Raw genomic sequence first — 43,854 nt, 5'->3', positions numbered from 1 at the left:
TCGGCTTGTACGGCAGGTAGATGTCCTCCAGCCGCGACTTCGAGTCGGCGGCCATGATCTGCGCTTCCAGGGCCTCGTCCAGCTTGCCCTGGCCGTGTGGCCGTCCCGCCCCCCGTTGCGGTCCCGGGGCAGGCGACCTGTCGGGTGCGCGACACCACATCCAGTGGCCTGTGGATAACCCGGCAGATCCTGTGGACAAGGCTGGATACGGCCTCGAACGCCTGTGGACAACGATCGACCGAGCGCAGGGAAGCGGTCACGATTCGTCACCATGAGTCCCAGCGCGCTGCCCCGCCCCACGCTTCTTCCCGGCCTCAGCCGGCTCTGGCGGGATCGGCACACCCTCCAGATCGGTGTCGGTCCCGGGCCCGCAGTGCTGGTGGAGCTGGCCAATCCGCGTACCGCCGCCGTGCTCGATCTGCTGGACGGCACCCGCAGCGAGCGGGACGTGCTGACCCAGGCGAGCACGGCCCAGGTCGCCACCGACGACGCACGTACGCTGCTGGACGCCCTGCGGTCGGCGGGCCTGTTGGTGCCGGCGCACAGCCTGCTCCCCCGCGACCTGGCCGGGCCGGTCCGGGCCCGGCTCGCCGGCGAAGCCGGAGCGTTGGCCCTGGTCGCGGCCCGGCTGCCCGGCACTCCCGCACAGGTCCTGCGTCGCCGACGGGCGGCCCGGGTGCTGCTCACCGGCGCCGGTGCGCTCGGCGGCCCGCTGGCGATCGCGCTGGCCCAGGCCGGTGTCGGGCAGGTGATCCCACAGCTCACCGGCCCGGTGCGGCCAGTCGACCTGGTCGGGACGGGCATCCCCGCCACCGAGCTGGGCCGGCCGCTGGCCCCGGCGATCCGGACGGCGGTCGACCGCGCGGCACCGGGAACCGGCACCCACCCGGTCCGGGCCACCCGGGTTGACCTGGTGGTCCAGCTCGGCGCGGACCGTCCGCCCGCGTTGCTCGCCGCCGGTCTCGCCCAGCGCCGTCAACCGCACCTGCTGGTGACCCTCCGCGAGGGCGTACCGGTCATCGGGCCGATGGTCCGCCCACCTGCCGGCCCCTGTCTTCACTGCGTCGAGCTGCATCGCGCCGACCGCGACCCGGCCTGGCCGGGGCTCGCGGCCCAACTCGCCGCGGCCGAGCCGGTGGCCGCTGGCTCGACCGGCACCCTGCTCGCGGCCATCGGGTACGCGGTGGCGGAGGCTCTGGCGCACCTCGACGGCGGTCACCCCGAGACGCTGGGCGGCGCCATGGAGATCACCGGACCGGGCCGGTTCCGCCGCCGGGGTTGGCCGCCACACCCGGCGTGCGGGTGCTCGACGAGCCGGGTGTACGCACCAGCCCGGCCGCACAGCAGCAGCGGAGCCCTCCGGTCGGTAACAATGGCGAAGTGACCGACATCCCGCGCCGGGCCGTGTCCCGGACCGCCAAGCTCGCCGCTCTGCCGCTCGGCTTCGCCGGCCGGACCGTCCTCGGCATGGGTAAGCGCGTCACCGGGCTCGCCTCCGACGTGATCTCCGCGGAGATCCAGCAGCGCACCGCCGAGCAGCTGTTCAGCGTGTTGGGCCAGCTCAAGGGCGGGGCGATGAAGTTCGGCCAGGCGTTGTCGGTCTTCGAGGCCGCACTGCCGGAGGAGATCGCGGCGCCGTACCGGCAGGCGCTCACCAAACTTCAGGAGGCCGCGCCGCCGCTGCCGGCCGCGAGCGTGCACAAGGTGCTGGCCGAGCAGCTCGGCCCCGACTGGCGCGATCGGTTCGTCGAGTTCAACGACACCCCGGCGGCGGCGGCAAGCATCGGTCAGGTGCACCGGGCGCGGTGGCGTGAGCCGGGGTACGGCCCGTCCGGCGAGCCGAACAGCCGCGACGTGGCCGTCAAGATCCAATACCCGGGCGCCGGTGACGCGCTGCTCTCCGACCTCAAGCAGCTCTCCCGACTGGGCGGGATGTTCCGGGCGATCCAGCCCGGCCTCGACGTCAAGCCCCTCCTCGTCGAGTTGCGGGAGCGGATCACCGAGGAGCTGGACTACGAGCTCGAGGCCGAGTCTCAGCGCACCTTCGCCGCCGCGTACGCCGACGATCCGGAGATCTTCATCCCGGAGGTGGTCTCCGCGTCGCCCCGGGTGCTGGTCACCGAGTGGGTGACGGGCACACCGCTCGCCGACATCATCCGGGAGGGCACCGAGGAGCAGCGGGACGAGGCCGGCCGGCTCATGGCCACGCTGCATCTCTCCGCGCCTCAGCGGGCCGGTCTTCTGCACGCCGACCCGCACCCGGGAAACTTCCGGCTGCTGCACGACGGCCGGCTCGGGGTGATCGACTTCGGTGCGGTGGCCCGGATGCCCGAGGGCACGCCGGAGCCGATCGGCCGCATCGCCGGGCGGGCCCTGCGCGGCGACGCGGACGGGGTGGTGGCGGGCCTGCGGGACGAGGGGTTCATCGGTGCCACCGACGAGATCGACGCCGAGGGTGTCCTCGACTTCCTCCGCCCGATGCTGGAGCCCATCGCGGCCGACGGGTTCCGCTTCACCCGGGCCTGGCTGCGGGCCGAGGCGGGTCGGCTGGCCAGCCCTCGCTCCCCCACCTACCAGCTGAGCAGGCAGCTCAACCTGCCACCGTCGTACCTGCTCATCCACCGGGTGACGCTCGGGTCGATCGGTGTGCTCTGCCAGTTGGAGGCGAAGGCGCCGTACCGGAGCATCCTGGAGCGCTGGCTGCCGGGCTTCGCGCCGGTGGCCTGAGCGGGCCGGGGCGAGACGTCACGAAGGGCGGGTGCCGGTCGGCACCCGCCCTTCTGAGTTGGGGTGGTACTAGAGAACGCCCAGGTCGCGCGCCGACTGGTTGCGGCTGTTCATGGCGACGGTACGGGCGGATCGGGTTGCCTCAGTGCTCGTGGTGGTACGACCGGCCTGAGGCCGGCGCATTCGAGCCCTGGTCAACGCTTCGTGGAGTAGTTGCATCTCGAAGGCTCCACTCGGAACGTTCAACATCATTTTCTCACTCACTGCCGGTGTGCCACCGGCGTAGTTGGTACGGGTCGGGAACATGTCAGGCTGCCAGCCGGACCGCGCCACGCACCTCGGACAGCCCACTGGCCGCCAGGCGCGCCTCGGCCTCGACCCGAAGCTCGGCGTCACGAGCGACGTCCTCCTTGCGCGGACGGCCACGGGGCCGCTTGCGCGGGACGACCGCGCCACGCTCGAAGATCTCGCCGCCCCAGACGCCCCACGGCTCCGCTCGCTCCACCGCCCCGGCCAGGCACTCGACGCGCAGCGGGCAGTCCCCGCAGAGCGACTTGGCCAGCTCGAGCTCGGCAGGCGAGTCGGAGAACCACAGGTCGGGGTCGAACTTCCGGCAGGGCAGGTTCGCCTCCAGCTCGATGCTCACATCGAGGGGGGCCAACGCCAGACTCATCTCCCGGTCACCTCTCTCTCACTTCGATCTCGTGGATCGCATTCCGGCGTACTTCGGCGGGGCAAAAAAACTGAGGCCGCGGATCCCGGTAGCGGGTTCCGCGGCCTCGAGGTGAGCCGGTGTCTGAGAATCAGACCGGTCTACCTCGAGGTGGAACGCCGCGGACATCCGTGCGCTTCTTGGCGCCATTGATGTCCATGCCCGTGCTGCCACTGGTCCCCTCGACTCCGACATTCGGTGCGACGGCCAGGATCAGCTCGGCCTGAACCTGGTGCACCTGCGGAACCGACGGTCGTGCGGCCGCGAGGGCCACCCGGACAGCCGACAGCGGAGCGTGGACAGACGGCATCGCCGTCAGACGCTCATAGGTGAAGATCTCCACGGTGGCCACCTCCCTCACGTTCCTCGAATCGACTGGACCAACCCCCGTGAGCAGCCGGAATGGCGCCGCTCGCGTGGTGTGTTCTGAGGCTATTCCTCGCCCCGGGGCGAGGGCAAACGAATTTACGACGAGATTTCGAAAGTTTTCTCCGGGCAGACGTCGTCCACCCCCGCGCCCTGCACGAGCGCCAGCACCGACTCCCCGTAGAGGCCCAGTTTGCGAGGGCCGATACCGGCGATGGCGATCAACTCTTCCGGCCGGCCGGGACGCCGCTCCGCCAGCGCGGTCAATGTGGCGTCGGTGAACACCACGTACGCCGGGACCTTCTGCGCGCCGGCCACCCGCTGCCGCCACTCGCGCAGTCGTTCGTGCAGCTCGTCGTCGATGTCGGACGGGCAGGTGGGGCATCGGCCCAGCTTGCGGTCCGGGCCGGCGAGCAGGGTGGCGCCACAGATCCGGCAGGACACGATCTGCGTCCGGCGTCGTTCGGGACGGCGCGCGGGACCGGCGGAGGCGCCGGCCCGCTCGGTGCCGCCGGAGCGGTCCAGCTGGGGCAGGAACCGCGACGGCCGCCGGGCCCGCCCGCCCGGAGAGCGCGCGGCGGCGTACGACAGCCAGAGCCACTGCCGCGCGCGGGTGATTCCGACGTAGAGCAGCCGGCGCTCCTCCTCGACCTGCTCGACCGTCTTGGCGTACGTGGTGGGCAGGGTGCCCTCGGCGAGGCCGACCAGGAAGACGGCGTCCCACTCCAGCCCCTTGGCCGAGTGCAGCGACGCCAACGTGACCCCGTCCACCGTCGGCACGTGCTGCTGGGCGGCCCGCCGGGCCAACTCCTCGGTGAAATCGGTGAGGGTGACCGGGCGCTCCACCGACGCGGCCTCGCCGATCGGCACCACCTCGGGGGTGGCCGCGTACTCCTCGGAGAGCTGGACCAGCGCGGACAGCGCCTCCCAGCGCTCGCGGGCGGCGCCGCCGGCCGGGGGCGCGTCCGGGGCCCAGCCGACAGCGGTGAGCGCCTCGACCACGGCGGTCGGCAACGGCGTCTCCCCCGGGATCGAGCGGGTGGCCGACCGCAGGGCGACCATCGCCTGGCGCACCTCGGCACGCTCGAAGAACCGCTCCGCGCCCTGCACCACGTACGGGACGCCGGCCTCGGTGAGCGCCTTCTCGTACGCCTCGGACTGCGCGTTGACCCGGAACAGCACGGCGATCTCCTTCGCCGGCGTACCCGAGTCGATGAGTGACCGGCAGCGCGCGGCAACCGCGTTCGCCTCGGCCGGCTCGTCGGTGAAGATCCGCAGGTCGGGTTCCGGTCCCGGGGGGCGCTGCCCGCTCAGCTCCAGCCGCAGCCGGGCCTCGGTGCCCCGGGCCTGGGAGATCACCGCGTTGGCCAGCCCGACGACCTGCGGGGTGGAGCGGTAGTCGCGGACCAGCCGGACGACAGTGGCGTTGCGGTGCCGGCGGGGGAAGTCGACCAGGTACGCCGAGGTCGCCCCCGTGAAGGAGTAGATGGTCTGGCTGGCGTCGCCGACCACTGTCAGGTCGTCGCGGCCGGCCAGCCAGGCCTCCAGCAGCCGCTGCTGGAGGGGGTTGACGTCCTGGTACTCGTCGACCACGAAGTGCCGGTACTGGGTGCGGATCTGCTCGCCGACGTCCGGGTGCTCCTCGATGCCCCACACCGCGGCCCGCAGCATGTCCTCGAAGTCGATCACCCCGTTGGAGCGCTTGAGCTGCTCGTACGCGGTGAACACCTCGGCGACCTTCGCCGGCTCGTGCGGCGTGTCGCGCAGCGCCCGGGCCGCCGACACGACGTAGTCCCCCGGCTCGACGAGCGACGACTTGGCCCACTCGATCTCGCCGGCCAGGTCCCGCGCGGCCGCCCGGTCGGTCCGCAGGCCCACCCGGGCGGCGGCGAGGGTGACCAGCCGCACCTTGCTGTCCAGCAGCTCGGGCATGGCCCGGCCCGCCAGCAGGCGGGGGGCGAAGTACCGCACCTGCCGCAACGCGGCGGCGTGAAAGGTCCGCGCCTGCACCCCGCCCACCCCGAGCACGGTGAGCCGACTACGCATCTCGGCGGCGGCGCGGGCGGTGAAGGTGACCGCGAGCACGTGCCGGGGGGAAATCTCCCCGGAGAGCGCCCGGTGGGCGATCCGGGAGGTGATCGCGCGGGTCTTGCCGGTGCCGGCGCCGGCGAGAATGCAGACCGGACCGGCGGGTGCGGTCACCGCGGAGCGCTGCTCCGGGTCGAGCCCGGCGAGCACCTGTTCCGACGCTGAGTGAACCACCACAACCAGGAATCATCTCAGCTCCTCCGGACGTTGTAGCGAACAGCCTCGGCTTGATCCGCAAGCCGGCGGTCAGAGGAGTTGGAGGATCCGACCATGCTGACGATGTATTCCACCCCCTGGTGCGGCTACTGCCACCGGCTGAAGTCGCAGCTCGACCGGGAGGGCATCGGCTACGAGGTGGTCGACATCGAGCGGGACCCGGAGGCCGCGGAGTTCGTGATGAGCGTCAACGGCGGCAACCAGACGGTGCCCACGCTGCGCTTCGACGACGGCAGCGCCCTGACCAACCCCTCGATCACACAGGTCAAGCAGCACCTGGCGACCCTCACCGCCTGACCGGCCGGGTCACCTCTCGACGAACGGCCGCCCCATCCGGGCGGCCGTTCGTCGTGTCCGACATCCGTCACTGCCGGGGCTGCCGCCGCAGTCCCGTGGCCACCGGCGCGTCAATGTCGGCGTCGACCGGGCGGCGCGGCGCGGGGAGCGTCGGGCGGGGCGGCGGCGTCGGTCCACGGCCGCCGGCCGGCGCGCTCAGGTGCCGTCCCCGCCAGAGGTAGACCCCGGCGGCCAGCGTGGCCACCCCGACCAGCAGGAACAGGGCCCGGTAGTCCAGGACGCCGACCAGCAGGGCGCCGGCACCGATGGAGAGCGCCTGCGGGCCGCTGACCAGCGCCTGGGTTGCCGCCGCGACCCGTCCGACCAGCCCGGGAGGCGTACGGCGCTGGATCAGCGTGTGCAGGCCCACCATCGTCAGCGGCAGCGAGACGCCGGCCAGCAGCACCGCCACGAACCCGACGCGCAGATCGGGGTACGCGAGCGCGAGCGCGGCCGGCGAGAAGAAGGCCACCCCGGCGGCCAGCGTGCCGATCTCACCCAGTCGGCGGACCAGCGTCGGTGAGCAGAGCCCGCCGAGCAGTCCACCGACGCCCTGCACCATGACCAGCACGCCCACGAACGCGGCGTCCCGATCCAACCCCTGGTCGACGTAGGCGAAGATCAGCGATTCGCTGAAGCCCATCACCAGCGATCCGAGCCCGTAGCCGAGCAGGGCCCGGCGCAGCGCCGGCTCACCGGTCAGGTGCCGCAGGCCGGCGCCCAGCTCGGCGGGCCAACGCAGCCGTACGGTCGGCGTCGTCGGCGCCGGGCTCGGCACCGCGGTCACCACCGCGGCCGCGGTCACGAAGCCGACCATGCCGATCCCGGCCAGCACCCACCCGCCGAGCGCCGCGTAGAGCGCCGCGCCGGCCAGCGGGCCGACCAGCCGCAACCCCTGGCGTACGGTCTGCAACACGCCGTTCGCCTCGGCGAGCAGTTCCACAGGCACCAACTGTCGGATCAGCCCGCTGAGCGCCGCGCCGAGCGTGATGGACGACAGGCCGTACAGGGCGGCGACCAGGTAGACGAGCCAGACGTCGCCCGCGTCGCGGACCGTGAACAACGGGACGAGCAGCAGTGCGGTGACCACGTTCGCGGTCACGAAGAAGGGACGGCGCGGGTACCGGTCGACGAACCAGCCGACAAGCGGCGCCAACGTCATCGGGGCGACGACGGCGAAGATGATGCCTCCGGCGAGCCCGTTGGAGCCGGTCAGATCCTTGACCCAGATGGCGAGCGCGAGCAGCAGGATCGACTCGGCGGTCATGCTGGCCAGCAGGCCACCGAACAGCAGGCGGAAGTCGGGGCGGCGCAGGACGGTACGCATGGGGTCACTCCGGCGGGATGGCATGCCCGGCTGGGCGCGGTCGACGGGGCTGGGACCACGGGTCCGTCGTCGTCCGGGAATCCCATGGTTCATTTTTTGAGTAAGACACGCCCCCGCCGGACCTCCGACGCCGGTCGCGCCGTCCATACTGACCGTGGGGGGCGAATTTCATACAGTTACCGTCGCGTCTGCGGCGGTCGACGGGAAAGAGGACACTGTGCCTCCTGCCGCACCCAGCCCGATCATGCGTCGTCGACGGTTGGGCATCGAACTGCGCAGCCTGCGCGAAGCCGCAGGCCTCACCGGCGACCAGGTTATCGAACGGATCGGTTGGGCGTCCGCGTCCAAACTGTCCCGCCTGGAGAATGGCCGCAGCCGTCCGGATCCGCAGGATGTCGGCGTTCTGCTCGACCTCTACGGGGCCGACGCCGCGTTACGCGAGGAACTGCTCGGGATCACCGGTGGGGCCGGCGACATGCGTGGCTGGTTGAAGAACTTTCCGGTGATGACACAGCAGCAGCGCAGCTGGGCCGAGCTTGAGGCGGGCTGCGCGGAGATCTCCGAGTACAACCCTGTTCTGGTGCCGGGCCTGCTGCAGACCGCCGGGTACGCGCAGGTCCGGATCCTCTCGGCCCGCCAGGTGAGCGAGGGCGCCGGCGAACCGGACCTGGCCGAGGAGCCGGAGACCGAGGTGCAGGCCCGGTTGGCCCGCCAGTTGCTGCTGACCCGGGAGCCGCACGCGCCGAGCTACACCGCCGTGCTGGAGGAGGCGGCCCTCGGTCGGCGGGCCGGCCCGCCCGAGGTGCTGCACGAACAGTTGGTCCAGTTGTGCGAGCTGGCCCAGCTGCCCAACGTGACGCTTCATCTGCTTCCGCGGGACACGCAGATCGGCGATTGGTACCTTCCGCCGACCGCCTTCTCCCTCTATCGGTTCGCCGATCCGCTCGATCCGGAGACATTGGCCATCGAAGGGGGGTTCAAGGACGTCATGTCGACCGAGTCAATCACGCTAAATCGCTATAAAGTGGTGTTCGAGTGGCTATGCACGGCGGCACTTGACGCCTCGGACACCCTCTCCTGGCTGATCGAGGCGACGGGACGGCCGACCGGGGCGACGCCCCCATCCACAGTGGCGTTCGGGCCGGCAACGGCGCCGACCCAACGCCGCAGGGATTCGGGGCGACTGACGGATCGGTGATCCACGGGGGACCCTCCGTCGGGGCGTGCGGCACCACTCGTCCCATCGGATCGGTTCACACCAGGAGCAGAGCCATGAACGACATCCACAACACGCCGTCCGTCTCCGCCAGCTTGTTGGCGGACGCCCCGTGGCGCACCAGCACACGCAGCCAGACCTCCAACTGCGTGGAGGTGGCCCCCCTGGGCACCGGCCCGTCAGCCGTCGCGCTGCGCGACAGCAAGGACCGGGGCGGCCCGGTGCTGCTGTTCAACCGGGCCGGCTGGCTCGGCTTCATCACCGGAGCGAAGACGGGCCAGTTCGATCTGAACTGATCATCCCGACCGGACGGGGCCGTCGGCATGTGCCGGCGGCCCCGTCGTCGTGTCCGACGACGACCCCGCTGACCAGGCATCCGCCGATCGGACGAGGCTCGGAACCAATAGGCGCGTTTCACTTGCTGGGATGAACACGGGGCGTAGCATGGCCCACGAGAACGTGGAACTTCCACACTGGCTCATTCGTCGCGGTTCATCCGGAGACCCTTATGCGGTTCCTGATCGTTCGCACCGACATCCGCACCGTCGCCGACGGGGACATCGCCGCCGCGTGGGCCGACGGCCATCGCCTCCGCGACGAGACGATCACGCCCGAGCCGCGCCGGCAGACCGTGCACGCCGAGGACCGGGAGGCCGCGTTGCTGCTGGCCCGGGCACTGTCTTCGGTCGGCGCGGTGCGAGCCGGCAAGCAACGGGTCAAGGTCCTGCCGCTCGGCGAGCCGCGGCCCGCGTTCCGGCGCAGATCCGGCCGCACCGGCACCTGACCCACCAGACGTCCGTCGTGGTCGGCTCGGCTCCCCCGCCGCGTCATTCGCTCCCACCGACCACGGCGGCCCGTGTTCCCGGCCCGTGACCGCCGCGGCAACGGCAGCCACGGGCCGGGACCGTGCTCAGCGGTCGGCGTCCACCCATCCGTCCAGCCAACGGTGGACGAGGAACAACGCGATCGACGACGGCGGCGGCAGGATCAGCCGAGCCCCGTCCCCCACGTCCACGGCTCTCCCCGCACACGCGGCCCCGATCTCCGCACGGGTGAACCACCGGGCGTACGCGATCTCGGACGGGTCGACCCGCACCGGATCCGCCGGGTCCGCGGTGGCCAGGAAGCCCAACATCAGCGAGCCCGGGAACGGCCAGGCCTGGCTGCCGACGTACCCGATCCGCTCGACGGAGATGCCCACCTCCTCGCGGACCTCGCGCAGTACGGCGGCCTCCGCCGACTCCCCCGGCTCGACGTACCCGGCGAGGCACGAGTAGCGCCGACCGCCCGGGGTGCCCGGCCAACCGGCGTTGTTGCCGAGCAGGCAGCGGCCCTCGGGGCCGTCCACGCCGTCGTGCACCAGCACGATCATCGCCGGGTCGGTACGCGGCCAGATCCGCCCGCCGTCGCGATCCACCCGGGACCAGCCGGCCTCGTCCATCACTGTCGGCGCACCGGTCGCCGACGAGTAGCCGTGCCGGGTGTGCCAGTTGAGCAGCGCCAGCGCCGTGGTGAAGATGCCGGCCTCCCGGTCGCCGAGCAGGTGGCCCACCTCCCGCAGGTTGACCGGCCGGGTGCCCGGCACCGTCGGCAGCGGCGCGTCGAGCGCGAAGACCGGCACCCCGTCCGGCTCGACGCCGAGGAACATCGCCGTCGACTCGGCGCCGGCCGGCACGTCGGCCGCGCCGAACAGCACAAGCGTCGGAGGCGACGCGTCGGTACGGGCGAGCGTCCGCCCACCGTCGGTCGAGTCGAGCAGCAGTATCCGGCCGCGCAGCCACGCTTCGGTCAACCACTGCGCGTCGCCCCGGCGGTGCGCGGCGCGATCCAGCGTGGACCGTGCCAGCGGCGGGGCCGTCTCCCCGCTCACGTCCGGGCTCCGCGATCTAGCGGGTCGCGGCGGTGCCTCATGGCTGCACCGGCTCGGTGTGCACAGGCGTCAGCGCGGCCAGCCCGGGGGTGATCCGCTCGGCGTCGCCGAGCACGACCACCGCTGCCCGGGAGGGCGCGAGGTAGTGGGCGGCAGCCCGCGCCACGTCGTCCACAGTCGCCTTCGCCAGGCGGGCCGCATACTCCGCGAGGAACTCCAGGCGCAGGCCGTTGCCGGCGTACGCGCTGGTCAGCGCGGCCAGGCCGGCCTGGGTGGACATGCCGAGTTGGAGGGTGCCCAGGGCGTACTGGCGGGCCTGCTCCAGCTCCTCCGGCTTCGGCGGCAGCGACGCCAGCCGCCCCAGCTCGTACGTGGTCTCCAGCAGCGCCGGGCCGGTGACCTCGGTGGCCACCTCGGCGCCGGCGACCAGGACCGACCCGGCCACCGAGTGCTCGATCACCGAGTGCGGGCCGTACGTGTAGCCCTTGTCCTCGCGGATGTTCTCCACCCAGCGCGACGAGAAGTAGCCACCGAAGATCAGGTTGGCCAGTTGCAGCGGAGCGTGGTCGGGGTCGGTACGCGGCACGGCGGGCAGCGCGACCCGCAGCGAGGACTGCACCGAGCCGGGTCGGTCGACAAGCAGCAGCGGTCCCGGCTCCAGCGGCGGGGTGGCCGGCAGGGTGGCCGTACGACCGGCGCCGGCCCACCCACCGAGCGCCCGCTCGGCCGCGTCCAGGGCCTTCTCCGGTTGCACGTCGCCGACCACCACGAGCTGCGCCCCGGCCGGGTGCACCCGCTCGGCGTGCAGGCTGCGCAGGGCCGCCGGTCGGACGGCACGGATCTGGCCCGGCTCCGGGGTCTGCGTGGCGTACGGGTGCCGCCCGTAGATCCGCTTCAGCAGCGCCTCGCGGGCCAGGTGCGCCGGCTGGCTCTGGGCGACCTGGATCCGGTCGATGAGCCGGTCCCGCTCGGCGGCCACCTCGTCGCCGGGGTAGCTGGCGGCGGTCAGCACCTCGGCCAGCAGCTCCAACATCCGGTCCAGGCCGGTGACCAGGCCGGCGCCGGAGAGCATCAGCCGGTCCGGGTCGACGCCCGCGGACAGCCCGCCGCCCACCTTCTGCAGCTCGGCGGCCAACTGCACGCTTGTCATCGACTCGGTGCCGGAGAGCATGGTCTGCGAGAGCATCGCGCCGCGCGCGAGGTGGGCGCGGCCGAACGGAATCCACAGCCGCAGCTCGACCAGGGGCACCGCGGGCCGGCGTACGGCGATCACGGTGAGCCCGTTGCGCAGTGTCCGCTCGGCCTGTTTGGGCACCTTGAGCTTGCGGGTGGGGCCGAGCGCGGGCAGCGTCCGCACACTCATCGGGCACCTCCGGGGATGACCTCGACGGCGGCGCGGCGCTCGGGGCGCAGGGTGGCCGCGGCGGCCCGGACCTGCTCCTCGGTGACGTCGCCTACCAGTCGGGGCAGGTCGTTGAGCAGGCCCGGCTCACCACGTTGCTGTTCCAGGACCGCCATCCGCAGCGCCCGGCCGAGCACCGCGTCGGTGTCGCGCAGCAGGTGGGTGGCCATCCGGGCCTGGGTACGGGCCAGCTCGCCGTCGGTCAACCCGTCGGTGGCCAGCCGGTCCAACTCCTCGTCGACGGTGCGCAGCACCTTGTCCACGTCGCCGGCGGGCGGCAGGTGCGCCTGGAGCAGCAGCGCGGTGGGATCGCGGACGTCGAACGGGTCGCCCATGAAACCGAGGTAGCCGCCGAGGCTGGTCACCGTGCGGTCGCGCTGGACCAGTCGTTCGACCAGCCGGGATGCCTCGCCGTCGGTGAGCACCTCGGCCAGCACCACGTACGGCAGGTAGCCGGCGAAGTCGTCGATCGGGTCGGGCACCCGCCACGCGCCGGCCACCGCCGGCAACGGCGCCAGGGCGTCGGTGTACGAGCTGCGCCGCTCGGCGGTCAGGTCGGGCTCGGTGAAGTCCGGCCGCTGCGGCGCGGGGCGGGACGGAACGTCGCCGAAGTGCCTGTTGACCAGCTCGGTCGCCTCGGCCACGTCGATGTCGCCGCTGACGGCCAGCACCGCGTTGCCGCTGGCGTAGTAGCGGCGGAAGAAGTCGGCGGCGTCGGCGACGGTGGCCGACTCCAGGTCGTCGAACGAGCCGTAGCCGTCGTGCGCGTTCGGGAAGGTGTCGAACATGACCGGCGGCAGGGTCAGCCAGGGGAAGCCACCGTACGGCCGGCTGAGCACGTTGACCCGGATCTCCTCCTTGACCACGTCGACCTGGTTGCGCAGGTTCTCCTCGGTCAGTCGGGGCCCACGCATCCGGTCCGCCTCGAGGAACAGCGCGCGCTCCAGCGCGTTGCTCGGCAGCGTCTCGAAGTAGTCGGTGTAGTCCAGGTGGGTGGAGCCGTTGAACGTGCCGCCGGCGCCCTGCACGTGCCGGAAGTGGGCCAGCTTCTCCAGGTTCTCCGAGCCCTGGAACATCAGGTGCTCGAAGAGGTGGGCGAAGCCGGTACGCCCCTCCGGCTCGGAGCGGATGCCGACGTCGTAGACCACCGCCACCCCGATCACCGGGGCACTGCGATCGGGGGTCAGGACCACCCGCAGGCCGTTGTCGAGGGTGAACCGCTCGACCGGATACTTCGTCGCTGGAATTCTGGATCTCCGCGCCGCCACGGGATCGACCCTAGCGCGTCGACACCTCCGCCACCGGCGACCTCCGCGGAGCCACCGTCACCGGGTCGGCGAGCCGGGGCAGGACCTCGGCGCCGACCCGCTCGGCCTCCTCCCGATGGGGCCAACCGGAGAGGATGAACTCGTCGACGCCGAGTGCCGCGTACTCGTCGATCCGGCTCGCGACCTCGACGTAGCTGCCGACGAGCGCGGTGCCGGCGCCCTCGCGGACCAGGCCGACCCCGGCCCAGAGGTTCGGTGCGACGGTGAGCCCGTCGGTGCGGCCGGCGTTCAGCGCGGCCATCCGGGCCTGGCCGACGGAGTCCATCCGGCGGAACCGCGCCTGGGCGGCGGCGATCCGCTGCGGGCTCATGCCGGCCAGCAGCCGGTCCGCCTCGGCCCAGGCGTCGGCGCTTGTGGGCCGCGCGATGACGTGCAGCCGGAGGCCGGTGCGCAGGGTGCGGCCCTGCTCGGCGGCGAGCGCCCGGATGCGGGTGACGCGGGCGGCGATCGCCGCCGGCGGCTCGCCCCACATCAGGTACGTGTCGGCCTGCCGGGCGGCCACCGTCTCGGCGGCCGGGGACGCGCCGCCGAAGTAGATCGGCGGCGGCTCGGCCAGCGGGGCGGCCAGCCCGCCGCCGTCGACCCGGTAGTGCGTCCCGGCGTGGTCGAACGGCCGGCCGGCCCAGGCGCGCCGCAGGACCTCGATGAACTCCCCGGTACGCGCGTAGCGCTCGTCGTGGCCCAGGAAGTCGCCGTACGCGCGCTGCTCGGCCGGGTCTCCCCCGGTCACGATGTTGAGCGACAGGCGGCCGCCGGAGACGGCCTGGAACGCCTCGGCCTGCTGGGCGATCAGGGTGGGCAACGCGAAGCCGGCCCGGACGGCGACAAGCATGCCGAGCCGCTCGGTGTGCTGGGCGACCGCCGCGCAGACGATCCACGGGTCGGGGCAACCCGCGCCGACCGGGGTGAGCACTGCCGCGAAGCCGCCCGCCTCCGCGGCGCGGCCGACCTCGGCCAGGTACGCAACGGTGGCGGCCCGGTCGTGGCGGGCGGCGCCGGCGGTGACGGTGGCGGCGCCGACCTGGTCGCCGTCGCCGGAGGTGGGCAGGAACCAGTGGAAAATCATTCGATCACCCTACTGAGTTGGTAGGAATTACCGACATAACTGAGACGCCCCTTCCCGGCATGTGGATGAGTCTTGACGCTGGCCCTGCTCTGGCCCACTCTTCCTACCAACTAAGTAGGAATACTGCGGATTGGATGGACGATGAGACGGCATCCCCTGCGCCGATTGGTCACCCTGGCCACCCTCGCCGCCCTCGGCGCGGCGACCCTGGGCACCACCGCCGCGTGCGGCGACGACAGCGAGGGCGCGGAGGGCGGCTCCGGCCCGGTGACCCTGCGGCTCGGTTACTTCCCCAACATCACCCACGCGCCGGCCGTCGTCGGCGTGGAGAAGGGCATCTTCGCCGAGAAGCTCGGCGCCGACGTCAAGCTCGAACCGAAGACCTTCAACGCCGGCCCGGCAGCCATCGAGGCCGTCTTCTCCGGCGCGCTGGACGCGACCTACATCGGCCCGAACCCCACAGTCAACGCGTTCTCCAAGTCCAAGGGCGAGGCCGTCCGGGTCGTCTCCGGCGCCGCCTCCGGAGGCGTGGCGCTTGTGGTCAAGCCCGGCATCACCGGCCCGCAGGACCTCAGGGGCAAGAAGGTGGCCACCCCGCAGCTCGGCAACACCCAGGACGTGGCGGTCCGCTACTGGCTCAAGCAGCAGGGGCTGACCACCACCAAGGAGGGCGGCGGCGACGTCAAGATCGTGCCGCAGGAGAACGCCCAGACGGTGGAGACCTTCAACAGCGGCGCGATCGACGCCGCCTGGGTGCCCGAGCCGTTCGTCTCCCGGCTGGTCAACGCCGGAGGCAAGGTGCTCGTCGACGAGCGCGACCTCTGGCCGGACAAGAAGTTCGTCATCACCAACCTGCTGGTCAGCACGAAGTTCCTCAAGGCACACCCGGACGTGGTGCAGAAGCTTGTCGACGGCCAGGTCGCCGCGAACGAGTTCGTCAACACCAAGCCGGACGAGGCCCAGCAGGCCATCTCCGACGCCATCGGCAAGATCACCGGCAAGCCGCTGGACCTCAAGCTCATCAAGCAGGCGTGGCCGACGTTGGAGTTCACAAACGACCCGATCCCCACCTCGCTCAAGGCCGGGCTCGACCACGCCGTCGAGGTCAAGCTGACCGAGCCGGTGGACCTCAAGGGCCTGTACGACCTGACCTACCTCAACAAGGCGCTCAAGGCGCAGGGCAAGCCCGAGGTCGTCCAGCCATGACGTCGACCACGACGACGCCGCAGAGCGCGACCACCGCGGTCGCGCTCTCCGGCGTGACAAAGGTGTACGGACGCGGGGCGAACGCCGTACTGGCCCTGGACGGGGTCTCCCTGGACGTCGCGCCGGGCGAGTTCGTCTGCCTCGTCGGCGCGTCCGGCTGCGGCAAGAGCACCCTGCTCAACCTGGTCGCCGGCCTGGACCGGCCCACCGGCGGGCAGATCGGCATCGCCGGTGACGCGAATCCGGGGCTGATGTTCCAGGAGCCGGCGCTCTTTCCCTGGCTGACAGTCGAGGGCAACGTCGAGGTGCCGCTCAAGCTGCGCGGGCTGCCCCGGGCCGAGCGCCGCGAACGGGTGGCCGAACTGCTGCGCACGGTGCACCTGGCCGAGTTCGGTCGCAAGCGACCGCACGAGCTGTCCGGCGGCATGCGGCAGCGGGTCGCGCTGGCCCGCACCCTGGCCCTGGACACTCCGGTGCTGCTGATGGACGAGCCGTTCGGCGCGCTGGACGCGATGACGCGGGACATCCTGCACGACGAGCTGGAACGGATCTGGTCCGAGCGCCATCTCTCGGTGCTCTTCGTCACGCACAACGTCCGCGAGGCCGCCCGGCTGGCCGACCGGATCATCCTGCTGTCCAGCCGCCCCGGCCGGATCATCTACTCCACCGAGGTGGACATCCCGCGGCCCCGGCGGATCGACTCGCCCGAGGTCGCCGCGATCGCCGCCGACGTCACCGAGCGACTCCGTACGGAGGTGAGCCGCCATGGCCAGTGACACCCTCGCCAGCACCGCGCGCTCCGACGCGGAGATCTCCGGCCTGGACGCGCTGGAGATCGCCGGTCAGGAGAAGGAAGCCACCCGGGTTGCCCGGCTCTGGGCTGCCACCTGGCCCAAGCTGGCCGCACTCGCCATCGCCGTCGGCATCTGGCAGGTGGTGGTCTGGAGTGGATGGAAGGATCCGTGGGCCCTGCCAGGCCCGGGCCCGGTCTTCTCCGACCTCGCCGACTACGCGTTGAGTTCTGCGCTCTGGGACGGCCTGGCCACCACCGCCCGACGTGCCGTGGTGGGCTTCGCCGCAGCGGTCGCCGTCGGGCTGCTCCTCGGGCTGGGCGTCTCCCAGTCCCGGGTGCTCCGGGCCGCCATCGGCTCGATGATCACCGCGTTGCAGACCATGCCGTCGATCGCCTGGTTCCCGCTGGCCATCCTGCTGTTCCAGCTCAGCGAGCAGGCGATCTTCTTCGTGGTGGTGCTCGGCGCGGCGCCGTCGATCGCCAACGGCGTGATCCACGGCGTGGACTACGTGCCGCCGCTGCTGAAGCGGGCCGGCCGCAACCTGGGCGCGCGCGGGCTCAACCTCTACCGGTATGTCATCGCACCCGCGGCGCTGCCCGCGATCGTGGCCGGCTTGAAGCAGGGCTGGGCCTTCGCCTGGCGCAGCCTGATGGCTGGCGAACTGCTGGTGGTCATCGCATCCCGGACCTCGATCGGCGCTCAGCTCACCTACGCCCGGGACTTCTCGGACGCGGAACGGCTGATGGCCATCATGATCGTGATCCTGGTCGTCGGTCTCGCTGTCGATGCGGCGTTCGGCGCGGCCGACAAGGCGATCCGCCGTCGCTGGGGCGTACTGGACCAGGCTGGTCAGTGACGTGTACGTCTCCGCGCGCAGCGACTATGCGCTCCGGGCGATGCTCGCCGTCGCCGCCGCCGTCCGCGGCGGCGGCGACGCGGCCGGTGGTGGCACCAGCGAGTTGGTGAAGGCGGGCAGCCTGGCCGAGGTGCAGGAGATTCCGCTCAGCTTCCTGCAGGGCATCCTGCTCGACCTGCGCCGGGCCGGTCTGCTGCTCAGCCATCGGGGCGCGGAGGGCGGATACGCGCTGACCCGGCCACCCGAGGAGATCACCGTCGGGGACGTGCTGCGCGCGGTCGGCGGCTCGCTGACCACGGTTCGCGGACTGCCTGCCGAACGCGCCGGCTACCACGGGGTGGCTGCCGGGCTCACCGACGTCTGGCTGGCGGTGCACGGGGCGATCGCCACGGTGGTCGACAGCACCAGCCTCGCCGACCTGCTCAGCCGCACCACTACCGACCGGGCGTCCACGACGTCCTGACCACCGGGGCGGTGTGGTCGGGTCGGTGCCCCGCCGGCCCCGACCACACCCTCGTACCGATCCGGACCGGGCCTGCCCTTCCGCCGGCGCCGGTCGACCGGTCGCTCCTCAGCCCCGCTGCTCGACCGCCGGGCCGGAGCCCGGGTCGCCGGGACTGCGCAGCTCCACCAGACCGGCGGGAGCATTGCCCGCCGGGGTGGCGTGCCAGGGCGCGAAGGCCGCCACCATCGCGAGCAGCAACCCGGCGAGCCCGACCGCGACGACCAGGATCAGTTCACGCAGCGCCCCCGAGCCGGCTTCGCCCGCCATGGTCACCCCTCCCGCGCCGGGCCCCCCGCCCGGCTCCCCCCGGTGGTCAGCTTCGACCACACCGGGCCCGGGCACAGTCGGCCAGCCGACCAACCCACGGCTGATATTCGACTCGGATCAGCGGCCGGGCGGCGCGGGCGACCGGCCGCCACGACCGTCGGGGCGGCCGACCCGGGCGGAACCCGAACCATCCCGCAGACGAAACGACCCGCCCCGCCGAAGCGGGACGGGTCGGTGACGTGCGTGCGGGATCAGACGGTACGCGGGCGACGCGGACGACGGGAGCGGCCCGACGCGCGGTGCGCCGGGCGTGCGCCGCCGTCGGTGGCCGAGCCACCGGCCGCGCGGCCCCGGCTGACGGCCACCGGCGGAGCGGCGATCGTCACCGGCACACCGGACGGCTCGCGCGCCCCGGTGACCCGCGCCAGCGCCTCGTCACCCGAGCGCACCTGGACCGACTGCGGCCGGATGCCAGCGGTGGCCATCAGCCGAGACACGTCCCGGCGCTGCTCGGGCAGGACCAGGGTGACGACGGAGCCGGACTCGCCGGCGCGGGCCGTCCGCCCACCGCGGTGCAGGTAGTCCTTCGCCTCGGTCGGCGGGTCCACGTTGACCACCATGTCGAGGCCGTCGACGTGGATGCCCCGAGCCGCCACGTCCGTGGCGACCAGGGCGGTCACCTGGCCGTTGCGGAACTGCTCCAGGATGCGGGTGCGCTGCGGCTGGGACTTGCCACCGTGCAGCGCGGCGGCGCGTACGCCCTTGGAGAGCAACTGGCGCGCGAGCCGGTCGGCGCGGTGCTTGGTGCCCATGAACAGGATGGTGCGGCCCTCACGGGCGGCGATCCGGGTCAACGCGTCGGGCTTGTCGACCGCGTCGACGTGCAGCACGTGGTGGGTCATCGCGGTGACCGTGGCGGTGCCCGGGTCGACCGAGTGGGTCACCGGGCTGCTGAGGAAGCGGCGGACCAGCCGGTCCACGCCGCCGTCCAGGGTGGCGGAGAAGAGCATCCGCTGACCCTGCGGTGCGACCTGCTCCAGCAGCTTGGTCACCTGCGGCAGGAAGCCCATGTCGGCCATCTGGTCGGCCTCGTCCAGCACGGTGATCTCGACCTGGTCGAGCCGGGCGTCGCCACGGTTGATCAGGTCGTGCAGCCGGCCGGGGGTCGCCACGACCACCTCGGCGCCGGCACGCAGCGCGTCCGCCTGCCGCTGCAACGACAGCCCGCCGACGACCGTGGCGCAGCGCAGACCGACGGCCCGGGCGTACGGAGCGAGTGCGGTGGTCACCTGCTGCGCCAACTCCCGGGTCGGCACCAGCACCAGGGCCAGCGGGCGACCCGGCCGGGCCTTGCGGCCGGCGGTGCGGGACAGCAGGGGAAGCCCGAAGGCGAGCGTCTTACCCGAGCCGGTACGACCCCGGCCCAGCACGTCCCGACCCGCGAGCGAGTCCGGAAGGGTGGCCGACTGGATCGGGAACGGCTCGATGATGCCCTGCGCGGTCAGCGCGCTCAGCAGCGCCGGCGCCAGACCGGTATGGGCGAAAGACGGAATAACTGTGGTCACGCAGAAGCCTTCCTCGACGCGGCACGTGTCGAGGGAGGGCGCCGAAGTCGGCGCTGTCACCAGCGGCACAGGGCCGCCAGGACTCACAAGCACGAACCGATTAGGGTACGGGCCGGCCCGCCGCCGGGCCGCCGCCTGCTGGGCAGGTCGACGGCGGGGCGGGCCGGTCCCGTCACCGTCACACCCGGAGGGCGCGACGGGTACTACTGACCGATCCGAAGATCAGAGCGGGCGGATGTTCTCCGCCTGCGGGCCCTTCTGGCCCTGGGTCACCTCGAACTCGACCCGCTGGTTCTCGTCCAGGCTCCGGTAGCCGGAGGACTGGATCGCCGAGAAGTGGGCGAAGACGTCAGCGCCGCCGCCGTCCGGGGTGATGAAGCCGAAGCCCTTGTCAGCGTTGAACCACTTCACGGTGCCAATAGCCATGTGTTTCGTCTCCTTGACGGAACGTCGGACACGCACGTGTTGCGTGCCCGAAGAGGAGCGCTCCGCGCGGGAATGCGCGAATCGCCTGTCGCTTCTGGTCGCCCCGCCCGGAGAACTCCGGACACAACAAAGAGCGCCTGGGGCCACAATCCCGCCAGGCGCACACAGAGTCTCTGGTAACCAAAACTGCAACCCGGTCAACGTATCATGGTTTTCCCGCCAGCGGTCAATCTTGGGCGGAATCTTCGGGCAATCGGGCGATCATCGCCGTGAGCCCGGTCACGTCCAGCAGGTCGGCGGGCCGAACCGTCACGCCGTGCCGGACGTAGTGGAAGGCCGCCCCGACCCGGTCGACAGGCACGCCGGCCAGCTCGGCCCACGCCAGCCGGTACACGGCCAACTGCACGGCGGCCACGTCCGCCGCCGGCCCGGTCGGCTGCGCGCCGGTCTTCCAGTCGACCACGTCGAACCGGTCACCGGGGCGGGCGAAGACGGCGTCCATCCGCCCCCTGACCACGACGCCCGCGATCACCGTGGCGAACGGCACCTCCACCTCGACCGGCACGCGGTCGGCCCACTCGCTGGCCAGAAACCGCTCCTGCAACTCGACAAGCGCCTCGTCCGGTGCGGCGTCCGCATCCGCCGCGCCGGGCAGCTCGTCCAGGTCCAGCAGGCGGTCCGCGCCGAAACGCTGCTCCAGCCAGGCGTGGAAGGCGGTGCCCCGGCGTGCGTACGGGTTGGGCTCGGTGGGCACCGGACGGCGCAGCGTACGGGCCAGCGCCGCCGGGTCACGGCGCAACGCCACCAGCTGGGTGACGCTCAACTGCCCGGGCAGGGCCACCTCGACCGCGCCGGAGAGCCGGGTCAGCTCGGCCCGCTCGGCCAGCAGCAGATCCGCCTCGCGACGCCAGCGCGCCACCTCCGGGTCCGGCTCCGGCTCGACGGTCACCATCGGCCCCGCGACCACCGGGCCGACCGGGCCGACGCCCACCGAGCCGACCGGGCCGACGCTCACCGAGGCCGGGCCGTCGGTCATCAGGCGACGTACCAGCCCGGCCGCCTCGGCCAGCGCCGGCCGACGGCCACCCAGCGGGTCGGCCGGCCACTCCGCGCGCAGCACCACCTCGGCCGTCGGGTTCGCGGCGTCCGGGGCGGGCTCCGGTGCCCACGCGTCGACCAGGTGCCCCGGGCCGCCGTCCAGGCAGGCGTCGTACACCTCGCGCAGGAAGACCGACGGGCCCCGCGGCCGCTTCGTCCCCTCCCCCCACCAGTACCCGGAGCAGAGCAACAGCCGGCGCGGCCGGGTGACCGCCACGTACGTCAGCCGGCGCTCCTCCCGCTCGTCGTGGGCCCGCCAGGCGTCGGTGAAGTCGCTCACCGCCCGGGCCACGGCCCGCTGGTCGGCCGCCTCGTCGAGCGCCAGCTCGGGCAACCCGTCGGCGTCGCCGCGCAGCGGGAACGGCAGCACACCGAGCCCGCCGAGCCAGTGGTCGGAGTTGCGCGCCGGCCCGGGCCACGACCCACGGCACAGCCCGGCCACCGCCACCACGTCCCACTCCAGCCCCTTCGCGGCGTGCGCGGTGACCACCTGTACCGCGCCCTCCACCACCTCGACCTCGCCCGGGGCGAGACCGCGCTCCTCGTCCTCGGCGGCGGCCAGGTAGGACAGGAAACCGGAAAGCGTCGCGCCGGGCGTCTCCCCGCTGAAGCGCGCCGCCACGTCACCCAGGGCGTCCAGGTGCCCCCGGGCCAGGCCGGCGTCACCGGCGCCCTCGCGGCCGGCGCGCACCGCGACCTCCACGTCCAGGCCGATCGTGCGTTCGATGTCCGCGATCAGATCCGGCAGGGCCTGGTCCAGGCGGTACCGCAACAGGGCCAATTCCATGCCGTACGCGCGCAGCCGCGCGAACCCCTCCGCCGAGTACGCCTGCGCCGGGCCGAGGTCGGCCAGCGCCTCCACCAGGGTCGCCTCGTCCAGCAGATCGGGGCTGATCTCCGCGTTCTCGTCGGCGGCCACCTGGCGTCGAGCGTTGGCGATGGCCCGGGCCCGCCGGTGCAGTGCCACCAGGTCACGTGGCCCGATCCGCCAGCGGGCACCGGTGAGCAGCCGCAGCAACGCGGCCCCGTCGGTCGGATCGGCAAGCACCCGCAGCGTGCACACCACGTCGCGGACCTCGGGAGTGTCCAGCAGACCACCGAGGCCCACCACCTCCACCGGCAGGCCGCGCTCGCGCAGCGCCGACTCGATCGCCGGGATCTGACTGCGGACCCGGACCAGGACGGCGGTGGTCGGTCGCTGCGCCACCGGTATGTGCTCGGGCGCCGCGCCGGGCATCCGGGCCGCGCCGCGCCAGGCGGCGAGCACGCTGTCGGCGATCCACGCAGCCTCGTCGGCGTACGTGGGCAGCAGCGCGCAGTGCACTGTCCCGCCGGCCGCCCCGCCGGGGCTGCGGTGCGGGATCGGGTCGCGGACGGTAAGCGCGGAGCGCAGCTCCGGCACCCGGGCGCCGGCCGCGCGCAGCGTGGTGGAGAGTGCGTTCGCCACCCGGAGGATCTCCGGACGGTTACGCCAACTGGTGGTGAGCCCGAGCGCCGGGGCCGGCTCACCGTCGGCGCGGGCGAACTCGGTGGGGAACCGGTCCAGGGTGCCCGCGCTGGCCCCCCGCCAGCCGTAGATGGACTGGCACGGGTCGCCCACCGCCGTCACCGGATGCCCGCCGCCGAAGAGCGCGTTGAGCAGCACCACCTGGGCGTGGCTGGTGTCCTGGTACTCGTCGAGCAGCACCACCCGGAAACGGTCCCGCTCGATCTCGCCGACCCCCGGATGATCCCGGGCCACACGCGCCGCCCGGGCGAGCTGGTCGGCGAAGTCCATCGCCTCGAAGTCCTCCTTGCGCCGGGCGTACGCCCGCACCAGCGGCAGCAGGCGCAGCCGGGTCTGTTGCAGGGTGAGTGCCTTGCGCACGTCGGCGTACACCCGGCCGGGCCGCGACTGCACCTCGGCGAAGAACCGCCCGGTCCAGGCGGCCAACTGGTCCGGGGCGACCAGGTGCTCGTCCAGCTCCCCGGCGAGCGCCAGCACCGCGTCGGTGATGGTGCTCGGCATCCGGTCCACCTCGGACATGTCGCCGTCGTAGTTGCGCACCAGCAGGTCGACCAGCTGCCAGCGGGACGCCTCGGTGAGCAGTCGGGTGGACGGCTCGTAGCCGGCCCGCAGACCGTGCTCGGTAACGATCCGGCCGGCGTACGAGTGGTAGGTGGAGACGGTGGGCTCACCGGCGAGCGGGTCGTCCAGCGGGTCGCGACCCTGCCGGCCGAGGCGGCGGATGAGCTGGTCGAGCCGGGTACGGACGCGGTGGGCCAGTTCGCCGGCCGCCTTGCGGGTGAAGGTCAGCCCGAGGATCTGCTCCGGGCGCACGTACGAGTTGGCCACCAGCCAGACCACCCGCGCGGCCATCGTCTCGGTCTTGCCCGACCCGGCCCCGGCCACCACCAGCAGCGGCTCCACCGGGGCGGCGATGATCGCGGCCTGCTCCCGGGTGGGCGCCGGCAGCCGCAGCAGTTTCGCCAGCTCCACCGGGGTGTACCGGGGCCCGGAGTCCGCCAGCCGGGGCGTCGGCGCGGGGCCCGCGCCGAACAGGGTGGGCTGGGTCATGGATTCTCCGGAGGACGGACGGTCGGCGGCTCGACCACCTGGCGCCCCTGCCCGGAGACCGGGCAGCTGGTGCGCACCGGGCAGACCCGGCACTTCGAGTTGGCCACCGCGGCGAACGTGGCGGCTGCCATCGTATCGGCGGTCCGCCGGACCAGCGCCGTCGCCCAGCCGGCTGCCGGGCCCTCACCCGCCGCCGGCTGGTTCTGCTCCCGGGCATCCTTCGCGGAGGTGCCGAGCTGCACCAGCGCCGCGCCGCCGGACTCGTCGCCGAACTCGGCGAACGCGCCCGCCTCCACCGCCGCCTGGTACGCGCCGAGCTGCGGGTGCTCGGCCAGTTCGGAGCCGGTCACCGCTGTCGACTTGCCGGTCTTGAGGTCGATCACCACCAGCCGGCCGGCCTCGTCGACCTCCAGCCGATCGACCCGCCCGGCCAGGTCGACGGGGCGCTGCGGATCGTCCAGGCGGACCGCGAACTCGTGCTCGATGGCGAGCAGCCGGCGCGGGTTGGTGGCCAGCCAGCGGAGCAGCTTGTCGACCATCGCCTCGGCGCGCTCCCGCTCGGGGCCGGCCATCCACCTGGCGGCCAACTCGATCGCGTCGAACCGGGCGGCCACGTAGTCGAGCAGGGCGCCCCGGTCGGCGCTGGCGTCCTCGGCGAGCATCGCGGCGGCGTGCACCAGGTTGCCCACCCCCTGCGCGGTGCTGGTCGGACCGCTGCCGCCGTGCCGTTCCAGCAGCCAGCGCAGGCTGCACCGCAGCGCACTCTCCATCGCCGATGGAGTGACCCGCACCGGCGTCCCCTCGTCGACGAGCGGCCGGTCGTCGGAGAGCGCCCGCAGCCCCCACCAGTCGTCGGGGTGCGCGCCGGGCACACCGGCGGCGGCCAGCCGGGCCAACTCGACCGCCGCGGCGCGCCGCCGGGCCGCCGGCGCGGCGGGGTCGGTGATGGCGGTACGCAGTTCGGCGACCAACGCCGGCAGGGTGAGCGCCCGGGGCGGCCGGGTGACAGGCAACGCGCCGGGCTGATCCTCGTCGTCGTCCTCCCTGCTGGAGGCGGCGCCCCCGCCGCCGGTCGCACCATTGCCGGTCGCGCTGGTGGCGGCCGCGCTGGTGGCGGCCACGCTGGTGGCGGCCACGCCCTTGCCGGTCGCGCCGCCGTGGGCCTCGTCGCTGCGGGTCGCGCCGTTGCCGGTCGCGCCGTTGCCGGTCGCGCCGTCGCCGGTCGCGCCGTCGGCGGCGGTCGTGTCGCTCGGTGAGCCGGTGACGGACTCGCCCCCCGCAGGGCCGGAACGCGGACCGGGCGGCGTGCTCGGCGGGGTCGGCGGCGCGCTCGGGGGCGCGGTGGGCGGGGCGCTCGGGCCCAGCTCGTGCAGGAATCGGCTGGGCTGCTCCTCGTGGTCGTCACCGCCGACCGCCGCCGACGCCACCGCGCTGACCAGCAGGCGGTGCCGGGCCCGGCTGATGGCGACGTGGAAGAGCCGGCGCTCCTCGTCGAGCAGGGCAGAGGTCTGCCCCACCACGTTGGCCGCCCGGGCGCCGCCGACGGATCGGCCGGCCAGCACGTCGACGAGCCGCTCCGAGCCGAGCAGGCTGCCGCGCAGGCGCAGGTCCGGCCAGATGCCCTCCTGCACCCCGGCGACCGCGACCAGGTCCCACTCCAGGCCCTTCGCGGCGTGCGCGGTGAGCAGTCGGACCGCCGCGCCCCGGTCGGCGGTCGGTGCGATCGTGTCCGCCGGCAGGTCCTGGGCGAGCACGTGGTCGAGGAAGACCTCGGTGCGGGCGCCGGGCAGCCGGTCGGTGAAGCGGGCCGCCGCGTCGAAGAGCACCAGCACGGCGTCCAGGTCCCGGTCGGCCGCCTCGGCTCGCCGGCGGCGGGCCAGGTCGCCCTCGCCGGCCGCCGGCCGTCCCTGGGTGATCGCGCCGGCCCAGCGCTCGGCCAGCCCGCTGGCGTCCCAGACCTCCCAGAGCACGGTCTCGGCGGTCGCGCCGGGTTGCGCGGCGGCGTCCCGGGCGGTGGCGAGCAGACCGGCCACCGCCTGCGCCGGCTCGGCCCACCGCCTGTCGATGCCGGCCAGCTCCGTCGGGTCCTGCAGTGCCTCGACGATCAGCTCACCGGACGGGCGGCGGTCACCACCGGCCAGCGCCAGGGCACGCAGGCCCTGCCGGAGCCGCCGTTCGGCGAGCGGGTCGGCCCCGCCCAGCGGGGAGTGCAGCAGCGCGACCGCGGCCTCCTCGTCCAGACGGGCCGGCTCCAGCGCGCAGCGCAGCAGGAGCAGCAGTGGCGCGACCGCCGGTTGCAGGTGCAGGGGCAGGTCCTCGCCGTGCACCACGGTGGGGACACCGGCGGCGTGCAGCGCGCGTTGCAGGGTGGGCAACTGCAACGCGGTGGATCGCACCAGCACCGCCATCCGCGACCACGGCACGCCGTCGAGCAGGTGCGCGGCGCGCAGCGCGTGGGCGAGCCAGGCGGCCTCGCTGGTCGCCGACCGGAACGTGTGCACCTCGACCACACCGGCCGGCGCCTCCGGCAGCGGGTGCAGCCGGCGGTGCGCCATCGGACCGCGCAGCCGGCGGCCCAGCCGGGCCATCGCGGCGAGCAGGACCGGGCCGGCCCGATAGGAGGTGCTCAGCAGCACCTGGGCGGCCGGCGCGCCGGAAGCCGTCCGGAAGCGGTGCCCGAAGGTGGTCACTCCGGCCGGGTCCGCACCACGGAAGGCGTACGTGGAGGAGTCGGGATCGGCGAACGCGACGAGCGACTTGCCCCCGCCGGCGATGACCGAGAGCAGTTCGAGCTGGGCGGGATCGGTGTCGGCCAGCTCGTCGACGTACACGTGGGCGAGGCGGCGACGCTCGGCGGCCAGCAGCTCCTCGTCATCGCGCAGCAGACCGGTGGCGGCACGGACCAGCTCGGCCGGGTCGTACGCGATGGAGCCCCGGTTGCTGACGTCGCGCAGCGCGAGCACCGCTACGTACTCCCGCAGGAAGCGGGCGGCGGCCGGCCAGTCGGCGCGGCCGAGCTTCTCACCCAGCCGGGCCAGGTCGACCGGGCCCACCCCGCGCTCGGCGGCGCGCATGAGCAGGTCGCGCAACTGACCGGCGAAGGCCCGGGTGCGCAGCGCCGGGCGCAGATCGGTGGGCCAGCCGACCGGGTCGTCCTCGGGCTCCTCGCCGACCACGTCCAGCAGCTCGCGAATGATCAGATCCTGCTCGGGGCCTGTGAGCAGGCGGGGCGACGGCTCGCCGCGTTCGGCGGCGGCCCGGCGCAGCAGCCCGAAGGCGTACGCCGGGAAGGTGCGAACCAGCGGCTCGCGCAGCACCCGGTAGCCGTCCTGCGCGACCCGGGCCTCGATGCGTTGACGCAGTGCGGTGGCACCACGACGACCGAAGGTCAGCACCAGGACGCGTTCGGGGTCGACCCCCTCGGCGACCCGGGCGGCGACCGCCTCGACGAGGGTGCTGGTCTTGCCGGTGCCGGGACCGCCGAGCACCAGCATCGGCCCGTCGGTGTGCCCGACGACCTCGGCCTGCACCGGATCGGCCTGGAAGCCCGGGTCACCGCTCGCCGGCCCTGAGCCGCCGACGGAGTCCGGCTCAGCGGCGAGGGAGGCACCGCCGCCGACGGACGCACCGCCGCCGACGGGCAAGGTGCCGGCCCCGTCCCCCCGCGCCGGCCCGCCGGACCGTCGCACCAACCGGTACGCCTGCATCACCAAATCCCATCACGCCCATACGACACCCATCCGCCCCAACCTCACCCCATCCACCCCCGTCGATCATGTGGTTGGCGGCACGACACGCCGACGGCCCTGCCGCCAACCGCATGATCGGGGGTCCGGAGTCAGGGTAGGGCGGACTCCAGCGCTTTCAGGGCCTCGGGGACCGTGGCGACCACGGTCAGCAGGTTGCGGCCGGCGGGTTTGAGGAAGTGCTGGTCGGTGAGGCTGTTGAGCCAGTCCAGCAAGGGCCGGTAGAAGCCGTCGGCGTCGATCAGCACCATCGGCTTGGCGTGCAGGGCGAGGGTGGCGGTGGTCCAGACCTCGAACAGTTCGTCGAGTGTGCCGAGCCCGCCCGGCAGGGCGAGGAAGGCGTCCGACCTGTCGATCATCAGGGTCTTGCGGCTGGCCATCGAGTCGGTCACCAGCAGCTCGTCCGAGGCGAGGTCGGCGACCTCCAGATCGACGAGCGCCTGCGGGATGACGCCCACGGTGCGTCCGCCGGCGGCGCGGGCGCCGTCGACCACCGCGCCCATCATGCCGACGCAGCCGCCGCCGCTGACCAGCGTGTGCCCGCGCCGGGCCAGCTCAGCGCCGGTCTCGGCGGCGAGGTCGAGCCAGCGTTGGTCGAGGGTACGGGACGAGGCGCAGAAGACGCAGACCGCCGCCATCAGCCCTCCCGGGACCGGTCGGCGGCCTGCTCGGCGGCGGCCTGCTGGTCGGCGCCGGTGCGGGCGACTGCCTCGTCACGGACCGCGTCCTGTTCGACGGAGAGCGCCGCCTCGGCCTCGACGATGTGTCGGACGGCCGCGTTGACGTCGTCGGTGAGGCAGATCAGATCCAGGTCCACCGGGCCGATCTTGCCGCTGGCGGCCATGGTGTCGCGCAACCAGTCGAGCAGCCCCTGCCAGTAGGCGACCCCCATCAGCACGACCGGGAACCGGGTGACCTTGCCGGTCTGCACCAGGGTGAGCGCCTCGAACAGCTCGTCCATGGTGCCGAAACCGCCGGGGAGCACCACGAACGCCTGCGCGTACTTGACGAACATGGTCTTGCGGGCGAAGAAGTAGCGGAAGTCGATGGCCAGGTCGACCCAGTCGTTGATGCCCTGCTCGAACGGCAGCTCGATGCCGAGCCCGACGGAGAGCCCGCCGGCCTCGGTGGCGCCCCGGTTGGCGGCCTCCATCACGCCCGGGCCACCCCCGGTGATCACCGCGTAACCGGCCCGCGCGAGCGCGCCGCCGATCTCCTCGGCCAGCCGGCACTCGGCCGTGTCCGGGCCGCTGCGTGCCGAACCGAAGACGCTAACCGCCGGCGGCAGGTCGGCGAGGGTGTCGAAACCCTCGACGAACTCGGAGAGGATCCGCAGGGCCCGCCAGGCGTCCCTGGTCTTCCAGTCCTCGCGCCCGCGCGAGTCCAGCAGCCGCTGGTCGGCGGTGCTGCTCGGGATCGCCCCCCGGCGCAGCGTGACGGCGCCCCGGTGCCGCTCCCGCCCCGGGGTGCGGCCGGCCTCCCGCCCGTTGTTCTGGCTCATGCAGCAACCGTAGTGGAGCCGCACACGCCGGGGGCGCGGGCTACGGACGCCGGGAAATAGTTCGCGATCAAGGGCAACTATTTGGCTTCCCCGTACGTCTTACTATTCACATACCGGGTATGCCCCGGCGCGCGCCTTCGGGGGAGGAGACAGCGTGATCAGCAACAGCGAGATGATCCGGATCCGTCGACAGATGCAGCGGCGGATCCACGACGTGGTGGCCGAGCGCCGCCGCACCCGCGATCTCGACCCCGCCCTGTCGTCCGCCGCCGCCACCACGGGATCCGGAGCCGATCAAGAGGTTCGCGCCGCCGACAACGGGCCAGGCTGACGCGAACCTCTTGATCGCCGGAACGGGCCGACCGGAGCGGTTCCGACCGGGTCAGGCCGGGGCGAGCCAGCGGTGCAGGGTCGCCGCGCCGTCACGGATCTTGCTGATCTCGACGTGCTCGTCGGGGTGGTGGGCGAGGTTCGGGTCGCCCGGGCCGAAGTTCAGCGCGGGGATCCCCATGGCCGCGAACCGGGCCACGTCCGTCCAGCCCAGCTTGCCGATCGGCGCGGCGCCGACCGCCGCCAGGAACTCCTTCGCCGGGGCCGCCTCCAGGCCCGGCGCGGCGCCCGCCGCGGTGTCGGTCACCCGTACCTCGAAGCCGGCGAACACCTCACGCAGGTGCGCCTCCGCCTCGGCGGGGGTGCGGTCCGGAGCGAACCGGTAGTTGACCTCGATCTCACAGAGATCGGGGACCACGTTGCCGGCCACGCCGCCGTTGATCCGTACCGCGTTCATGCCCTCGCGGTAGTCACAGCCGTCGATGGTGACCCGGCGCGCCTCGTACGTCTGGAGGCGTCGCAGCACCTCACCGGCGGCGTGGATCGCGTTCACCCCGTGCCAGGAGCGCGCCGAGTGGGCGCGTACGCCTGTCGTGGTGACCACCGACCGCATGGTGCCCTGGCAACCCGCCTCCACGATGCCGTAGGTCGGCTCCAGCAGGACCGCGAAGTCCGCCTCCAGCCACTCCGGGAACGCCTGGGCGACGAGGTTGAGCCCGTTGTACCGCGACTCGATCTCCTCGGCCTCGTAGAAGAAGTACGTCACGTCGTAGCGCGGGTTGGGCAGCGTCACCGCCAGGTGCAGCGCGTACGCGGTGCCGGACTTCATGTCGGAGGTGCCGCAGCCGTACATCAGGTCGCCACGCATGGTCGACGGGAAGTTGTTGTTCAGGGGCACCGTGTCGAGGTGCCCGGCCAACACGACACGCTGCGACCGACCGAGGTCGGTGCGCGCCATCACCGTGTTGCCGTGTCGGTGGGTGGTCAGGTGCGGTACGCCCCGCAGCACCTCTTCGACACAGTCGGCGATCGCCTTCTCGTTGAGGGACACGGACTCTATGTCGACCAGAGCGCGGGTCAGCTGCACCGGATCGGCGAGGACCTCGGGGGTCAGCGGGTTCTCCATGAATCGCACGGTACCTTCAGGTCTGTAAGCGCGAGGAGCGAGCCGAGGTCAGCTCGGCCGTGACCGAGAGGTGTAACAGTGACGTCCGCAGATTCCGCCTGGGGCATCGGCCTGGCCACGGTCACCGCCGACGAGCAGGTGCTCGACACCTGGTACCCGACCGGCAAGCTGGGCCTGGGTGAGCTGCCGCTGGTCTCCGGCGAGGACAAGGCGGACGTGCTCGACCTGCCGCCGGCCGCGCTCGGTGACCGGTCGCTGCCTGGTCTGCGTACCGTCCAGGTGGTCACCGTGATCGGCTCGCTGGACGACCCGATCAAGGACGCCTCCGACGCGTACCTCCGGTTGCACCTGCTCTCGCACCGCCTGGTGCGACCCAACCAGCTCAACCTCGACGGCATCTTCGGCAAGCTGGCCAACGTGGCCTGGACGTCCGCCGGGCCGTGCCCGCCGGACCGGGTGGACGAGCTGCGGGTGATCGAGCGCGCGGCCGGCCGGCACCTGTCCGTGTACGGGGTGGACAAGTTCCCCCGGATGACGGACTACGTGGTGCCCTCCGGTGTGCGGATCGCCGATGCCGACCGGGTCCGTCTCGGCGCGCACCTGGCCGCCGGCACCACGGTGATGCACGAGGGCTTCGTCAACTTCAACGCCGGCACCGTGGGCACCTCGATGGTGGAGGGGCGCATCGTGCAGGGCGTGCTGGTCGGCGACGGCTCCGACGTCGGCGGCGGCGCCTCGATCATGGGCACGCTCTCCGGTGGCGGCACCGAGAAGGTGAGCATCGGCGAGCGCAGCCTGATCGGCGCGAACGCCGGTGTCGGCATCTCCCTCGGCGACGACTGCGTGGTCGAGGCGGGCTGCTACATCACCGCCGCGTCGAAGATCACTCTGCCGGACGGCCGGGTGGTCAAGGCCCGGGAGTTGTCCGGCGTCGACGGCCTGCTGTTCTGGCGCAACTCGGTGAACGGCGCGTTGGAGGCCCGGCCGCGCACCGGCCGGGGCATCGAGCTCAACGCCGCCCTGCACGCCAACGACTGACGGACCCGCCGGGTCCGCGGCACTCGGCCGCGGACCCGGACGGGGTACGCCTCAGCGCAACCGGTACGCCTGGATGATCCGTTGGGACACCGTGTTGCCGGCGGTGTCCCGAGCGGTGGCCCGCAGCGACACGTAGCCGGCACCCGCCGGATGGCGCAGCACTGCCAACCAGCCATCGCCGGAGGCGCGGACCAGCGTCGCGTTGCGCCAGGTCTTCCCGCCGTCGTACGAGACGTCGACGGTCAGCTTCTCCACCCGGGCGGCCGGAGCGCCGGGCTGCCGCTGCACGCGCACCGGAACGACGAAGCCCTGACCGGCCGGAGCGCTGTTGTCGGCGCGCAACGGAGGCGCGAAGCGCACCGCCGACAGGGGCAGCCGGGCCGGCGTGTCACCGTCGACGTGCCCGGACCGGAAGGTCCAGGTGGACTCCAGCTCGGTGCTCAGGTCGGTGACGCTGCGCTTCGCCGACGTGACGAGCCGGTAGTTCCCCGTGCCGGGTGGCACGGTGAACTCGCCGAAGCCGGAGTACTCGCTCTCGCCGACCAGTTTGCCGTCGCGCCAGAGCTCGGTCCGCTCGCTGTCGACAAGTGATGCGCCCGGGTGCCCGGCGGCGTCGCTGAACATCGGCAGGCCGACCAGGATGGTGTCACCGATGCGGGTGACGCTGTCCTCGGGCCAGCGCGGCGCCGGGAACGACGGCCCGTACGGGGCCTGGTTCCAGGTCTCCTGCACGGTCCGCCCCGCCCGGTACGCGGTCGGGACGGAGAAGAGCGCCGTCTGTGGGTTCAACCAGCCGTCCTCGTCCCGCGTTCCGAAGTAGATGTCGGACTCCCACTTCACGCCCCTGGTGTTGTAGTGCTCGACCCGCTGACCGGGAACGGCTGTGGGCAGGACCAGAGCGGAGCCGCCGACGTTGTACTCCAGCACGGGGTACACGGTCCGTTCGGCCTCCAGCCCGGGATCGCCACCGCGGAACTGGTGCACGACGGTGGCCAGGTCCCGTCCGGAGTAGTTGCGGACGAACCCGGTGGGCAGCCGGCCCGGGATCGCTTCGGCCAGCGCGTACAGGTAGGGACTGCTGGCGGTGTCCGGCTTGATCCACTGGCTGCTGATCGTGGAGACGAACCGCTCGTCGGAGACCGGCTTGCCCAGTTGACCGCTGGTCAGGCCGGTGAACGTGTCCGCCCAGATCCCGATGGTGTATCCGCTGCCGTCGTCGGCAGTGAAGTTGCCACTGACGTCGACCAGCTCCGGGGTGGCGCCCCGCTCGGGGATTGTCGCGCGCACCGGCTTGGTCCGGCGGGCGTCCACCACGATCCGGGTGTCCCGGTCGACTGTCAGCTCGGGCTGCGCCAGCACCGACATCGCACCCTGCTCATCGTCCGGTGCGGGCTCGAAGATGAGGCTGGCCAGGCCGTAGTGCCCCTTGGGCACCCGCACGGTGGCCACCCCGTCGGGGCCGTAGAGGTCCCACCAGGAGAAGCTGTCCAGGCCGACCAGGCTGCTCGAATGCTCGGCGGCACGGTCGCCGGCACGGTTCAGGTGCTCCACGGTCAGCGTGTAGCTCTCCACCTCCCGGTGCACGGCCAGCGGGGTGACCGCGACCGTCGTCCCGGATCGGGCCACGATCCGCCCGGTCCAGTAGCCGTCGGCGTCGCCGAGCCGGGTGTTCGCGGTGACGGTCGTGGCGGCCGTGCCGCCCGCCGGCACGGTGAGGTGGTTGGTGCCCAGGACGAACAGGCCGGCCGGTAGCGCGCGACCGTCGGGGCCGGCGCCCTCGACGCCCAGGTCCACGGTGACCGGGGCCGGACCGTCGTTGCGCCAGGTCACCGTGCGGGTGATCGGGGTGTCGTCACCGTGCGGCCAGAGCGTACGCCCGAACGAGACGCTCACCGGATCGGTGGTGATCTGCTCGGTGATCGCGTGCGCGACGTCGACCCGCCCGGCGCCCTGCTGGTAGGCGGTCTGGTCCGGGTGTGGCTTGGCCGCGGCCATCAGGGTGGCCTTGAGCCGGTCGGCCTGCCATCCCGGGTGCTGCTGGGCCAGCAGCGCGGCGGAACCGGCCACGTGCGGGGTGGCCATCGAGGTGCCGGAGAGGGTGACGTAGCGGTCCCCCACCGGGTCACCGATGACGCCGGTGGCGGACCGTGCGGCGACGATGTCGACGCCGGGGGCGGTGATGTCCGGCTTCAGCGCGTCGTCGCCGATCCGCGGGCCCCGGCTGGAGAAGTCGGCCAGCTTGTCGTCACGGTCCACCGCGCCCACGGCGAGGGCGGCGTCGGCAGTGGCCGGGGAGCCGACCGAGCCGTCCGCGCCGTCGTTGCCGGCGGCGAGGACGAACAGCGTGCCGGTCTGCGCGGTCAGGGTCTGCACCGCCTCCTCCAGCGGGTCGACCTCCGGGGTGTCCCAGCCGCTGAGGCTCATGTTGACCACCGCGGCGTTCTTCTCCACCGCGGCCCACTGCATGCCGGCGAGGATCGCCGAGTCGCTGCAGCCCTGGTCCTCACAGACCTTGCCGTCGAGCAGCGTCGCGTCCGGCGCCACACCCCGGTACTTGCCGCCGGAGGCCGCGCCGGTGCCGGCGATGGTCGAGGCCACGTGGGTGCCGTGGCCGACCGTGTCCCGAGCGTCGGGGGCCTCGCTGAAGTTGCGTGCCTCGGCCACCTTGCCGGCCAGGTCCGGGTGGGTCGCGTCGACGCCGGTGTCCAGCACCGCGACGGACACTCCCTTGCCGGTGAACCCGGCCGCCCAGGCGGCCGGTGCGCCGATCTGCGGCACGCTGTGGTCGAGGGTCACCCGGCGGCGGCCGTCCAGCCAGATCCGCTCGACGCCCCCCGCCGCGTCGACGCGGGCCCCGGCGGGAGCGGTCGTGACCGTCGTCCAGACCGCGCCGAGGGAGGACTTTCCGGTGGTCAGGGCGGCGCCGCGAATCGCCGGCAGGTCACGGGTCACCCGCGTGCCGGGCAGCGCGGCCTGGGTACGGCGGGCGGTGCCCGTCGAGCCGTACGACACCAGGAGCGGCAGGGTGTCGCGGTGGGCGTCGTCGTAGCGCGCCTCGACCAGCCCGGTGACGTCGAACAGTCGCCGGTCCACCCGGCCCGAGCGCAGCAGCGGCAGCGCGTCCGTCGGTGTCACCGAGAGGCGCCCGTGCTGGCGCTGGACCAGGAACCGCACCCCCTCGCGGCCGGGGCCGCGGTGGACCGAGGCGCCGGCAGCCGTGACCGTGACCCGGTCACCGGTGATCAGCGTGACGGTGGTCGAGCGGTTGGCGATGGGCCCAGCCGAAGTGGACTGTTTGCCGGCGCCGCCCGGCGGGGCGGGTGCGGCGGATGCGGGGACCGGCGCGGAGAGCGCCAGCGCGGACACGAGGCCGAGAGCGGCCAATCTTCTTGCCTGGTGCAACGGATCCTCCTCGTCAAGCGTCTTGATGTACGGGAGTCACATTGACAACCCAGAATTGCATACCGGGTATGCAAAAAGAAGGCCGAAAGATGACGGACCCGCCACAAGTCGACTAAGCAAGCCGGCATGATCGAGCGGTGACCTCCATGAAGGACAGGATGCTCGCCGGCGAGCCCTACCTGGCCGACGATCCCGAGCTCGTCGCCGACCTGGACCGGGCCGCCCGGCTGATGGAACGCTTCAACACCAGCTCCGCGGCTGATCCGGTGGCACGACTCGCGGCCCTGCGCGACCTGCTCGGCGACCTGGGCGAGGACACCTCGATCCGCCCACCGTTCTCCTGCGACTACGGCTGGAACATCCGGATCGGCCCGCGCAGCTTCGTCAACTACAACGCCATCTTCCTCGACGTCGCGGCGATCACCATCGGCGCGGACGTCCAGATCGGACCGAGCGTCCAACTGCTCACGCCCACCCACCCGGTGGAACCCGACCCGCGTCGCGACAAGTGGGAGGCCGCCAAACCGATCACCATCGGCGACAATGTGTGGCTCGGCGGCGGCGCGATAGTGCTCGCGGGCGTGACGATCGGCGCGAACACAGTCGTCGGCGCCGGCGCGGTGGTGACCCGCGACCTGCCCGCCAACGTGGTCGCCGTCGGCAACCCGGCCCGACCGGTCCGCGAACTCGACTAGGAGAACCGCATGGGCACGATCCACATCGACCTGTTCGCGACACTCGACCTGGTGGCCCAGGCGCCGGGCGGCCCGGACGAGGACCCGGAGGGCTTTCCGTACGGGGGATGGCAGGCGCCGCTGTTCGACGAGACGGGCGGCCAACAGGTCATGGAGGGCATGCAGGGCATGGACGCGCTGCTGCTGGGCCGCCGGACGTACGACATCTTCGCCGGGTACTGGCCGCAGCAGGGTGAAGGGATCGACGGCGACATCGCCACCCTGTTCAACCGCATCCCGAAGTACGTCGCCTCACGGGGCAACCCGGACCTGGGCTGGGCCGGCTCGACCCAGCTGGGCCCCGACCTGGGCAGCGCCGTATGTGAGCTGCGGGACAGGCACGAGAAGATCCACGTGATCGGGAGCCTCAACCTGGTCCAGACGCTCCTGCGCGAGCGCCTCTTCGACCGGCTCAACCTGTGGATCTTCCCCATCGTGCTGGGAGTCGGCAAGAAGGTGTTCGACGGCGGGGCCGTACCCGCCAACCTGACCCTCGTCGAGCCGCCCGCCACCTCCACCACGGGCGCGGTGCTGCTGCGCTACCGCCTCGACGAGGGGACGCCCGCGACCGGGGACATGACCCGCGACGACCGCGGCCAGTGAGAGCGGGCCCGCTCAGGCCACCGACGGATCGGGCAGGCGGACCACCAGGTCCGCCCGGTCGGCCGTGGGAGTGACGCGGGCCGCGTTCGCCTCGTCGCTGCCCAACGCCCAGGCCCGTGCCTGCTCCGGCGACCGCCCGTACGCCTCGTGCCGGGCGGTCAACCGGCGCTGGCGCAGCTCGGCGTCCAGGTCGAGGAACCACACCTCGTGCAGCAGCGTCCGGACCTCCTGCCACGGGAAGTCCGGAACCAGCAGATAGTTGCCCTCGGTCACCACCAGGCGGACCGACGGCGGCACCTCGATCGCCCCGGCCACCGGCTCCTCGATCTCCCGGCGGAACTCCGGCGCGTAGACCGAGGTCGGCTCCAGCCGGCGCAACCGGCGCAGCAGCGAGACGTACCCGTTGGCGTCGAAGGTGTCGACCGCGCCCTTGCGGTCGGCGCGGCCCAACCGGACCAGTTGCGATTGCGCCAGGTGGAAGCCGTCCATCGGCACCAGCCGGGCGCTCGGCCCGACCTCGGCGACGATCCGCTCGGCCAGGGTGGACTTCCCGGCGCCGGGCGCCCCGGTGATGCCGAGCAGTTGTCGCGGGCCCGCGTCGGCAAGCGACAGCGCCCGCGCCACCAGCTCGTCGACGGCCAGCACCCGGGCCGGCGGCATCAGCCCAGCACCGGATCGCTGATCGTGAACCGCGCCTGCACCGCCGCCTGCACGGTCTGCGGCTGGGGGTCCAGCTCCAGCTCGGGCACCCCGCCGCCGGCGCCGACGTCGAACCCCGCGCGGGCGAACATCGGCCGGTCCCCCGGACCGGCGTCGGCCAGCTCGATCAGCGCGGTGACGCGGGCGCCGAGCGCCTCCGCGTACTCCCGGGCGCGCAGCAGCGCATCGCTGATCGCGGCGTGCCGCGCCTCGCGGTACGCGGGGCTGTCCGGGCGCAGCTCCCACCAGGGACCGGACACCGAGACCTGGTCCTGGTCGGCCAGCCGGAGCATCAGCTCACCGAGAGCTGTGAAATCGGTGACGGTGACAGTCGTGGTGACGCTGCCCAGCCAGCCCACCACGCGCTCGCCCGAACGCTTGGTCTGCGGCCGGACCCACAGGTCGCCGGCCTCCCGCCCGGCCACCGCCGGCTCGGAACCGTCCAGCAGCACCCGGACGGCGGCGGCCCGCTCGGCGAGCTGCGTCAGCGTCGCCTCGCGATCCCGACCGCGGGCCGTCACGACGACCGCGAACCGCGCCAACTCGGGCGGCACCTCCCGGGTCACCTCGCCGCGCACCTGCACCACCGGGCCGTCCGTCGCCATGCCTTCCAGCCTAGTCAGCCACCGGCAGCCACGCCGGGTAGGAGACGACGTCCGGGTCGATCAGGCAGCCCGTCAGATGGCCACCGGCGTCGCCCAGCCCGCGCAGCCAGGCCACCTCGGCGGCATGGTCGCCGCCGGCCGGAAACGCGCGGTCCGCCGGGGCGAACCGGCGGCCCCGCAACGCCGACCGCGCAGCGCCGGCCTGCGCGTACCGGGCGGTCAACCCCGTGGTGTCGCCGGCCCGCAGCGCGTCCGCCAGCTCATCCAGGAGTACGCGCACCGCGGCCAGCTCGTGCAGCACCCGTTCGCGGTTGCCGAGCAGCATGTTCGCCGTCCGCTCGGCCGGTGTGCCGGCGACCCGGGTGCCGTCGGAGAAGCTGCCCGCGGCCAGCGCCAACACCGCGTCGCGCAGCGGCGACCGCTGCACCGCCCCGGCCAGCGCGCCGGCCAACACGTGCGGCACGTGCGACGCGAGCGCGGCCACCGAGTCGTGCGAGGGCGCGGACATCGGCACCACCCGGGCGCCGAACAGCTCCACCAGCAGGCCGGTCAGCCAGCGGAAGGCGACAGTCGCCGTGCCCGTCGCCGGGCAGAGCACCCAGGCGGCGCCGGTCAGCAGCGTCGGGGAGGCCGCCGTCAGGCCGGCGGACTCCGCGCCCGCCATCGGGTGCCCGGGCACGAAACGGTCGGTGAGCCCCAGCCGATCGGCGGCCGCGGCGACCTCGACCTTGGTGCTGCCGACGTCGGTCAGCACACAACCCGGCGCGGTCAGGTCCGCCACCTGGGCCAGCGTCCGGGGCAGGGTGGGCAGCGGACCGCAGAGGAAGACCACGTCCCGCCCGGCGACGGCCTGCTCGACGGTGTCCGGCGCCGACACGCCCCGGGACCGCGTGTGCTCCCGGGTGGTCGGGTCGGGATCCCAGCCGGTCACGTCGAGGCCCGCGTCGCGCAGCCGCAGCAGCACCGAACCGCCGATCAGGCCGGTGCCGACGACCGCCGCCCGCACCCTGGCGTACGGCCCGTTCGGTGCCGGGTGTGGACCACCTGTCGACGTGCCGGCAGCGGCATCCGGCGCAGGGACGGTCGTGCCGTCGGTCATCGCCGCCCGCCGGGGTCAGGCCCGCAGCCGGCCGGCGACCGCCGCGACGTGCTCGTCGGACTCGGTCAGCGCGACCCGGACGTGCCGCTGCGCGGAGGGGCCGTAGAAGACACCCGCCGCGACCAGGATGCCGCGCCGGGCCAGCCAGTCGACCGTCTGCCAGCAGTCCTCGTCGCGGGTGAGCCAGAGGTAGAGGCCCGCCTCCGAGTGCTCGACAGTGAAGCCGGCACCGGTGAACGCGGCGGCGAGCACCTCGCGTCGGGCGCGGTAGCGCTCCCGCTGCTCCGCGGCGTGCCGCTCGTCCTGCAACGCGGCCACCATGGCGGCCTGCACGGGCGCGGGCACGATCATGCCGGCGTGCTTGCGGACCTTCAACAGCTCGGCCACGAGAGCCGGATCGCCGGCCACGAACCCGGCCCGGTAGCCGGCGAGGTTGGACCGCTTGGAGAGCGAGTGCACGGCGAGCACCCCGGTGTAGTCGCCGCCGCAGACCTGCGGGGACAGCACCGAGACCGGCTCGGCCGACCAGCCCAGCGGGAGGTAGCACTCGTCGCTGGCGACCACCGCGCCGCGTTCCCGGGCCCAGTCGACGACCTTGCGCAGGTGCGCCGCCGGCAACACCCGCCCGGTCGGGTTACCGGGCGAGTTGACCCACACCAGCCGGACGCGCGACGTCGGCCCGACCGCGGTGAGCGAGTCGGCGCGCACCACAGTCGCACCGGCCAGCCGGGCCCCGTCCTCGTAGGTGGGGTAGGCGATCGACGGCACGACCACCACGTCGCCGGGGCCGATGCCGAGCAGGGTGGGCAGCCAGGCGACCAGCTCCTTGGAGCCGATGGTCGGCAGCACGCCGAGACCGTCGACGCCGGCGCCACAGGCCCGGGCGACCCACGCGATGATCGCCTCGCGCAGGGCCGGTGTGCCGGCGGTCAGCGGGTAACCCGGGGAGTCGGACGCGTCCGCCAACGCCTGACGGATCACCGCCGGAACCGGGTCGACAGGCGTACCCATGGAGAGGTTGATCAGGCCCTCCGGATGCGCCGCGGCCAGCGTGGCCGCGGCGTCCAGGGTGTCCCAGGTGAACTCGGGCAGCCGTGCCGAGACCGGCGCGGGCCGGTTCAGTGGCCCTCGCCGCGCGGCGGCTGCGCGGCGACGAAGGTGGCGTCCTTCTCCACCTTGCCGATCTTCGAGGCGCCACCGGGCGAGCCCAGCTCCTCGAAGAACTCGTAGTTCGCGCCCGTGTAGTCCTTCCACTGCTCCGGGACGTCGTCCTCGTAGAAGATCGCCTCCACGGGGCAGACAGGCTCACAGGCACCACAGTCGACGCACTCGTCGGGGTGGATGTAGAGCATCCGGTTGCCCTCGTAAATGCAGTCGACCGGGCATTCCTCGATGCATGCCTTGTCGAGCACATCCACGCACGGCTCGGCGATGATGTAGGTCACCGGTCTTCTCCTCCGCAAGACGCGCCGCGATCTCCCGCGACGGTAAGAGCCTAGTATCTCGCCGGGGAGGGGGTCGATCGTGCTCCGACAGCAGGATGTGGGACACCGGATCGTGGTCCGCCGGATTGTGGGGATTCGCGAAGGCCGCCCGCTGTTTTCCGATGCTCTCGGCGAGCTGGTGGAGTTGAGCGAGACTCATCTCACCCTCGCCACGGCCCAGGGCCCGCTGCGGGTTCCGGTGGCGCAGGTGCACCGGGCCAAGCGGGTGCCGCCGACCCGCCGGCCGACGGCCGCCGCGGTGGTGGCGCTCGAACGGGCCGCCGACGAGGCCTGGCCGGCGCCGACGCGCGGGCGGCTCGGTGACTGGCTGCTGCGGTCGGCCGAGGGGTGGACCGGCCGGGCGAACTCGGCGCTGCCGATCGGCGACCCGGACCGGCCGCTGCCGGCGGCGGTGGACGCGGTCGAGCGCTGGTACGCCGACCAGGGCCGACCCGCGATGATCAACACACCGCTGCCGCTCGCCGCCCCGGTCGGCGCCGAACTGGACGAACGCGGCTGGGGCAGCCGCCCACCGACACTCGTACAGACCGCGCCGCTCCCCCTGGCGACGCCCGGTGCCGCCTCCGTCGGCGGGGTCGTCGAGTTGGCGACCGCGCCGAGCGAGGGGTGGCTGGCCGTCGCCGCCGGCCGCAAGGGCGGCCTGCCGGATGCCGCCCGCCACGTGCTCACCGCCGTCGACCAGGTCCGCTTCGCCCATGTGTACGTCGACGGCACGCTGGTGGCGATCGGGCGGGGCGCGGTGACCGGTCAGGGGCGTTGGTTGGGGCTCAGCCTCATCGAGGTGCTGCCGCCGCTACGCCGGCAGGGGCTGGCCCGGCGCGTCATCGACACGCTTGTCGAGTGGGGCACCGCGACCGGGGCGACACACGCGTTCCTCCAGGTGGAGCAGCACAACACCGCGGCGGTGGCGCTCTACCGGACGCTCGGCTTCACCACCCACCACACCTACCTGACCCGGGTGGCGCCGCACTGACCGGATGCTCCGCCGCAGGCCCGGCGCGGGCCGGAGCGGCCCGGCGCGGCGGTGATCCACTCGCGTTCCAGGAAATCGGGGCATCCGAGTCGCCCCGACACCGCGACTTCCTGGAAGCCGAGTCGATCACCGCTCCGCCAGGCCGCGGCGCGGCCCGTTCAGCGGCGCACGACGCGGCGGGGCTTGGCGGCCTTGACCTCGGCGTACCGCTTGAGCTGCTGTGAGCGGTGGTCGAGACCGAGGGCTGTCGCCACCAGGTACCCGATCATGGCCCCGAGAAGCGTGGTGAGCAGGTAGAGCCAGATCTGGGCGAAGAACGTGCCCGCGCCGCCGGCGAACGGACTGTGGCCGACCACAAGCGGCCCGACCAGCACGGTCAGGGCCATGGCCACCAGCACCACGACGGCCACGTCGCCCGCCCACACGGCCAGCGGCCGCAGGCGGCCCCAGCGGAAGGCGACCGCGGCCAGGGTCAGCCCGATCACCACGAACATCACCAGCGACACCCGGTCGGCGGCGGTGTCGTCACCGTCGAACCCGAACCGGATGATCAGCCGGGCGACCACGTTGACCGCGAAGAGCCCACCCGCGAGCACCCCGATGGTCCCCCACCGCTTGTCCATCGCACGACCTCCTGCCGTACGCCCCGTGCGCGGGGCCCCATCCCTGGCAGGAATATCTACCACTCGTACCTGTGTGCCGTCACCAGTTACCGAGCGTGGGCGGCGGTGCGAGGACCTGCCGGAAACCCATCACGGCGAACGTCATCGCGCCGGCCACGATCATCGCCAGGCCGACCCAGTTGTCGCCGGCCAGCAGCAGGTCGCCCTCCGTGGTGCGGATGGCGGCCACCGCCATCAGGGCGAACCACGGCACCGCCGGCAGCGCCACCGCCCAGCGACGGCCGACCGCCTCGTGCGCGAACCAGCTCAGCACGATGTTGGCGCCGACGGCGAGCAGCGCCGAGACCCCGATGAGCTGCCCGCCGACCCGGAGGGTGGCGAGCAGCAGCTCCAGCACACCGGTCACGACCCCGGCCACGATCACGACGATCGCGCCGCTCACCCGCAGACCCAGGTCCAGCAGTCGCGGCGGTGGCCCCGCCTCGGGCGGGGAGTCCTGATCGTCGACTACCGACATCGGCGCGGCGGGGAGCGTCACCGGGAACCGGCCGCCGCGACCGGGGACCGGTCCGCGATGGCCTCCCCGGGAAGCCCGGCGAAGAGGTCGCTCTCCCAGCCGTACGGGCCGACGCCCGGGCCCCTCGTGCCGACCGCGAGGGTGAAGAACTCCACGCCCATGAACTCGCCGCCGAAGTTGCCGGCGATCGAGTAGAGCCAGGAGGTGGCCGGGATCTGGGTGGCGTGCGCCCGCATCGCCGCCTCCTTGGCCGTGTGCTGGTCGGTGCCGTCGATCCGGGCGGCGATCTGGTCGTCCGGGGTGCCGAAGGGCAGCTCGGCCAGATCCTGGATGCCGGCGAACGGGTTGTCCGAGGATTCGGCGAAGTGCGCCATGCCGGCTTCCAGCACGCTGAGCGGCATGGCCGTCCAGTAGACCTTGAGCGGGGCGCAGCCCTCGGCCGCGGCCAGCTCGACGGCGCGCATCGCCACCCGGTGCGCCTGGATGTGGTCGGGGTGGCCGTAGAAGCCGTTCGGGTCGTACGTGATCAGCACCTGCGGGCGTACCTCCCGCATGATCTCCACCAGGTGCCCGGCGGCCTCGTCGAGGTCGGCCTGCCAGAAGGCGCGGGGGTGGTCGTTCGTCGCGAGGCCCATCATTCCCGAGTCGCGGTAGCGGCCGGCGCCGCCGAGGAAACGGTGGTCGCCGACGCCGAGCGCTGCGCAGGCGGCGGCCAGCTCGGCGATCCGGTACCCGCCGAGCTGGTCGGCCTCGGCGGCGGCGAGCTGCGCGAGCGCCGGTACGTGGATCTCGCCCTCCTCGCCGAGGGTGCAGGTCACAAGCGTGACGTGTGCGCCGGCGGCGGCGTAGTGGGCCATGGTCGAGCCGGTGCCGATCGACTCGTCGTCGGGGTGCGCGTGGACCAGCAGCAGGCGGCGGTCGGGCAACGTCGTCACGACGGTCACTCTAACTGGCCGTTCTCCCCAGGAGTCGCCGACGCGTCCGCCCAGGTCGGCCACATCACGCCCGGCGCGGCTCTACGATTTGGCCTGTGGACTTTCCGGAGCTGGCCGCCCGTACCCGCCGGTTCAGCCACGGCGCGCCGCGCGCTGTCTCCGTGGCCGAAGACGGCTCCCGGGTGATCTTCCTGCGCTCGGCGGGTCCGGAGGACCCGGCGGACGCGCTCTGGCTGCTGGACGTGGCGACAGGTGAGGAACGCCTGGTGGCCGACCCGGCGACCCTGCTGGGCGCGGACGGTGACGTCCGGGTGCTCTCGCCGGGTGAGCGGGCGCTGCGGGAGCGACTACGGCTCACCGCCGCCGGCATCGGCTCGTACGCGTTGGACGGCGCCGGCCGGGTGGCGGTGTTCGCGCTGGCGGGTCGACTGTTTCGGGCCGACCTGGTGCACGGCGACGTGGTGGAGGTGGCCGCCGTCGGCCCGGTGCT

At 73.0% G+C, this 43,854-nt stretch carries 41 protein-coding genes (1 of these 41 cut by a window edge); 16 read left to right on the top strand and 25 right to left on the bottom strand.

Going from position 1 to position 43,854, the window contains the following annotated elements; all coding sequences use genetic code 11:
* Nucleotides 1-271 precede the first annotated feature (271 nt).
* Both ACGFIE_RS31610 and ACGFIE_RS31605 read left to right on the top strand, forming a co-directional pair.
* Nucleotides 272-1,384, top strand: coding sequence for a hypothetical protein (locus ACGFIE_RS31610; RefSeq protein ID WP_393301681.1), 1,113 nt, complete (start codon nt 272-274; stop codon nt 1,382-1,384).
* Entirely contained in the window at nt 1,381-2,727 is a 1,347-nt protein-coding gene (locus tag ACGFIE_RS31605; protein WP_393301679.1) for an ABC1 kinase family protein, read from the top strand. Before ACGFIE_RS31610 ends, ACGFIE_RS31605 begins: the two co-directional genes overlap by 4 nt.
* A gap of 307 nt (nt 2,728-3,034) precedes the next feature.
* Here the strand turns inward: ACGFIE_RS31605 and ACGFIE_RS31600 are convergent, their stop codons facing one another.
* The 3 genes from ACGFIE_RS31600 to ACGFIE_RS31590 form a co-directional block, all read right to left on the bottom strand.
* Nucleotides 3,035-3,400 carry a WhiB family transcriptional regulator gene (locus ACGFIE_RS31600; protein ID WP_393301677.1) on the bottom strand — a complete coding sequence of 122 codons (366 nt, stop codon included), beginning with the start codon at nt 3,398-3,400 and terminating at the stop codon, nt 3,035-3,037.
* 130 nt (nt 3,401-3,530) lie between these two features.
* Nucleotides 3,531-3,782, bottom strand: coding sequence for a hypothetical protein (locus ACGFIE_RS31595; protein ID WP_393301674.1), 252 nt, complete (start codon nt 3,780-3,782; stop codon nt 3,531-3,533).
* A gap of 122 nt (nt 3,783-3,904) precedes the next feature.
* Nucleotides 3,905-6,070, bottom strand: a complete 2,166-nt coding sequence (locus ACGFIE_RS31590; protein ID WP_393301672.1) for an ATP-dependent DNA helicase UvrD2 — start codon at nt 6,068-6,070, stop codon at nt 3,905-3,907.
* Nucleotides 6,071-6,163: 93 nt separating this feature from the next.
* On the opposite strand from ACGFIE_RS31590, the gene ACGFIE_RS31585 reads away from it, so the two are divergent.
* On the top strand, nt 6,164-6,406 hold the full coding sequence (locus ACGFIE_RS31585; protein ID WP_363680107.1) for a mycoredoxin: 243 nt from the start codon (nt 6,164-6,166) through the stop codon (nt 6,404-6,406).
* Nucleotides 6,407-6,473: 67 nt separating this feature from the next.
* Here the strand turns inward: ACGFIE_RS31585 and ACGFIE_RS31580 are convergent, their stop codons facing one another.
* Nucleotides 6,474-7,772 carry an MFS transporter gene (locus ACGFIE_RS31580; RefSeq protein ID WP_393301669.1) on the bottom strand — a complete coding sequence of 433 codons (1,299 nt, stop codon included), beginning with the start codon at nt 7,770-7,772 and terminating at the stop codon, nt 6,474-6,476.
* A gap of 217 nt (nt 7,773-7,989) precedes the next feature.
* Here ACGFIE_RS31580 and ACGFIE_RS31575 point away from each other — a divergent pair, with 217 nt between their 5' ends.
* The 3 genes from ACGFIE_RS31575 (at nt 7,990) to ACGFIE_RS31565 (ending at nt 9,772) form a co-directional block, all read left to right on the top strand.
* Entirely contained in the window at nt 7,990-8,970 is a 981-nt protein-coding gene (locus ACGFIE_RS31575) for a helix-turn-helix domain-containing protein (protein ID WP_393301693.1), read from the top strand.
* A gap of 74 nt (nt 8,971-9,044) precedes the next feature.
* Nucleotides 9,045-9,284: a DUF397 domain-containing protein gene (locus ACGFIE_RS31570; RefSeq protein WP_363680113.1), complete on the top strand. Its 240-nt coding sequence runs from the start codon at nt 9,045-9,047 to the stop codon at nt 9,282-9,284.
* Between the two features lie 212 nt (nt 9,285-9,496).
* Nucleotides 9,497-9,772, top strand: coding sequence for a hypothetical protein (locus ACGFIE_RS31565; RefSeq protein ID WP_393301666.1), 276 nt, complete (start codon nt 9,497-9,499; stop codon nt 9,770-9,772).
* A 126-nt stretch (nt 9,773-9,898) separates the two neighbouring features.
* On the opposite strand, the gene nudC is transcribed toward ACGFIE_RS31565, so the two are convergent.
* Genes nudC through ACGFIE_RS31545 form a run of 4 tightly spaced genes read right to left on the bottom strand, consistent with a single transcriptional unit; the run spans nt 9,899 to nt 14,654 of the window.
* Nucleotides 9,899-10,858 carry an NAD(+) diphosphatase gene (gene nudC / locus ACGFIE_RS31560; protein WP_393301663.1) on the bottom strand — a complete coding sequence of 320 codons (960 nt, stop codon included), beginning with the start codon at nt 10,856-10,858 and terminating at the stop codon, nt 9,899-9,901.
* 37 nt (nt 10,859-10,895) lie between these two features.
* A complete protein-coding gene (locus ACGFIE_RS31555) occupies nt 10,896-12,221 on the bottom strand; it encodes a M16 family metallopeptidase (RefSeq protein ID WP_393301660.1) in 1,326 nt (441 codons plus the stop codon).
* Nucleotides 12,218-13,528 carry a M16 family metallopeptidase gene (locus ACGFIE_RS31550; protein ID WP_393301657.1) on the bottom strand — a complete coding sequence of 437 codons (1,311 nt, stop codon included), beginning with the start codon at nt 13,526-13,528 and terminating at the stop codon, nt 12,218-12,220. The genes ACGFIE_RS31555 and ACGFIE_RS31550 overlap by 4 nt, the downstream gene beginning before the upstream one ends.
* A 10-nt stretch (nt 13,529-13,538) precedes the next feature.
* On the bottom strand, nt 13,539-14,654 hold the full coding sequence (locus ACGFIE_RS31545; protein WP_393301654.1) for an LLM class flavin-dependent oxidoreductase: 1,116 nt from the start codon (nt 14,652-14,654) through the stop codon (nt 13,539-13,541).
* 141 nt (nt 14,655-14,795) lie between these two features.
* Between ACGFIE_RS31545 and ACGFIE_RS31540 the strand changes: the two genes are divergently transcribed.
* The 4 genes from ACGFIE_RS31540 to ACGFIE_RS31525 are packed head-to-tail and all read left to right on the top strand — an operon-like array spanning nt 14,796 to nt 17,973.
* On the top strand, nt 14,796-15,860 hold the full coding sequence (locus ACGFIE_RS31540; protein ID WP_393301651.1) for an ABC transporter substrate-binding protein: 1,065 nt from the start codon (nt 14,796-14,798) through the stop codon (nt 15,858-15,860).
* Nucleotides 15,857-16,636 carry an ABC transporter ATP-binding protein gene (locus ACGFIE_RS31535; RefSeq protein ID WP_393301648.1) on the top strand — a complete coding sequence of 260 codons (780 nt, stop codon included), beginning with the start codon at nt 15,857-15,859 and terminating at the stop codon, nt 16,634-16,636. Before ACGFIE_RS31540 ends, ACGFIE_RS31535 begins: the two co-directional genes overlap by 4 nt.
* Nucleotides 16,626-17,510, top strand: a complete 885-nt coding sequence (locus ACGFIE_RS31530; protein WP_393301645.1) for an ABC transporter permease — start codon at nt 16,626-16,628, stop codon at nt 17,508-17,510. The genes ACGFIE_RS31535 and ACGFIE_RS31530 overlap by 11 nt, the downstream gene beginning before the upstream one ends.
* Before the next feature lies 1 nt (nt 17,511).
* Nucleotides 17,512-17,973, top strand: coding sequence for an RrF2 family transcriptional regulator (locus ACGFIE_RS31525; protein ID WP_393301642.1), 462 nt, complete (start codon nt 17,512-17,514; stop codon nt 17,971-17,973).
* A gap of 108 nt (nt 17,974-18,081) precedes the next feature.
* Here ACGFIE_RS31525 and ACGFIE_RS31520 read toward each other — a convergent pair whose 3' ends face one another.
* From ACGFIE_RS31520 to ACGFIE_RS31490, 7 genes are all read right to left on the bottom strand, one after another.
* Nucleotides 18,082-18,282, bottom strand: coding sequence for a hypothetical protein (locus ACGFIE_RS31520; protein WP_393301639.1), 201 nt, complete (start codon nt 18,280-18,282; stop codon nt 18,082-18,084).
* A 251-nt stretch (nt 18,283-18,533) separates the two neighbouring features.
* Nucleotides 18,534-19,847 (bottom strand): DEAD/DEAH box helicase, encoded by a 1,314-nt coding sequence (locus ACGFIE_RS31515; RefSeq protein WP_393301636.1) that lies wholly within the window; start codon nt 19,845-19,847, stop codon nt 18,534-18,536.
* Nucleotides 19,848-20,069: 222 nt separating this feature from the next.
* On the bottom strand, nt 20,070-20,273 hold the full coding sequence (locus ACGFIE_RS31510) for a cold-shock protein (protein WP_007464836.1): 204 nt from the start codon (nt 20,271-20,273) through the stop codon (nt 20,070-20,072).
* 226 nt (nt 20,274-20,499) lie between these two features.
* Complete coding sequence (locus tag ACGFIE_RS31505; RefSeq protein WP_393301634.1) at nt 20,500-23,928, bottom strand: ATP-dependent helicase; 3,429 nt, start codon at nt 23,926-23,928, stop codon at nt 20,500-20,502.
* Nucleotides 23,925-27,635 carry an ATP-dependent helicase gene (locus ACGFIE_RS31500; protein WP_393301631.1) on the bottom strand — a complete coding sequence of 1,237 codons (3,711 nt, stop codon included), beginning with the start codon at nt 27,633-27,635 and terminating at the stop codon, nt 23,925-23,927. Before ACGFIE_RS31500 ends, ACGFIE_RS31505 begins: the two co-directional genes overlap by 4 nt.
* Before the next feature lie 131 nt (nt 27,636-27,766).
* Nucleotides 27,767-28,312, bottom strand: a complete 546-nt coding sequence (locus ACGFIE_RS31495; RefSeq protein WP_393301628.1) for a TIGR00730 family Rossman fold protein — start codon at nt 28,310-28,312, stop codon at nt 27,767-27,769.
* The gene (locus ACGFIE_RS31490; protein ID WP_393301625.1) at nt 28,312-29,175 is read right to left on the bottom strand and encodes a TIGR00730 family Rossman fold protein; all 864 of its coding nucleotides are present in this window, start codon (nt 29,173-29,175) and stop codon (nt 28,312-28,314) included. Before ACGFIE_RS31490 ends, ACGFIE_RS31495 begins: the two co-directional genes overlap by 1 nt.
* Nucleotides 29,176-29,329: 154 nt before the next feature.
* Here ACGFIE_RS31490 and ACGFIE_RS31485 point away from each other — a divergent pair, with 154 nt between their 5' ends.
* Complete coding sequence (locus ACGFIE_RS31485; RefSeq protein ID WP_393301622.1) at nt 29,330-29,506, top strand: hypothetical protein; 177 nt, start codon at nt 29,330-29,332, stop codon at nt 29,504-29,506.
* Between the two features lie 51 nt (nt 29,507-29,557).
* Here ACGFIE_RS31485 and dapE read toward each other — a convergent pair whose 3' ends face one another.
* Nucleotides 29,558-30,631 carry a succinyl-diaminopimelate desuccinylase gene (dapE, locus tag ACGFIE_RS31480; RefSeq protein WP_393301620.1) on the bottom strand — a complete coding sequence of 358 codons (1,074 nt, stop codon included), beginning with the start codon at nt 30,629-30,631 and terminating at the stop codon, nt 29,558-29,560.
* 78 nt (nt 30,632-30,709) lie between these two features.
* Here dapE and dapD point away from each other — a divergent pair, with 78 nt between their 5' ends.
* Nucleotides 30,710-31,669, top strand: coding sequence for a 2,3,4,5-tetrahydropyridine-2,6-dicarboxylate N-succinyltransferase (gene dapD / locus ACGFIE_RS31475; RefSeq protein WP_393301617.1), 960 nt, complete (start codon nt 30,710-30,712; stop codon nt 31,667-31,669).
* A 51-nt stretch (nt 31,670-31,720) separates the two neighbouring features.
* On the opposite strand, the gene ACGFIE_RS31470 is transcribed toward dapD, so the two are convergent.
* Nucleotides 31,721-35,071 (bottom strand): S8 family serine peptidase, encoded by a 3,351-nt coding sequence (locus tag ACGFIE_RS31470; RefSeq protein ID WP_393301615.1) that lies wholly within the window; start codon nt 35,069-35,071, stop codon nt 31,721-31,723.
* Nucleotides 35,072-35,208: 137 nt separating this feature from the next.
* On the opposite strand from ACGFIE_RS31470, the gene ACGFIE_RS31465 reads away from it, so the two are divergent.
* Both ACGFIE_RS31465 and ACGFIE_RS31460 read left to right on the top strand, forming a co-directional pair.
* Nucleotides 35,209-35,766, top strand: a complete 558-nt coding sequence (locus ACGFIE_RS31465) for a sugar O-acetyltransferase (protein ID WP_393301612.1) — start codon at nt 35,209-35,211, stop codon at nt 35,764-35,766.
* A 9-nt stretch (nt 35,767-35,775) separates the two neighbouring features.
* Entirely contained in the window at nt 35,776-36,408 is a 633-nt protein-coding gene (locus ACGFIE_RS31460; RefSeq protein ID WP_393301609.1) for a dihydrofolate reductase family protein, read from the top strand.
* Nucleotides 36,409-36,420: 12 nt separating this feature from the next.
* On the opposite strand, the gene ACGFIE_RS31455 is transcribed toward ACGFIE_RS31460, so the two are convergent.
* Genes ACGFIE_RS31455 through fdxA form a run of 5 tightly spaced genes read right to left on the bottom strand, consistent with a single transcriptional unit; the run spans nt 36,421 to nt 40,256 of the window.
* Nucleotides 36,421-37,068: a nucleoside/nucleotide kinase family protein gene (locus ACGFIE_RS31455; protein ID WP_393301606.1), complete on the bottom strand. Its 648-nt coding sequence runs from the start codon at nt 37,066-37,068 to the stop codon at nt 36,421-36,423.
* Nucleotides 37,068-37,712 carry an SIMPL domain-containing protein gene (locus tag ACGFIE_RS31450; protein WP_393301603.1) on the bottom strand — a complete coding sequence of 215 codons (645 nt, stop codon included), beginning with the start codon at nt 37,710-37,712 and terminating at the stop codon, nt 37,068-37,070. Before ACGFIE_RS31450 ends, ACGFIE_RS31455 begins: the two co-directional genes overlap by 1 nt.
* Before the next feature lie 10 nt (nt 37,713-37,722).
* Nucleotides 37,723-38,811, bottom strand: a complete 1,089-nt coding sequence (locus ACGFIE_RS31445) for a prephenate dehydrogenase (protein ID WP_393301600.1) — start codon at nt 38,809-38,811, stop codon at nt 37,723-37,725.
* 15 nt (nt 38,812-38,826) lie between these two features.
* A complete protein-coding gene (gene dapC, locus ACGFIE_RS31440) occupies nt 38,827-39,933 on the bottom strand; it encodes a succinyldiaminopimelate transaminase (protein ID WP_393301690.1) in 1,107 nt (368 codons plus the stop codon).
* Complete coding sequence (fdxA, locus tag ACGFIE_RS31435) at nt 39,930-40,256, bottom strand: ferredoxin (RefSeq protein WP_091422126.1); 327 nt, start codon at nt 40,254-40,256, stop codon at nt 39,930-39,932. The genes dapC and fdxA overlap by 4 nt, the downstream gene beginning before the upstream one ends.
* Nucleotides 40,257-40,335: 79 nt before the next feature.
* On the opposite strand from fdxA, the gene ACGFIE_RS31430 reads away from it, so the two are divergent.
* The gene (locus ACGFIE_RS31430; protein WP_393301597.1) at nt 40,336-41,289 is read left to right on the top strand and encodes a GNAT family N-acetyltransferase; all 954 of its coding nucleotides are present in this window, start codon (nt 40,336-40,338) and stop codon (nt 41,287-41,289) included.
* A gap of 158 nt (nt 41,290-41,447) precedes the next feature.
* On the opposite strand, the gene ACGFIE_RS31425 is transcribed toward ACGFIE_RS31430, so the two are convergent.
* From ACGFIE_RS31425 to mshB, 3 genes are all read right to left on the bottom strand, one after another.
* Nucleotides 41,448-41,912, bottom strand: coding sequence for a hypothetical protein (locus tag ACGFIE_RS31425; RefSeq protein WP_393301594.1), 465 nt, complete (start codon nt 41,910-41,912; stop codon nt 41,448-41,450).
* A gap of 79 nt (nt 41,913-41,991) precedes the next feature.
* A complete protein-coding gene (locus ACGFIE_RS31420) occupies nt 41,992-42,429 on the bottom strand; it encodes a hypothetical protein (protein WP_363680519.1) in 438 nt (145 codons plus the stop codon).
* 17 nt (nt 42,430-42,446) lie between these two features.
* Nucleotides 42,447-43,373: an N-acetyl-1-D-myo-inositol-2-amino-2-deoxy-alpha-D-glucopyranoside deacetylase gene (gene mshB, locus ACGFIE_RS31415; RefSeq protein WP_393301591.1), complete on the bottom strand. Its 927-nt coding sequence runs from the start codon at nt 43,371-43,373 to the stop codon at nt 42,447-42,449.
* An 86-nt stretch (nt 43,374-43,459) separates the two neighbouring features.
* On the opposite strand from mshB, the gene ACGFIE_RS31410 reads away from it, so the two are divergent.
* Nucleotides 43,460-43,854: the beginning of a prolyl oligopeptidase family serine peptidase gene (locus tag ACGFIE_RS31410; protein ID WP_393301588.1), read on the top strand. The gene runs 1,750 nt beyond the window's last position; the window shows 395 of its 2,145 coding nt (coding positions 1-395); its start codon is at nt 43,460-43,462; its stop codon lies beyond the right edge, outside the window.

It is taken from the genome of Micromonospora sp. NPDC049275, from assembly GCF_043197115.1.
GTDB lineage: Bacteria > Actinomycetota > Actinomycetes > Mycobacteriales > Micromonosporaceae > Micromonospora.
This window is presented reverse-complemented; position numbering and strand designations above follow the sequence as displayed.

Bases quoted from the DNA above. Each gene is read 5' to 3' on its own strand.
- ACGFIE_RS31530 (WP_393301645.1), top strand. From the start codon at position 16,626: ATGGCCAGTGACACCCTCGCCAGCACCGCGCGCTCCGACGCGGAGATC.
- ACGFIE_RS31610 (WP_393301681.1), top strand. From the start codon at position 272: ATGAGTCCCAGCGCGCTGCCCCGCCCCACGCTTCTTCCCGGCCTCAGC.
- ACGFIE_RS31445 (WP_393301600.1), bottom strand. From the start codon at position 38,811: ATGACCGACGGCACGACCGTCCCTGCGCCGGATGCCGCTGCCGGCACG.
- ACGFIE_RS31545 (WP_393301654.1), bottom strand. From the start codon at position 14,654: ATGATTTTCCACTGGTTCCTGCCCACCTCCGGCGACGGCGACCAGGTC.
- ACGFIE_RS31490 (WP_393301625.1), bottom strand. From the start codon at position 29,175: ATGAGCCAGAACAACGGGCGGGAGGCCGGCCGCACCCCGGGGCGGGAG.
- ACGFIE_RS31565 (WP_393301666.1), top strand. From the start codon at position 9,497: ATGCGGTTCCTGATCGTTCGCACCGACATCCGCACCGTCGCCGACGGG.
- dapE (WP_393301620.1), bottom strand. From the start codon at position 30,631: ATGGAGAACCCGCTGACCCCCGAGGTCCTCGCCGATCCGGTGCAGCTG.
- ACGFIE_RS31540 (WP_393301651.1), top strand. From the start codon at position 14,796: ATGAGACGGCATCCCCTGCGCCGATTGGTCACCCTGGCCACCCTCGCC.
- ACGFIE_RS31600 (WP_393301677.1), bottom strand. From the start codon at position 3,400: ATGAGTCTGGCGTTGGCCCCCCTCGATGTGAGCATCGAGCTGGAGGCG.
- ACGFIE_RS31455 (WP_393301606.1), bottom strand. From the start codon at position 37,068: ATGCCGCCGGCCCGGGTGCTGGCCGTCGACGAGCTGGTGGCGCGGGCG.
- ACGFIE_RS31555 (WP_393301660.1), bottom strand. From the start codon at position 12,221: ATGAGTGTGCGGACGCTGCCCGCGCTCGGCCCCACCCGCAAGCTCAAG.
- ACGFIE_RS31580 (WP_393301669.1), bottom strand. From the start codon at position 7,772: ATGCGTACCGTCCTGCGCCGCCCCGACTTCCGCCTGCTGTTCGGTGGC.
- ACGFIE_RS31585 (WP_363680107.1), top strand. From the start codon at position 6,164: ATGCTGACGATGTATTCCACCCCCTGGTGCGGCTACTGCCACCGGCTG.
- ACGFIE_RS31535 (WP_393301648.1), top strand. From the start codon at position 15,857: ATGACGTCGACCACGACGACGCCGCAGAGCGCGACCACCGCGGTCGCG.
- ACGFIE_RS31510 (WP_007464836.1), bottom strand. From the start codon at position 20,273: ATGGCTATTGGCACCGTGAAGTGGTTCAACGCTGACAAGGGCTTCGGC.
- ACGFIE_RS31500 (WP_393301631.1), bottom strand. From the start codon at position 27,635: ATGCAGGCGTACCGGTTGGTGCGACGGTCCGGCGGGCCGGCGCGGGGG.
- ACGFIE_RS31505 (WP_393301634.1), bottom strand. From the start codon at position 23,928: ATGACCCAGCCCACCCTGTTCGGCGCGGGCCCCGCGCCGACGCCCCGG.
- ACGFIE_RS31420 (WP_363680519.1), bottom strand. From the start codon at position 42,429: ATGTCGGTAGTCGACGATCAGGACTCCCCGCCCGAGGCGGGGCCACCG.
- ACGFIE_RS31495 (WP_393301628.1), bottom strand. From the start codon at position 28,312: ATGGCGGCGGTCTGCGTCTTCTGCGCCTCGTCCCGTACCCTCGACCAA.
- ACGFIE_RS31460 (WP_393301609.1), top strand. From the start codon at position 35,776: ATGGGCACGATCCACATCGACCTGTTCGCGACACTCGACCTGGTGGCC.
- ACGFIE_RS31425 (WP_393301594.1), bottom strand. From the start codon at position 41,912: ATGGACAAGCGGTGGGGGACCATCGGGGTGCTCGCGGGTGGGCTCTTC.
- ACGFIE_RS31450 (WP_393301603.1), bottom strand. From the start codon at position 37,712: ATGGCGACGGACGGCCCGGTGGTGCAGGTGCGCGGCGAGGTGACCCGG.
- ACGFIE_RS31570 (WP_363680113.1), top strand. From the start codon at position 9,045: ATGAACGACATCCACAACACGCCGTCCGTCTCCGCCAGCTTGTTGGCG.
- ACGFIE_RS31520 (WP_393301639.1), bottom strand. From the start codon at position 18,282: ATGGCGGGCGAAGCCGGCTCGGGGGCGCTGCGTGAACTGATCCTGGTC.